47 protein-coding genes (2 of these 47 only partly in view) are annotated in these 57,671 nt (G+C 73.8%); 31 read left to right on the top strand and 16 right to left on the bottom strand.

The window, feature by feature from the left end:
• Positions 1–878: the 3' portion of a cellulase family glycosylhydrolase gene (locus Saso_RS16715; protein WP_189921099.1), read on the top strand. The gene continues 685 nt to the left of window position 1, outside the view; the window shows 878 of its 1,563 coding nt (coding positions 686–1,563); its start codon lies beyond the left edge, outside the window; its stop codon occupies positions 876–878.
• A gap of 155 nt (positions 879–1,033) precedes the next feature.
• Here the strand turns inward: Saso_RS16715 and serC are convergent, their stop codons facing one another.
• Positions 1,034–2,152 (bottom strand): phosphoserine transaminase, encoded by a 1,119-nt coding sequence (gene serC / locus Saso_RS16710; protein WP_189921097.1) that lies wholly within the window; start codon positions 2,150–2,152, stop codon positions 1,034–1,036.
• A 200-nt stretch (positions 2,153–2,352) separates the two neighbouring features.
• Between serC and Saso_RS16705 the strand changes: the two genes are divergently transcribed.
• From Saso_RS16705 to Saso_RS16655, 11 genes are all read left to right on the top strand, one after another.
• Positions 2,353–5,388: an FAD-binding and (Fe-S)-binding domain-containing protein gene (locus Saso_RS16705; RefSeq protein WP_229901221.1), complete on the top strand. Its 3,036-nt coding sequence runs from the start codon at positions 2,353–2,355 to the stop codon at positions 5,386–5,388.
• A gap of 152 nt (positions 5,389–5,540) precedes the next feature.
• Entirely contained in the window at positions 5,541–6,668 is a 1,128-nt protein-coding gene (locus Saso_RS16700; protein WP_189921095.1) for a lipid II:glycine glycyltransferase FemX, read from the top strand.
• A gap of 213 nt (positions 6,669–6,881) precedes the next feature.
• Complete coding sequence (locus tag Saso_RS16695; RefSeq protein WP_189921093.1) at positions 6,882–7,832, top strand: EamA family transporter; 951 nt, start codon at positions 6,882–6,884, stop codon at positions 7,830–7,832.
• Between the two features lie 622 nt (positions 7,833–8,454).
• Positions 8,455–9,249 carry a TIGR03084 family metal-binding protein gene (locus Saso_RS16690; RefSeq protein WP_189921092.1) on the top strand — a complete coding sequence of 265 codons (795 nt, stop codon included), beginning with the start codon at positions 8,455–8,457 and terminating at the stop codon, positions 9,247–9,249.
• Positions 9,246–10,934, top strand: coding sequence for an acyclic terpene utilization AtuA family protein (locus tag Saso_RS16685; protein ID WP_189921090.1), 1,689 nt, complete (start codon positions 9,246–9,248; stop codon positions 10,932–10,934). Before Saso_RS16690 ends, Saso_RS16685 begins: the two co-directional genes overlap by 4 nt.
• Complete coding sequence (locus Saso_RS16680; protein ID WP_189921088.1) at positions 10,931–12,529, top strand: acyl-CoA carboxylase subunit beta; 1,599 nt, start codon at positions 10,931–10,933, stop codon at positions 12,527–12,529. Before Saso_RS16685 ends, Saso_RS16680 begins: the two co-directional genes overlap by 4 nt.
• 5 nt (positions 12,530–12,534) lie before the next feature.
• The gene (locus Saso_RS16675) at positions 12,535–14,397 is read left to right on the top strand and encodes an acetyl/propionyl/methylcrotonyl-CoA carboxylase subunit alpha (RefSeq protein WP_189921087.1); all 1,863 of its coding nucleotides are present in this window, start codon (positions 12,535–12,537) and stop codon (positions 14,395–14,397) included.
• Between the two features lie 58 nt (positions 14,398–14,455).
• On the top strand, positions 14,456–15,589 hold the full coding sequence (locus Saso_RS16670; RefSeq protein ID WP_189921085.1) for an acyl-CoA dehydrogenase family protein: 1,134 nt from the start codon (positions 14,456–14,458) through the stop codon (positions 15,587–15,589).
• A gap of 72 nt (positions 15,590–15,661) precedes the next feature.
• Positions 15,662–17,230: a 4-coumarate--CoA ligase family protein gene (locus tag Saso_RS16665; RefSeq protein WP_189921083.1), complete on the top strand. Its 1,569-nt coding sequence runs from the start codon at positions 15,662–15,664 to the stop codon at positions 17,228–17,230.
• Complete coding sequence (locus Saso_RS16660; protein WP_189921081.1) at positions 17,227–17,973, top strand: enoyl-CoA hydratase family protein; 747 nt, start codon at positions 17,227–17,229, stop codon at positions 17,971–17,973. Before Saso_RS16665 ends, Saso_RS16660 begins: the two co-directional genes overlap by 4 nt.
• Positions 17,961–18,608 carry a TetR/AcrR family transcriptional regulator gene (locus Saso_RS16655; protein ID WP_189921079.1) on the top strand — a complete coding sequence of 216 codons (648 nt, stop codon included), beginning with the start codon at positions 17,961–17,963 and terminating at the stop codon, positions 18,606–18,608. Before Saso_RS16660 ends, Saso_RS16655 begins: the two co-directional genes overlap by 13 nt.
• Positions 18,609–18,627: 19 nt before the next feature.
• Here the strand turns inward: Saso_RS16655 and pdxH are convergent, their stop codons facing one another.
• Positions 18,628–19,308, bottom strand: a complete 681-nt coding sequence (gene pdxH, locus Saso_RS16650; protein ID WP_189921077.1) for a pyridoxamine 5'-phosphate oxidase — start codon at positions 19,306–19,308, stop codon at positions 18,628–18,630.
• Between the two features lie 354 nt (positions 19,309–19,662).
• Between pdxH and Saso_RS16645 the strand changes: the two genes are divergently transcribed.
• Positions 19,663–20,763 carry a citrate synthase 2 gene (locus Saso_RS16645; RefSeq protein WP_189921075.1) on the top strand — a complete coding sequence of 367 codons (1,101 nt, stop codon included), beginning with the start codon at positions 19,663–19,665 and terminating at the stop codon, positions 20,761–20,763.
• A 37-nt stretch (positions 20,764–20,800) separates the two neighbouring features.
• On the opposite strand, the gene Saso_RS16640 is transcribed toward Saso_RS16645, so the two are convergent.
• Positions 20,801–21,817 carry an isopenicillin N synthase family dioxygenase gene (locus Saso_RS16640; RefSeq protein WP_189921073.1) on the bottom strand — a complete coding sequence of 339 codons (1,017 nt, stop codon included), beginning with the start codon at positions 21,815–21,817 and terminating at the stop codon, positions 20,801–20,803.
• A gap of 661 nt (positions 21,818–22,478) precedes the next feature.
• Here Saso_RS16640 and Saso_RS16635 point away from each other — a divergent pair.
• Positions 22,479–23,963, top strand: a complete 1,485-nt coding sequence (locus Saso_RS16635; protein ID WP_189921071.1) for a PAS domain-containing protein — start codon at positions 22,479–22,481, stop codon at positions 23,961–23,963.
• A 19-nt stretch (positions 23,964–23,982) separates the two neighbouring features.
• Here the strand turns inward: Saso_RS16635 and Saso_RS16630 are convergent, their stop codons facing one another.
• Positions 23,983–24,738, bottom strand: a complete 756-nt coding sequence (locus Saso_RS16630) for an SIS domain-containing protein (protein WP_189921069.1) — start codon at positions 24,736–24,738, stop codon at positions 23,983–23,985.
• 262 nt (positions 24,739–25,000) lie between these two features.
• Here Saso_RS16630 and Saso_RS16625 point away from each other — a divergent pair, with 262 nt between their 5' ends.
• Together Saso_RS16625 and Saso_RS16620 are read left to right on the top strand one after the other, a co-directional pair.
• Positions 25,001–25,693 carry a metal-dependent transcriptional regulator gene (locus tag Saso_RS16625; protein WP_189921067.1) on the top strand — a complete coding sequence of 231 codons (693 nt, stop codon included), beginning with the start codon at positions 25,001–25,003 and terminating at the stop codon, positions 25,691–25,693.
• Between the two features lie 492 nt (positions 25,694–26,185).
• A complete protein-coding gene (locus Saso_RS16620) occupies positions 26,186–27,133 on the top strand; it encodes an alpha/beta fold hydrolase (RefSeq protein WP_189921065.1) in 948 nt (315 codons plus the stop codon).
• Positions 27,134–27,158: 25 nt separating this feature from the next.
• Here the strand turns inward: Saso_RS16620 and Saso_RS16615 are convergent, their stop codons facing one another.
• The 3 genes from Saso_RS16615 to Saso_RS16605 are packed head-to-tail and all read right to left on the bottom strand — an operon-like array spanning position 27,159 to position 30,237.
• Positions 27,159–28,766 carry a transporter gene (locus tag Saso_RS16615; RefSeq protein ID WP_189921063.1) on the bottom strand — a complete coding sequence of 536 codons (1,608 nt, stop codon included), beginning with the start codon at positions 28,764–28,766 and terminating at the stop codon, positions 27,159–27,161.
• Positions 28,763–29,533, bottom strand: a complete 771-nt coding sequence (locus Saso_RS16610) for an ABC transporter ATP-binding protein (RefSeq protein WP_189921061.1) — start codon at positions 29,531–29,533, stop codon at positions 28,763–28,765. The genes Saso_RS16615 and Saso_RS16610 overlap by 4 nt, the downstream gene beginning before the upstream one ends.
• A 41-nt stretch (positions 29,534–29,574) precedes the next feature.
• Positions 29,575–30,237 (bottom strand): bifunctional DNA primase/polymerase, encoded by a 663-nt coding sequence (locus tag Saso_RS16605; RefSeq protein ID WP_189921059.1) that lies wholly within the window; start codon positions 30,235–30,237, stop codon positions 29,575–29,577.
• Between the two features lie 333 nt (positions 30,238–30,570).
• Between Saso_RS16605 and Saso_RS16600 the strand changes: the two genes are divergently transcribed.
• Positions 30,571–31,956, top strand: a complete 1,386-nt coding sequence (locus Saso_RS16600; protein ID WP_189921058.1) for a transcriptional regulator — start codon at positions 30,571–30,573, stop codon at positions 31,954–31,956.
• 212 nt (positions 31,957–32,168) lie between these two features.
• Positions 32,169–34,031 carry a hypothetical protein gene (locus tag Saso_RS16595; protein ID WP_189921056.1) on the top strand — a complete coding sequence of 621 codons (1,863 nt, stop codon included), beginning with the start codon at positions 32,169–32,171 and terminating at the stop codon, positions 34,029–34,031.
• 25 nt (positions 34,032–34,056) lie between these two features.
• Here Saso_RS16595 and Saso_RS16590 read toward each other — a convergent pair whose 3' ends face one another.
• Positions 34,057–35,385, bottom strand: coding sequence for an ABC transporter substrate-binding protein (locus Saso_RS16590; RefSeq protein ID WP_189921054.1), 1,329 nt, complete (start codon positions 35,383–35,385; stop codon positions 34,057–34,059).
• A 172-nt stretch (positions 35,386–35,557) separates the two neighbouring features.
• Here Saso_RS16590 and Saso_RS16585 point away from each other — a divergent pair, with 172 nt between their 5' ends.
• Entirely contained in the window at positions 35,558–36,004 is a 447-nt protein-coding gene (locus Saso_RS16585) for an SCO4402 family protein (protein WP_189921052.1), read from the top strand.
• A gap of 100 nt (positions 36,005–36,104) precedes the next feature.
• Positions 36,105–36,989, top strand: coding sequence for a formyltetrahydrofolate deformylase (gene purU / locus Saso_RS16580; RefSeq protein WP_189921050.1), 885 nt, complete (start codon positions 36,105–36,107; stop codon positions 36,987–36,989).
• 3 nt (positions 36,990–36,992) lie between these two features.
• Here the strand turns inward: purU and Saso_RS16575 are convergent, their stop codons facing one another.
• Positions 36,993–38,420: a zf-HC2 domain-containing protein gene (locus Saso_RS16575; protein ID WP_189921049.1), complete on the bottom strand. Its 1,428-nt coding sequence runs from the start codon at positions 38,418–38,420 to the stop codon at positions 36,993–36,995.
• Positions 38,417–39,007 (bottom strand): RNA polymerase sigma factor, encoded by a 591-nt coding sequence (locus tag Saso_RS16570; RefSeq protein ID WP_203833531.1) that lies wholly within the window; start codon positions 39,005–39,007, stop codon positions 38,417–38,419. Before Saso_RS16570 ends, Saso_RS16575 begins: the two co-directional genes overlap by 4 nt.
• Positions 39,008–39,317: 310 nt before the next feature.
• On the opposite strand from Saso_RS16570, the gene Saso_RS16565 reads away from it, so the two are divergent.
• Together Saso_RS16565 and Saso_RS16560 are read left to right on the top strand one after the other, a co-directional pair.
• Entirely contained in the window at positions 39,318–39,698 is a 381-nt protein-coding gene (locus tag Saso_RS16565; protein WP_189921048.1) for an STAS domain-containing protein, read from the top strand.
• A gap of 218 nt (positions 39,699–39,916) precedes the next feature.
• Entirely contained in the window at positions 39,917–40,429 is a 513-nt protein-coding gene (locus tag Saso_RS16560) for an EF-hand domain-containing protein (RefSeq protein ID WP_189921045.1), read from the top strand.
• A gap of 58 nt (positions 40,430–40,487) precedes the next feature.
• On the opposite strand, the gene Saso_RS16555 is transcribed toward Saso_RS16560, so the two are convergent.
• On the bottom strand, positions 40,488–41,996 hold the full coding sequence (locus Saso_RS16555) for a class I adenylate-forming enzyme family protein (RefSeq protein ID WP_189921043.1): 1,509 nt from the start codon (positions 41,994–41,996) through the stop codon (positions 40,488–40,490).
• A 235-nt stretch (positions 41,997–42,231) separates the two neighbouring features.
• Between Saso_RS16555 and Saso_RS16550 the strand changes: the two genes are divergently transcribed.
• The 4 genes from Saso_RS16550 (at position 42,232) to Saso_RS16535 (ending at position 46,659) form a co-directional block, all read left to right on the top strand.
• The gene (locus Saso_RS16550) at positions 42,232–43,428 is read left to right on the top strand and encodes an amidohydrolase family protein (protein WP_189921041.1); all 1,197 of its coding nucleotides are present in this window, start codon (positions 42,232–42,234) and stop codon (positions 43,426–43,428) included.
• Positions 43,429–43,476: 48 nt separating this feature from the next.
• A complete protein-coding gene (locus Saso_RS16545) occupies positions 43,477–44,610 on the top strand; it encodes an acyl-CoA dehydrogenase family protein (RefSeq protein WP_189921039.1) in 1,134 nt (377 codons plus the stop codon).
• A 9-nt stretch (positions 44,611–44,619) separates the two neighbouring features.
• Positions 44,620–45,504: an acyl-CoA dehydrogenase family protein gene (locus tag Saso_RS16540; protein WP_189921037.1), complete on the top strand. Its 885-nt coding sequence runs from the start codon at positions 44,620–44,622 to the stop codon at positions 45,502–45,504.
• 552 nt (positions 45,505–46,056) lie between these two features.
• On the top strand, positions 46,057–46,659 hold the full coding sequence (locus Saso_RS16535) for an ATP-binding protein (RefSeq protein WP_229901241.1): 603 nt from the start codon (positions 46,057–46,059) through the stop codon (positions 46,657–46,659).
• Positions 46,660–47,284: 625 nt separating this feature from the next.
• On the opposite strand, the gene Saso_RS16530 is transcribed toward Saso_RS16535, so the two are convergent.
• Complete coding sequence (locus Saso_RS16530) at positions 47,285–48,211, bottom strand: cyclase family protein (RefSeq protein ID WP_189921033.1); 927 nt, start codon at positions 48,209–48,211, stop codon at positions 47,285–47,287.
• A 103-nt stretch (positions 48,212–48,314) separates the two neighbouring features.
• Here Saso_RS16530 and Saso_RS16525 point away from each other — a divergent pair, with 103 nt between their 5' ends.
• From Saso_RS16525 to Saso_RS16515, 3 genes are all read left to right on the top strand, one after another.
• On the top strand, positions 48,315–49,232 hold the full coding sequence (locus tag Saso_RS16525; protein ID WP_189921031.1) for an SDR family NAD(P)-dependent oxidoreductase: 918 nt from the start codon (positions 48,315–48,317) through the stop codon (positions 49,230–49,232).
• 104 nt (positions 49,233–49,336) lie between these two features.
• Positions 49,337–50,485, top strand: a complete 1,149-nt coding sequence (locus Saso_RS16520) for an acyl-CoA dehydrogenase family protein (RefSeq protein WP_189921028.1) — start codon at positions 49,337–49,339, stop codon at positions 50,483–50,485.
• A gap of 22 nt (positions 50,486–50,507) precedes the next feature.
• The gene (locus Saso_RS16515; RefSeq protein ID WP_189921026.1) at positions 50,508–51,557 is read left to right on the top strand and encodes a Zn-dependent alcohol dehydrogenase; all 1,050 of its coding nucleotides are present in this window, start codon (positions 50,508–50,510) and stop codon (positions 51,555–51,557) included.
• On the opposite strand, the gene Saso_RS16510 is transcribed toward Saso_RS16515, so the two are convergent.
• Entirely contained in the window at positions 51,547–52,632 is a 1,086-nt protein-coding gene (locus Saso_RS16510; RefSeq protein ID WP_189921024.1) for a GlxA family transcriptional regulator, read from the bottom strand. The genes Saso_RS16515 and Saso_RS16510 overlap by 11 nt on opposite strands.
• A gap of 71 nt (positions 52,633–52,703) precedes the next feature.
• Between Saso_RS16510 and Saso_RS16505 the strand changes: the two genes are divergently transcribed.
• Together Saso_RS16505 and Saso_RS16500 are read left to right on the top strand one after the other, a co-directional pair.
• Positions 52,704–54,041: an MFS transporter gene (locus Saso_RS16505; RefSeq protein WP_189921022.1), complete on the top strand. Its 1,338-nt coding sequence runs from the start codon at positions 52,704–52,706 to the stop codon at positions 54,039–54,041.
• 145 nt (positions 54,042–54,186) lie between these two features.
• The gene (locus tag Saso_RS16500; RefSeq protein ID WP_189921020.1) at positions 54,187–55,716 is read left to right on the top strand and encodes a multicopper oxidase family protein; all 1,530 of its coding nucleotides are present in this window, start codon (positions 54,187–54,189) and stop codon (positions 55,714–55,716) included.
• Positions 55,717–55,737: 21 nt separating this feature from the next.
• Here Saso_RS16500 and Saso_RS16495 read toward each other — a convergent pair whose 3' ends face one another.
• The 3 genes in view from Saso_RS16495 to Saso_RS16485 are tightly spaced (at most 53 nt apart) and all read right to left on the bottom strand, a layout consistent with a single transcriptional unit that may run on beyond the window.
• A complete protein-coding gene (locus Saso_RS16495; RefSeq protein ID WP_189921441.1) occupies positions 55,738–56,328 on the bottom strand; it encodes a flavin reductase family protein in 591 nt (196 codons plus the stop codon).
• A 53-nt stretch (positions 56,329–56,381) separates the two neighbouring features.
• Entirely contained in the window at positions 56,382–57,158 is a 777-nt protein-coding gene (locus Saso_RS16490; protein ID WP_229901240.1) for an enoyl-CoA hydratase/isomerase family protein, read from the bottom strand.
• A 38-nt stretch (positions 57,159–57,196) separates the two neighbouring features.
• Positions 57,197–57,671: the end of an acetate--CoA ligase family protein gene (locus Saso_RS16485; RefSeq protein WP_189921016.1), read on the bottom strand. It continues 1,751 nt past the right edge of the window; the window shows 475 of its 2,226 coding nt (coding positions 1,752–2,226); the start codon falls outside the window, past its right edge; it ends in the stop codon at positions 57,197–57,199.

Raw genomic sequence — 57,671 nt, 5'->3', positions numbered from 1 at the left:
GGCTGGCCGCGCAGCGGGCCGGCAACGCGGTGCTGTCCGTCAACCCCGACCTCCTGATCTTCGTCGAGGGCGTGCAGTCCTTCAACGGCGTCTCCGGATGGTGGGGCGGCAACCTGATGGGCGTCGGCCAGTACCCGGTGCAGCTGAGCGTGGCGAACCGGGTCGTGTACTCGGCCCACGACTACGCCACCAGCGTCGCCCAGCAGAGCTGGTTCAGCGATCCGGCCTTCCCGGCGAACATGCCGGGGATCTGGGACAAGTACTGGGGCTACATCTTCAAGCAGAACATCGCGCCCGTGTGGGTGGGCGAGTTCGGCACCACGCTCCAGTCGACCGTGGACCAGAAGTGGCTTGCGGCGCTGGTGAGTTACCTCCGGCCGACGTCGACGTACGGCGCCGACTCGTTCCACTGGACCTTCTGGTCGTGGAACCCCAACTCCGGTGACACCGGCGGCATCCTGAAGGACGACTGGCAGACCGTCGACACCGTCAAGGACGGGTACCTGGCGAGCGTCAAGGCCCCCGGTTTCCCGGGGGGAACAGGCGGCGGTGGCGGGGGCGGCGGTGGCGGCGGTACGGCCGCCTGCACCGCCGTGTACAGCGTCAGCAGCGACTGGGGCGGCGGCTTCAACGCCGAGGTCAAGGTCACCAACACCGGCGGCACGGCGATCGGTTCCTGGAAGGTGACCTGGACCTGGAGCGGCGCGCAGCGGATCAGCAGCATGTGGAACGCCTCGTACACCCAGAGCGGGGCCACCGTGACCGCGGTGAACGCCTCGCACAACGGGACGGTCCCGGCGGGCGGTTCGGCGAGCTTCGGCTTCGGGGGGACGCCCGGCGGCGGCTCCGTGCCGAGCGTGAGCTGCACGGCGGCGTGACACCCGGGGCGGCCTGAGCACGGTCCGCGCGGCGGTGCGAGGGACGGCGTCCGGCGGTGCGAGGGACGGCGTCCGGCCGTACGGGGAAGGGCGCCCGGTGGGTACCGGGCGCCCTTCCTCCGCGTACCGTCGTCGTCCCCGCGGCGGGGGAGCAGCTACAGCTTGTCGATCACGTAGTCGATGCTCTTCGTGAGCGCCTCGACGTCGGCCGGGTCGACCGCCGGGAACATCGCGACGCGCAGCTGGTTGCGGCCGAGCTTGCGGTAGGGCTCGGTGTCGACGATGCCGTTGGCGCGCAGCACCTTGGCGATCGCGGCGGCGTCGATCTCGTCCGCGAAGTCGATCGTGCCGATGACCTGCGAGCGCTTGGCCGGGTCGGTGACGAACGGGGTGGCGTGCTTCGACTCCTCCGCCCAGCCGTAGAGGCGGCTCGACGAGTCCTTGGTGCGGGCCGTGGACCACGCGAGACCGCCCTGGCCGTTGATCCACTCCAGCTGCTGGTTCAGCAGGAAGAGGGTGGTCAGGGCCGGGGTGTTGTACGTCTGGTTCTTGCGGGAGTTGTCGATCGCCGTCGGCAGGCTGAAGAACTCCGGGATGTGGCGTCCGGACGCGTGGATCCGCTCGGCGCGCTCGATCGCGGCCGGGGAGAACACGCCGATCCACAGTCCGCCGTCGGAGGCGAAGGACTTCTGCGGGGCGAAGTAGTAGACGTCCGTCTGGGCGATGTCGACCGGGAGGCCGCCCGCGCCGGAGGTGGCGTCCACCAGGACGAGGGACCCCTCGTCGGCGCCCTGGACCCGCGCGATCGGGGCGGCGACACCGGTGGAGGTCTCGTTGTGCGTGAAGGCGTACACGTCGGCGCCCGCCTCGGCGGACGGCTCCGGGTGCGTGCCGGGGTCGGAGGAGATCACGGTGGGCTCGGCCAGCCAGGGGGCGAGCTTGGCCGCCTTGGCGAACTTGGAGCTGAACTCACCGAACGTGAGGTGCTGCGACCTGTTCTCGATCAGGCCGTGGGTCGCGATGTCCCAGAACGCGGTGGAGCCGCCGTTGCCGAGGACGACCTCGTAGCCGTCGGGAAGCCCGAACAGCTCGGCGATGCCCTCGCGCACCTGGCCGACCAGGTTCTTGACCGGGGCCTGACGGTGGGAGGTGCCGAGGAGGGACGTGCCGGTGGCGGCCAGGGCGTCCAGCGCCTCCACCCGCACCTTGGAGGGGCCCGCGCCGAATCGACCGTCGGCGGGCTTGATGTCAGCAGGAATCTGGATCTCAGCCACGAAGGCGAGGTTAGCCGCTGGGGAAACCCGGGTGAAACGTGGTCCGTCGGGTGAGACGGCGTTTCGGGCCCGCGTTGCGCCGGGCGGACCCCGGCCCGCGCCCTGCTCGGAGGACCGGTTCCGGACGGCCCGCGCGCGATCCGGCCGCGCTCGAGGCCTCGGCCGCGCGGACCCGCCCGCCGGGCTGATTTGCTGGACGCATGCCGGATCTCGAAGGTGAGCTGCGCAGGGCGGTCCGCGGTGACGTCGGCTTCGACGTCACCTCCCGGGCCCTGGTGACCATGGACGCGTCCAACTACCGGCGGGTCCCGCTCGGGGTCGTCGCGCCCCGGGACGCCGAGGACGTCGCCGCGGTGCTGGAGGTGTGCCGGGCGCGCGGGGTGCCGGTCGTCGCGCGCGGCGGGGGCACGTCGATCGCGGGGCAGGCCACCGGCACCGGGGTGGTGCTGGACTTCACCCGCCACATGAACCGGCTGGTCGCCTTGGACCCGGGGTCGCGGACCGCCGTCGTACAGCCCGGTCTCGTCCTCGACCGGCTCCAGGAGGCCGCCGCCCCGCACGGGCTGCGCTTCGGCCCCGACCCCTCCACCCACAGCCGCTGCACGCTCGGCGGGATGATCGGCAACAACTCGTGCGGCTCCCACTCGGTGGCGTGGGGGACCACGGCGGACAGCGTGCGCGAGCTGGAGGTCGTCACGGCGCGCGGCCGGGCGCTGCGGCTCGGACGGGGCTGGGCGGGCGCGCCGGACGGGCTGCGCGCACTGGTGGACGGGGAGCTCGCCCGGCTGCGGACCGGTTTCCCCGACCTGCCCCGCCGGATCTCGGGGTACGCGCTGGACGCGCTGCTGCCCGAGAACGGGGCCGACGTCGCGCGGTCCTTCTGCGGCAGCGAGGGCACCCTCGGGGTGCTCACGGAGGCCGTCGTCGGGCTCGTCGAGGCTCCACGCGCGCGTGCGCTCGCGGTGCTCGGCTACGCCGACGAGGGCGCGGCCGCCGAGGCCGCGCCCGGACTGCTGCCGTACGGGCCGCTGACGGTGGAGGGGATGGCTGCCGACCTGGTGCCGTCGGGCGCGGTGGCCGGGCTGCCGCGCGGCAGCGCCTGGCTGTTCGTGGAGACGGGCGGCGACTCGCCGGCCGAGGCACACGCGCGTGCGGAGACGATCGTGCGCGCGGCGGACGTCGTGGACGCGTGGATCGTGCGGGACCCGGCCGGGCAGCGGGCGCTGTGGCGCATCCGTGAGGACGCCAGCGGTACGGCGACCCGCACGCCGGACAACAAGGAGGCCTGGCCCGGCTGGGAGGACTGCGCGGTGCCGCCGGCCCGGCTCGGCGCGTACCTGCGGGACTTCCGCGGGCTGCTCGCCGAGCACGGGCTGCGCGGGACGCCGTACGGGCACTTCGGGGACGGCTGCATCCATGTGCGCATCGACTTCGACCTGCTGACGGCGGCGGGGGTCGCCCGCTTCCGCCGGTTCTCCGGCGAGCTGGCCGAGCTGGTCGTGGCCCACGGCGGCTCCCTCTCCGGCGAGCACGGTGACGGACAGGCCCGGGCCGAGCTGCTGCCGGTGATGTACGGGCGGGAGATCGTCGCGCTGTTCGAGCGGGCCAAGGCGGTCTGGGACCCGGACGACCTCCTGAACCCGGGGATGCTGGTGCGGCCCGCGCCCCTCGACGGCAACCTGCGCTTCGCCGTGCTCCCGCGCGAGCCGGTCGACGTGGCCTTCGGCTACCCCTCCGACGGCGGTGACTTCTCCGCGGCGGTGCGACGGTGCGTGGGCGTCGCGAAGTGCCGTACGGCGCCCGTCCCCGGGGCACCGGCGGGGCCGGGGGTGATGTGCCCGTCGTTCCGCGTCACGGGCCGGGAGGAGCACTCCACGCGCGGGCGTGCCCGCCTCCTGCACGAGATGCTGGCCGGTGAGCTGGTGACCGACGGCTGGCGCTCCCCGCAGGTGCGGGACGCGCTGGACCTGTGCCTGTCGTGCAAGGGCTGCCGTTCCGACTGCCCGGTGGACGTCGACATGGCCACCTACAAGGCGGAGTTCCTGCACCACCACTACGCGGGGCGCCGTCGCCCGGCCGCGCACTACAGCATGGGCCGGCTGCCGGTGTGGCTGCGCTGGGCGAGCCGGCTGCGGGCGGCGGCCCTGATCGGCGTGCTGGCCTCGGCCGGCCCGTCGGCGCGTCTGCTCAAGCGGCTGGGCGGCATCGCGGCGGAGCGGGACATCCCGCGGCCGGCGCGGCGCACGTTCAGCCGTTGGTGGCGCGGCAGGGGGGCCTCCCAGGGAGCGGCCGCCCGTTCCGGGCCGGCCGGTGACCTGGTGGTGCTGTGGCCCGACACGTTCACCGAGCACTTCTCGCCGTCCGTGGGCCGGGCCGCCGTGCGGGTCCTGGAGGCGGCCGGGCTGCGGGTGGCGCTGCCGCCGACCCTGAGGATGCGGGGACGGCCGGTGGGCGACGGCCGGTCGAGGAGCGCCGCCGCGCTGCTGACCGCCCGCCGGGGCCGGGTCTGCTGCGGGCTGACGTACGTCTCCACCGGCCAGCTCGACCACGCGCGCGTGGTGCTGCGCCGCACGCTCGACCTGATGGAACCGGTACTGGAGACGGCCGCGCCGGTCGTCGTCCTGGAGCCGAGCTGCGCGGCCGCCCTGCGCACCGACCTGCCCGAGCTGCTGCACGACGACCCGCGCGCGGCGCGCCTCGCCGCCCGCGTCCTCACCTTCGCGGAGGCCCTGGAGCAACACGCGCCGGACTGGTCCCCGCCCCGCCTCGACCGTCCCGCGGTCGGCCAGACCCACTGCCACCAGCACGCGGTCCTCGGCGACGGAGCCGAGCGGCGGCTGCGCGAGGCAGCGGGCCTCACCGGCGAGCTGAGCGGGGGGTGCTGCGGACTCGCGGGCAACTTCGGCTTCGAGAAGGGGCACTTCGAGGTGTCGCGGGCCTGCGCGCACGAACAGCTCCTGCCGGCCGTGCGGGACGCCCCCGCGGACGCCGTGGTCCTGGCGGACGGCTTCTCCTGCCGGACCCAGCTGGAGCAACTGGCGGGGACCGGCGCAAGGCACCTGGCGGAGGTCCTGGCGGAAGCACTGGCAGAGGGACCGGCGGGCGATCCGGCGGAGGGGTCGGCGGGTGGTTCGGCGGGTGGTCCGGCGGCCGGGCCCCCGGAGAGGCCACGGGAGGGGAGACGGGAAGGGGTAACGGGAGGGGGAGGCGAAGGCGAAGGGGGCGGAGAACGGTAGGCAGCCGGTCGATCGGGCGTGCTGGTGGCGGGCATGCGGGTGGTGGGCGTGGCTGATCACCGGATCGCGGTGGTCGGCCTCCTACGCTGGCCGCGGCGGTCGTCGGCGATCCGGACGGGCGGCCGGACCGGTCTCTCGAAGGAGCCCCGCGCATGAGCCTGCGTGTCCAGTCCCTCACCCGTGACGAGCACCTGGCGTTCGTCACGGCCCGCTCCTCCGCCAGCCATATGCAGGTCCCGTCCTGGGGCGACGTGAAGCCGGACTGGCGGGCGGAGAGCCTGGGCTGGTTCGACGACCGCACGGGCGCGCTCGTGGGCGCGGGGCTGGTGCTGCTGCGGCCGCTGCCGAAGCTGAGGAAGTACCTGGCGTACCTGCCCGAGGGGCCGCTGATCGACTGGTACGCGCCGGACCTGGCCGATCGCTGGCTGGCGCCGATGCTCGCCGCGCTGAAGGCACGGGGGGCGTTCTCGGTGAAGATGGGCCCGCCCGTCGCCGTACGGCGGTGGAGTGCCGACGCCGTCAAGGCGGCCGTCGCCGACCCGGACGCCCACCGGCTGCGGGACACCGAGCCGACCTCGTACGAGCCGCGCGCCTTCGAGGTCGCCGACCGGCTGCGCCTGGCCGGCTGGCGGCGGACCGAGGCGGGCGGAGCGGACGGCTTCGCCGCCGGCCAGCCCCGCTACGTCTTCCAGGTCCCGTTCGCCGGACGCACGCTGGAGGAGATCCACGCCGGCCTCAACCAGCAGTGGCGGCGCAACATCAGGAAGGCGGAGCAGGCGGGCGTCAAGGTGGTCCTCGGCGGTGCGGAGGACCTGCCGGCGTTCCACGCGCTGTACACCGAGACCGCCGAGCGCGACCGCTTCGTCCCGCGTCCGCTCTCCTACTTCCGGCGTATGTGGAGCGCGCTGAACGCCGAACACCCCGACCGGATGCGGCTCTACCTCGCCCACCACGACGGCGAGGTGCTCGCCGCGGCCACCATGCTGAGCGTCGGCGAGCACGTCTGGTACTCCTACGGGGCCTCCACCGGCCGCAGGCGCGAGGTCCGGGCGAGCAACGCCGTGCAGTGGCGCATGATGACCGACGCCCACGAACGGGGTGCCGCCGTCTACGACCTGCGGGGGATCACCGACACGCTGGACGAGTCCGACCAGCTGCTGGGTCTGCTCCGCTTCAAGGTGGGCACGGGCGGGCAGGCCGTCGAGTATCTGGGCGAGTGGGACTTCCCGCTCAACAAGCTGCTGCACAGGGCCCTGGCCCTCTACATGGCGCACAGATAGCCGCCGGTGCCGACTCCGGTACGCGTACGGAGTCGCCCCCGAGGTCCCGGGGTTCGGGGCGGCGCCGGGCATCCGGCGCCGGGCATCCCGCATCCGACGTCTCACAGCCCGAGACAGCGGCATAACAGGTTCACACACCTGACGAAGTCCATTACCCTGGACTGGACAGTGCAGCGTGATGTACACCTCCCGCGTCGAGCCCCAGGACCGCCCGTGACTGCCCCCGACACCACCACCCCGTCCCAGCTCGCCCCCGGCACCGCCCCCGCCGAGGCCCCCGGCCGGCTGGGCGCCCTCGGACCGGTGGGGCTCGTGTTCGCCGGAGGGATCTCGGTGCAGTTCGGCGGCGCGCTGGCCGTGACCCTGATGCCACGGGCGGGCGCGCTGGGTGTGGTGGCGCTGCGGCTGCTGGTCGCCGCGGTCGTCCTGCTGGTGTTCTGCCGACCGCGGGTGCGCGGGCACTCCCGTACGGACTGGGGGACGGTCGTCGTCTTCGGCGTCACGCTGGCCGCGATGAACGGCCTGTTCTACCAGGCGCTGGACCGCATCCCGCTGGGTGCGGCGGTGACGCTGGAGGTCCTCGGCCCCCTCACGCTGTCGGTCGTCGTCTCGCGCCGCGCGCTGAACCTGGTCTGGGCGGGGCTGGCCCTCGTGGGCGTCTTCCTGCTCGGCGGGGGCGGCTCCGGCGGCGGTGGATTCGGCGCCGACCTCGACCTGGCGGGCGTCGCGTTCGCGCTGGGTGCGGGGGTGATGTGGGCGGCGTACATCGTCTTCAGCGCCCGCACCGGCCGGCGCTTCCCGAAGGCGGACGGTCTGGCGCTGGCGATGGCGGTGGGCGCGCTGCTCTTCCTGCCCCTGGGGATCGTCGAGTCGGGCACGAAGCTGATCGATCCGGTGACGCTGGGTCTGGGCGCGGCGGTGGCGATGCTCTCCTCGGTCCTGCCCTACACGCTCGAACTCCTCGCCCTGCGCCGCATGCCCGCCTCCACCTTCGCGGTGCTGATGAGCCTGGAGCCGGCCATCGCCGCCACGGCGGGCTTCTTCATCCTCGACCAGGCCCTGAGCGCGACGCAGGCGGCCGCGATCGCCCTGGTCGTCGCGGCGAGCATGGGCGCGGTCCGCACCCAGGTGGGCCGCACGAAAAGGGCCGTCCCGGAGGTCTGACCCCTCGGTCCTTCGGCCCCGCCGGGTCGCCGAACCGGCTCCTCCCGGCCGGACGCGGGCCCGCCCCGGCCATCGCCGCGCACTCCCGACCCCCACGGCCACCCGTCCCACCCCCGGGCCGGGCCACCGGCCCCCACTCTCCGGCTGACCGGCCCACCACCCGGCTGCCTGGCCGCCGCCTCGCGGTCGACGGCTCCGGCCTGTCGCTTTCCCGGCCGCCGCCTTCCGGGCGGCGGCCTTTCCGCAGTCCGCCTGCGGGGCCGCTGCCCGTCCGCCGCTCACCTGCCGTGCTGCTGCTCAGCCGTTGCGCGCCGCCGCATGGTGGCCGACGGTCTCCGCCGCTCGCCGTCGCGCCTGGTCCGACCGTCCCGCGGCACCTGCCGCGGCCCGGCCGCTCGGCGCCCCGCTTCTCCGCCCGCCGCCCTGCGGCACCCTCCCGGACCGGCCGTTCGGCTCGCGTCAACTGCCCGGCGCCCTGCGCTACCCGCCAGGACCGGCCGTCCGGCGTCCTCCCCGCCGCCTCGCGGCACCCGCCGCACCCCGCCGCGGCCCCCGCCCGGATTCCCGGGAATTCATGCAAGCATGCTTGATTGTTTCTTGGGGCGCTGCCATGCTCCACCCCATGGCCGACCCGACCCCCGTGCTCGACGACCTCCGTGCCGAGAGCGATGAACTCGACCTGTTGGTAGCGCAGTTGAGTCCTGAGCGGTGGGCGCTCGTGACGCCCGCGCCCGGCTGGACCGTCGCCCATCAGATCGCGCACCTGGCATGGACCGACCACTCCTCCGTGCTGGCCGTGACCGACCAGGACGCGTTCGCCCGTGAGGTCGAGAAGGCGCTCGCCGCGCCCGGCGACTTCGTGGACGAGGGTGCGGAGCTCGGGGCGCGGAAGCCCCCCGAGCGGTTGCTCGCGGATTGGCGGGCCGGCCGCGAGGCCCTCTCGGACGCCCTGCGCAAGGCGCCCGCCGGGGCCCGTTTCCCCTGGTACGGGCCGCCCATGTCGGCGGCCTCGATGGCCACCGCCCGGCTGATGGAGACCTGGGCCCACGGCCGGGACGTGGCGGACGCGCTCGGCGAGGCGCCCGCCCCGACCGACCGGCTCCGGCACATCGTCCGGCTGGGCGTGCGCACCCGGGACTTCGCCTTCGGGGTGCACGGACTGCCCGCGCCGTGGGAGGAGTTCCGGGTGGAACTCGACGCCCCGTCCGGCGCGCTGTGGACCTACGGTCCCGAGGACGCCGCGGACCGCGTCACCGGCCCCGCCCTCGACTTCTGTCTCCTGGTCACCCAGCGGGCGAACCGGGCCGACCTCGCCCTGCGCGCCGAGGGCCCGGGCGCCGACCGCTGGCTGGACATCGCCCAGGCCTTCGCCGGCCCGCCGGGCAGCGGCCGTCCGCCGAAGGGAGCCGCCCGGTGACCGTCCTGCGGGTGGGCAACGCCTCCGGGTTCTACGGCGACCGCTTCGACGCCCTGCGCGAGATGCTCACCGGCGGCGAACTCGACGTCCTCACCGGGGACTACCTCGCCGAGCTGACCATGCTGATCCTCGGCCGCGACCGGCTGAAGGACCCCGCCGCCGGGTACGCCCGTACCTTCCTGCGGCAGTTGGAGGAGTGCCTCGGCCTCGCCCACGACCGCGGCGTGCGCATCGTCACCAACGCCGGCGGTCTCAACCCCGCCGGACTCGCCGCCGCCGTGAGGGACATGGCGGACCGGCTCGGCATCCCGGTGCGGGTCGCGCACGTCGAGGGCGACGACCTCGGCGCCGCCCACCCCGACAGCCTCACCGCGCACGCCTACCTCGGCGGCTTCGGCATCGCCGCGTGTCTGCGCGAGGGCGCCGACATCGTCGTCACCGGACGGGTCACCGACGCGGCGCTGGTCACCGGTCCCGCCGCCGCCCACTTCGGCTGGGGGCCCACGCAGTACGACCGGCTCGCGGGCGCCGTCGTCGCGGGACACGTCCTGGAGTGCGGCACCCAGGCCACCGGCGGCAACTACGCCTTCTTCACCGAGGGCGGCCACGACCTGCGGCACCCCGGCTTCCCGCTCGCCGAGATCCACGAGGACGGCAGCTGCGTGATCACCAAGCACCCCGGCACCGGCGGCTTCGTCGACGTCGGCACGGTGACCGCCCAGCTGCTGTACGAGACGGCGGGCGCCCGGTACGCGGGACCCGACGTGACGGCCCGCCTGGACACCGTGACGCTCACCCAGGACGGCTCCGACCGGGTACGGATCCACGGCGTGCGCGGGGAGGCCCCGCCGCCCACCCTCAAGGTCGGCCGCACCCGCCTCGGCGGCTTCCGCAACGAGGTCGTCTTCGTCCTCACCGGCCTCGACATCGAGGCCAAGGCGGCGCTCGTGAAGAACCAGATGGCGCAGACGTTCGCCAAGTCCTCCCCACGGGAGGTCCGTTGGGAGCTGGTGCGCACCGACCGCGCCGACGCCGACACCGAGGAGACGGCGAGCGCCCTGCTCCGGCTCGTCGTGCGCGACCCCCGTCAGGACGCCGTGGGGCGCTCGTTCAGCGGGGCCGCGATCGAGCTGGCGCTGGCCGGCTACCCCGGCTTCCACGTGCTCGCGCCGCCCGGGAAGGGCTCCCCGTACGGGGTGTTCGAGGCCGCGTACGTGCCGCAGGAGGACGTCGAGCACGTCGCCGTCCTCGACGACGGCCGTCGGCTGCCCGTCGCCGCGCCGCGGGCGGCCGACACCCGCGTGCCCGCGGCGGTCGCGGAACCGGACCTGCCGGAGCCGCCGCCCCCGGGCCCCGTCCGGCGCGCGCCCCTCGGGCTCGTCGCCGGCGCGCGCAGCGGCGACAAGGGCGGCGACGCCAACGTGGGCGTGTGGGCCAGGACCGACGAGGCCTGGCGCTGGCTCGCGCACGAGCTGACGGCCGACCGGTTCCGGCAGCTCGTCCCGGAGAGCCGCGAGCTGACCGTCACCCGGCACCTGCTGCCCCGGCTGCGCGCCCTGAACTTCGTCGTCGAGGGCATCCTCGGTGACGGCGTCGCCGCCCAGCACCGCTTCGACCCGCAGGCCAAGGCGCTCGGCGAGTGGCTGCGGTCCCGACACCTGGACATCCCGGAGGCCCTCCTGTGACGGTGCTCATGTCCGCCCTGGACACCCACGGCCCCGACTACCGCGCGCACCGCGAGGCCATGCTCGCCAAGCTCGCCGATCTCGGGACCGAGCACGCCAAGGCGCTCGCCGGGGGAGGGGAGAAGTACGTCGCCCGGCACCGCGCGCGCGGCAAGCTCCTCGCCCGTGAGCGCATCGAGCTGCTGCTCGACCCCGACACGCCGTTCCTGGAGCTGTCGCCGCTGGCCGCCTGGGGAAGCGACTACACCGTGGGCGCCTCCCTCGTCACCGGCATCGGGGTCGTCGAGGGCGTGGAGTGCCTGATCACCGCCAACGACCCGACCGTGCGCGGCGGCGCCAGCAACCCCTGGTCGCTGAAGAAGGCCCTGCGCGCCAACGACATCGCCCTGGCCAACCGGCTGCCCTGCATCAGCCTGGTGGAGTCGGGGGGCGCCGACCTGCCCTCGCAGAAGGAGATCTTCATCCCGGGCGGGGCCGTCTTCCGCGACCTGACCCGGCTCTCCGCCGCCGGGATCCCGACCGTCGCCGTCGTCTTCGGCAACTCGACGGCCGGCGGCGCGTACGTCCCCGGCATGTCCGACCACGTGATCATGGTCAAGGAGCGGGCGAAGGTGTTCCTCGGCGGGCCGCCGCTGGTGAAGATGGCCACCGGCGAGGAGAGCGACGACGAGTCGCTGGGCGGCGCGGAGATGCACGCACGCGTGTCGGGCCTCGCCGACCACTTCGCCGTCGACGAGCGGGACGCGCTGCGCCAGGCACGCCGCGTGGTGGCCCGCCTCAACCACCGCAAGGCGTACCCGGATCCGGGCCCGGCCGTCCCTCCCGAGTACGACGAGGACGAGCTCCTGGGCATCGTCCCCGGGGACCTGCGCACCCCCTTCGACCCGCGCGAGGTGATCGCCCGGCTCGTCGACGCCTCCGACTTCGACGAGTTCAAGCCCCTCTACGGGACGAGCCTCGTCACCGGGTGGGCGACCCTGCACGGCTACCCGGTCGGGATCCTGGCCAACGCCCAGGGCGTGCTGTTCAGCGCGGAGTCCCAGAAGGCCGCCCAGTTCATCCAGCTCGCCAACCAGCGCGACATCCCGCTGCTCTTCCTGCACAACACCACCGGCTACATGGTCGGCAAGGAGTACGAGCAGGGCGGCATCATCAAGCACGGCGCGATGATGATCAACGCGGTCTCCAACTCGAGGGTGCCGCACCTGTCCGTCCTCATGGGCGCCTCGTACGGCGCCGGCCACTACGGCATGTGCGGACGCGCCTACGACCCCCGCTTCCTCTTCGCCTGGCCGAGCGCCAAGTCGGCCGTGATGGGCCCGCAGCAGCTCGCCGGGGTCCTGTCCATCGTCGCCCGGCAGTCGGCGACCGCGAAGGGGCAGCCCTACGACGACGACGCGGACGCGGCCCTGCGCGCCATGGTGGAGCAGCAGATCGAGTCCGAGTCGCTGCCCGTGTTCCTGTCCGGGCGGTTGTACGACGACGGTGTCATCGACCCGCGCGACACCCGCACCGTTCTCGGCCTGTGCCTGTCGGCCGTCCACACCGCGCCCTACCAGGGAGCGCGGGGCGGTTTCGGCGTCTTCCGGATGTGAGGCTCATGATTACCAGCGTTCTGGTGGCCAACCGCGGCGAGATCGCCTGCCGCGTCTTCCGCACCTGCGGCGAGGCGGGCATCCGCACCGTCGCCGTCCATTCGGACGCCGACGCCGACGCCCTGCACGCGCGCGTGGCCGACACGGCCGTCCGGCTGCCGGGCAGCGCGCCCGCGGACACCTACCTGCGCGCCGACCTCGTGGTGAAGGCGGCCGTCAGCGCCGGCGCGGACGCCGTGCACCCCGGCTACGGGTTCCTCTCCGAGAACGCCGACTTCGCGCGCGCCGTCCTGGACGCGGGTCTCGTCTGGATCGGGCCGCCGCCCGGGGCGATCGAGGCGATGGCGTCCAAGACACGCGCCAAACGGCTCATGGGACTCGCTCCGCTGCCCCCGCAGGAGGTGCGGGAGTCCGACCTGCCGGTGCTGGTCAAGGCGGCGGCGGGCGGCGGCGGACGCGGGATGCGGGTCGTGCGCCGCCTGGCGGACCTGGCCGCCGCCCTGGAGGGCGCCCGGGCCGAGGCCGCCAGTGCGTTCGGCGACGGCGAGGTGTTCGTCGAGCCGTACGTCGAGAACGGCCGCCACGTCGAGGTGCAGATCCTCGCCGACACCCACGGCACGGTGTGGGCGCTCGGCACCCGCGACTGCTCCCTCCAGCGGCGGCACCAGAAGGTCGTCGAGGAGGCGCCCGCCCCCGGCCTGGCGCCGGAACTCGACGCCGAACTGCGCGAACTCGCCGTCCGCGCCGCCCGGGCCGTCGACTACGTCGGCGCGGGCACCGTCGAGTTCCTGGTCGCCGGCGGACGCGCCCACTTCCTGGAGATGAACACCCGCCTCCAGGTCGAGCACCCTGTCACCGAGGCCGTCTTCGGCCTGGACCTGGTCGCCGAGCAGATCCGGATCGCCGAGGGCGCCGCCCTGGACCCCGAGCCCCCACGCGCGCGTGGCCATGCCGTCGAGGCCCGCCTGTACGCCGAGGACCCGGCGGACGACTGGACCCCGCAGACCGGCGTCCTGCACCGGCTGGCCGTCCCGGCGGGCGTCCGGCTGGACACCGGCTTCGGCGACGGCGACCCGATCGGCGTCCACTACGACCCCATGCTCGCCAAGGTCGTCGCCCACGCGCCCACGCGCGCGGAGGCGATCCGCCGGCTGGCGGGGGCACTGGAGCGGGCCACGATCCACGGCCCCACCACCAACCGCGACCTCCTCGTCCGTTCCCTGCGCCACGAGGAGTTCACCTCGGCGCGCATGGACACCGGCTTCTACGACCGCCACCTCGCCACGCTGACCGAACCGGCCCACGACCCGTACGCCCCGCTGGCGGCGGCCCTCGCCGAGGCGTCCGGCCCCGCCCGCTCCCGCTTCGGCGGCTGGCGCAACCTGCCCTCGCAGCCGCAGGTCAGGCGTTACGCGCTGGGCGGCGAGGAACACGAGGTGCACTACCACCACACGCGCACCGGCCTGAGCGCGCAAGGCGTCCAGGTGGTGCACGCCGGCCCGGACCTGGTCGTCCTGGAGATCGACGGCGTCCGGCGGCGCTTCGAGGTCGCCCGGCACGGCGACCGCGTCCACGTCGACGGCGCCGCCCTCACCGCGCTGCCGCGCTTCCCCGCCCCGCAGGTCCGGCACGCCCCCGGCTCCCTGCTCGCCCCGATGCCCGGCACGGTCGTCAAGCTCGCGGACGGACTGATCACCGGATCGGGTGTCCGGGCCGGTGAACCGCTGCTGTGGCTCGAAGCGATGAAGATGCAACACGTCATTTCCGCCCCGGTGGACGGCACGGTGACCGCCCTGCCGGTGACGACGGGCCAACAGGTGCAGGTCGGCACCCTGTTGGCGGTGGTGCAGGAGAGCCAGGAGCCGTAGGACAGGACACCCCCTGGAACAGGCCGTCACGACGAATCCCGCAGACGAAGGAGCCACATTGAGCACGCTGATCGAATCCGACGAGCACAAGGCGCTCCGCGCGGCGGTGTCCTCCTTCGCCAGGAGCCACGCCGACGAGGACAGCGGCCTGTGGCAGAAGGCCGCCAAGCTCGGCTACATCGGTGTCAACCTGCCGGAGGAGTACGGCGGTGGAGGCGGCGGCATCACCGAACTCTCCCTGGTGCTGGAGGAGCTCGGTGCCTCCGGGGCCCCGCTGCTGATGATGATCGTCTCCCCGGCGATCTGCGGCACGGTGATCGCCCGCTTCGGCACCGAGGCACAGAAGCGGGAGTGGCTGCCCGCCCTGGCCGACGGATCCCGCCTCATGGCGTTCGGCATCACCGAACCCGACGCGGGTTCCAACAGCCACCGCATCACCACCACCGCGCGCCGCGACCCCGCGAGCGGCGACTGGCTGCTGACCGGCCGCAAGGTGTTCGTCTCCGGCGTGGACATCGCCGACGCCACCCTGATCGTGGGCCGCACCGAGGACGCCCGCACCGGCAGCCTCAAGCCCTGTCTGTTCATCGTCCCGCGCGACGCGCCCGGCTTCACCCGCCGCGCCATCGACATGGAACTGAGCAGTGCGGAGAAGCAGTTCGAACTCGTCCTGGACGAGGTGCGGCTCCCGGCGCAGGCCCTCGTCGGCGACGAGGACGCGGGTCTGCTCCAGCTCTTCGCCGGCCTCAACCCCGAACGCATCATGACGGCCGCCTTCGCGATCGGCATGGGCCGCCACGCGCTCTCCCGCGCGATCGAGTACGCGCGCGAACGCACCGTCTGGAAGACCCCGATCGGCGCCCACCAGGCCATCGCGCATCCCCTCGCCCAGGCCCACATCGACCTCGAACTGGCCCGTCTGATGATGCAGAAGGCGGCCCACCTGTACGACGCGGGGGACGACGTCGGCGCGGGCGAGGCCGCCAACATGGCCAAGTACGCGGCGGGGGAGGCCTGTGTGAAGGCGGTCGACCAGTCCGTCCACACCCTCGGAGGCAACGGCCTCACCCGCGAGTTCGGCATCGCCCGGCTGATAACCGCCTCGCGGGTGGCTCGCATCGCCCCGGTGAGCCGGGAGATGATTCTCAACTACGTCTCCCACCAGACCCTGGGCCTGCCCAAGTCGTACTGACGGTCTGACGGTCTGAACGGCCCGAAGCGCCTCAACCGGCACACCGTCGTGCCCGGCGCGCGAGGAGGAACCATGTTCCGCAGCGAGTTCGCAGACGTCCCGCCCCTCGACCTCCCCATCCACGACGCCGTGCTGGGCCGGGCCGCCGAGTTCGGCGAGCTGCCGGCGCTCGTCGACGGCACGGACGGCACCACCCTCACCTACGACCAGGTGGACCGGTTCCACCGGCGGGTCGCCGCGGCGCTCGCCGAGGCCGGGGTCCGCAAGGGGGACGTGCTGGCCCTGCACAGCCCCAACACCGTCGCCTTCCCGCTCGCCTTCTACGCGGCCACCCGCGCGGGGGCCACGGTCACCACGGTGCACCCGCTCGCCACCGCCGAGGAGTTCGCCAAACAGCTCGGCGACTGCGGCGCCCGCTGGATCGTCACCGTCTCCCCGCTGCTCCAGGCGGCCCGCCGGGCGGCCGAGATCGCCGGCGGAGTCGAGGAGATCTTCGTCTGCGACACCGCCGCAGGGCACCGCTCGCTGATCGACATGCTCGCCTCGGCGGCCCCCGAGCCGCAGGTGCCCATCGACCCGGTGCAGGACGTGGCGGCCCTGCCCTACTCCTCCGGCACCACCGGTGTCCCCAAGGGCGTGATGCTGACCCACCGGCAGATCGCCACCAACCTCGTCCAGCTCAGGTCGGCGATGTCCGCGGGCCCCGGCGAACGCATCCTCGCCGTGCTGCCCTTCTTCCACATCTACGGCCTGACCGCCTTGATGAACGCGCCCCTGCGCCAGGGCGCCACCGTCGTGGTGCTGCCCCGCTTCGACCTGGAGACGTTCCTCGCGGCGATCCAGGAGCACCGCATCACCGGCCTGTACGTGGCGCCACCGATCGTCCTCGCGCTGGCCAAGCATCCGGCGGTCGCCCGGTACGACCTGTCGTCCCTGCGGTACGTCGTCAGCGCGGCCGCGCCGCTGGACGCCGACCTGGCCGCGGCCTGCGCCGAGCGCCTGGACCTGCCGCCGGTCGGCCAGGCCTACGGTATGACGGAACTGTCGCCGGGCACGCACATCGTGCCCCTCGACGCCATGCGCGACGCCCCCGCGGGCACCGTCGGCAAGCTCGTCGCGGGCACGCAGATGCGGATCGTCTCCCTCGACGACCCGGGCAAGGACCTCGGGGTCGACGAGACGGGCGAGATCCTCATCCGGGGGCCCCAGGTCATGAAGGGCTACCTGGGCCGCCCCGACGCCACCGCCGACATGATCGACCCCGACGGCTGGCTGCACACGGGCGACGTCGGGCGGGTCGACGCGGACGGCTGGCTGTTCGTCGTCGACCGGGTCAAGGAACTGATCAAGTACAAGGGCTTCCAGGTGGCCCCCGCCGAACTGGAGGCGCTGCTGCTCACCCACCCCGGCATAGCGGACGCGGCCGTCATCGGCGTCTACAACGACGAGGGCAACGAGGTGCCGCACGCGTACGTGGTCCGCCAGCCCACGGCGCCCGGCCTCTCCGAGGGAGAGATCGCGATGTACGTCGCCGAGCGGGTCGCCCCCTACAAGCGCGTGCGTCACGTCACGTTCATCGACGCCGTACCGCGCGCCGCCTCCGGCAAGATCCTGCGTCGCCAACTGAGGGAGCGCGCGTGACGACCCCCCTGATCGGAAGAGCCCGGGACCGGGGCGTCGAGACCCTGAGCCTCGACTCGCCCGCCAACCGCAACGCCCTCTCGCACGCCCTCGTGAGGGACCTGACCGAGGCGCTCGCCCAGTGCGGGAAGGACGACGACGTGCGGGCCGTCGTCCTCACCCACAGCGGCAACACCTTCAGCGCGGGCGCCGACCTGAAGGACCCGCCGCCGCCCGAGGCGGTGCCGGCGCTGCTCCGGCGGATCCTCGAGCTGCGCAAGCCCGTGGTGGCCCGGGTCACCGGACACGTGCGGGCGGGCGGCCTCGGCCTGCTCGGCGCCTGCGACATCGCGTTCGCCTCCGGCACCGCGACCTTCGCGTTCACGGAGGTGCGCATCGGGGTCGCGCCCGCCGTGATCTCGCTTCCGCTGCTGCCCCGCGTCGCACCGCGCGCCCTGTCCCGCTACTGCCTCACCGGCGAGACGTTCGGCGCGGCCGAGGCGGCCCGGATCGGCCTCGTCACCCACTGCGCCGGCGACACCGACCCGGACGAGGCCCTCGCCCCCGTCCTCGACGGACTGCGGCGGGCCGCCCCCGGGGCCCTGGCGAGGACCAAGGAGCTGCTCACGGCTAAGGTGCTGGAGGCCTTCGTCGAGGACGCGGGCGAGATGACCAGGCTCTCGGCCTCGTTGTTCGCCGGCCCCGAAGCCCGCGAGGGGATGACGGCCTTCCTCGAACGACGGGATCCTCCATGGGTGGTGTGACCACGGACGACCGCGCCTGCAAGGACCGCGGGCCGGGTGACCGTGTGCCGAAGCAGGACCGCAGCCGGGCCACCCGGCAGCGGCTGCTGGCCGCCGCCGTGGCCTGCCTCGCCGAACGCGGCTGGGCGGGCTCCACGGTGTCCGTCGTCGCCGAGCGCGCGGGCGTCTCCCGGGGCGCCGCCCAGCACCACTTCCCCACCCGCGAGGACCTGTTCACCGCGGCCGTCGAATATGTCGCCGAGGAGCGCTCGGACGCCCTGCGCGCGCTGTTCCCGCAGGGTGCGCAGGGCGACCGGCGTGCCGTCGTCACCGCCCTCGTGGGTCTCTACACCGGCCCCCTGTTCCGGGCCGCCCTGCACCTGTGGGTGGCCGCCTCGAACGAGGAGCAGCTGCGCCCCCGCGTGACGGAGCTGGAGGCGCGCGTGGGCCGGGAGAGCCACCGCATAGCGGTCGAGCTGCTGGGCGCCGACGAGTCCGCGCCCGGGGTCCGCGAGACGGTCCAGGGGCTGCTGGACATGGCCCGCGGTCTCGGGCTCGCCAACCTCCTCACCGACGACGCGGGGCGCCGCGAGCGCGTGGTGGCCCAGTGGGCGGGACTGCTGGACGAGACGCTCGGGCGACCCGCGGCCGACTGACCCCGCACCCGACGGCCGGTCAGGGGCTGAGGCGCTCGACCCGCCAGCTGCCGTCCGGCTCGGCCACGTAGCACAGCCGGTCGTGCAGCCGGTTCAGACGGCCCTGCCAGAACTCCACCGACCGCGGAGCCACCCTGAAGCCGCCCCAGTGCGGCGGCACCGGCACCTGCTCGCCCTCCGGGTAGCGGGCCGCCAGTTCGGCGTAGGTGGTGTCGAGCCCGGCCCGTGAGGTGATCACCGAGGACTGGGCGCTGGCCCAGGCGCCCAGCTGGGAGCCGTGCGGCCGGGTCCGGAAGTACGCGGCGGTCTCGTCGCGCCCGGTGCGCCGCGCGACGCCCCGCACGATGACCTGCCGGGCCATCGGATGCCAGGGGAAGAGCAGCGAGACGTGCGGGTTCTCGGCGAGGTCGCGGGCCTTGCGGGAGTCGTAGTTGGTGTAGAAGACGAAGCCCTGGGCGTCGAAGTGCTTCAGCAGCACCGTGCGCGAGCCGGGCCGGCCCTCGGCGTCCGCCGTGGAGACGACCATGGCGTTCGGCTCGAAGAGATGGGCCTCGACGGCGGCGTCCTTGAACCAGCGCGCGAACTGCTCCACGGGTGTCGCGGCCAGCTCGGTCTCGGAGAGCCCCTCGGCCCGGTACTGCTTGCGCATGGCCGCGGGATCGGGGGCGGGGCCGGGAGAGACGGCGTCTTCGTCGGGCATGTGGTCATCTTGCCGTATGGCCCCGCACCGAAGACCGACCCCACGAAGGTGGCACTCAGTGCCGCAACTACTCCCCAAAGGTGGCACTCGGGGATATGGTGCAGATGCACCCGCCGTCGCCGCCCCGTCCCGGCGAGGTGCCGGTCAGGTTGGGTGACCGACGGCCGCACGGGGCATCACCGGGGTGACCGCCCCGGACCGCGAGTCCCCGCACACACGTGCACCGGACCGCGGATCCGCCGGCGCCATCCGCCGCCCACCCGCGCCCGACCGGGCCCGTCTTCCGGCCCTCGCCGGATCCACCGTCCGCCCCCGCCGACACTTCCCGTCGCACACATCCCGAGGAGCCGCCTGATGTCCGACTTCGTACCCGGACTCGAAGGAGTCGTCGCGTTCGAGACGGAGATCGCCGAACCCGACAAGGAGGGCGGCGCCCTGCGGTACCGGGGCGTCGACATCGAGGACCTCGTCGGTCACGTCTCCTTCGGCAACGTCTGGGGCCTCCTCGTCGACGGCGCCTTCAACCCCGGCCTGCCGCCCGCCGAACCGTTCCCGATCCCCGTCCACTCCGGCGACATCCGCGTCGACGTGCAGTCCGCGCTCGCCATGCTCGCCCCCGTCTGGGGCCTCAAGCCGCTCCTGGACATCGACGCCGAGCAGGCCCGCGCGGACCTGGCCCGGGCCGCCGTCATGGCCCTGTCCTACGTCGCCCAGTCGGCGCGCGGGCAAGGGCGCCCGATGGTGCCGCAGCGGGAGATCGACAAGGCCGGGTCCGTCGTCGAACGGTTCATGATCCGCTGGCGCGGCGAGCCCGACCCCAAGCACGTGGCCGCGGTCGACGCCTACTGGACGTCGGCGGCCGAGCACGGCATGAACGCCTCCACGTTCACGGCCCGGGTCATCGCCTCGACGGGCGCCGACGTCGCCGCCGCCCTGTCCGGCGCCGTGGGAGCCATGTCGGGTCCGCTGCACGGCGGCGCGCCCTCCCGCGTCCTCGGCATGATCGAGGAGATCGAGCGGACGGGGGACGCGGACGCCTACGTCAGGCAGGCCCTCGACAAGGGCGAGCGGCTCATGGGCTTCGGCCACCGCGTGTACCGCGCCGAGGACCCACGCGCGCGCGTGCTGCGCCGTACGGCCCGCGAGCTGGGCGCGCCGCGGTTCGAGATCGCCGAGGCGCTGGAGAAGGCGGCCCTGGCGGAACTCCACGCCCGCCGCCCGGACCGGGTCCTGGCGACGAACGTCGAGTTCTGGGCGGCGATCATCCTGGACTTCGCCGAGGTGCCGGCCCACATGTTCACCTCGATGTTCACCTGCGCCCGGACGGCGGGCTGGTCGGCGCACATCCTGGAGCAGAAGCGCACCGGCCGCCTGGTCCGCCCCTCGGCCCGCTACATCGGGCCGGGCTCGCGCAACCCGCGGGAGATCGAGGGCTACGAGGACATCGCCGACTGAGCGCGGGCCGGCCGGGCGGGCCGGCCGGGCGTCCGTGTCACGCGGGGCTGAGCAGCTCCGCGTGATGCCGTTCGGCCACGAGCGGGTGCGCCCGCAGCTTGCCCTTGAGCTCGTTGAAGCCGTACTCGGCGAACAGCGGGTTGGCGGGGTCGTCGGTCACCCCGGGCGCCGCCGAGGCGTGCGTGAAGGGCAGCGGCTCGACCCGGGCGTCGAGGCGGGGGTTGTAGAAGAACGGCACGGAGAACCGTTCCACGGCGTCGGCCGGCGACACGACCCGGTGGTTGGTGGCCAGGAGGTAGCCGTCGGTCGCCACCTCCAGCAGTTCGCCCAGGTTGACGACGAAGGCGCCGGGCAGCGGCGGCACGTCATGGAACAGACCGTCCGCGCGCTGTACCTGGAGGCCGCCGACCTGGTCCTGGAGCAGCAGGGTCAGGAAGCCGTAGTCCTTGTGCGCGCCGACCCCCTGCCCTGCGCCGTCGCCCGCGCTGCCGGGGTAGCGCACGAGCTTGAGGTGCGGGTGCGCCCGCTCCCCGAAGGCGTGGTCGTAGAAGTCGACGGGTGCCCCGATCGAGGCGAGCAGCTCGTGCAGCAGCTTCTGCGCGACGGCGCTCAGCCGCTCGATCCAGGCGAGCGCGGCGGTCCGCAGCGCGGGCAGTCCGGCGGGCCACTGGTTGGGCCCTTCCAGCCACCAGTAGGCGGGCTCGCCCGGGCCGGGTGTCCGGGCGGGACGCTCGGCGCCTATGTCGAGCTGGTCCCGCCAGTCCTGCCGGCCGCCTGTCCGCTCGTCGCCGGTGCGGGTGTAGCCGCGGAAGTGAGGCGAGTGCACGTTGTCGATCGCGAGCCGCTCGGCCTCCGGCAGGGCGAAGAAGGCCCGCATGGCGGCCAGCAGCTCGCCGGTCTCCCGCTCCGTCACGCCGTGCCCGACGAGCTGGAAGAACCCGACGTCGTGCGCGGCGCTGTGCAGCTGCGCGTGCAGCAGCGCCCGCGCCTGGGGACCGCGGTCGGCGGCGGAGAGATCGATGATCGGCAGTTGCTGGTACGACGGGTTCGTCATGGTACGTCCGCAGGTGTACGGGGGCCCGGCCGCCGCCGGGGATGGGGCGGCGCACGGGTGCCAAGTGGGCGGGAGGAGGTGAGACGCGGGCGGCTGGGAACCGCGGAAGGGGCCGGAAGGCTCAGAAGGAGCGTCGACAGCCCATGCTCGTGACGCGGACGTAGTCCACGTGGCGGCGTCGAACGAGCGAAAGCATGCGCCCAGGGTACTGCCTGGCGACAGATCCGTACGTGGCGCGGGTCACGAACCGCGGATCCTGCGGCGGGAGCCCGCAGACAGCAGGCGACCCGCGAGTCTGGTCCTCGCGTGGGAGGGCCGGCCGGACGTACCGGCGACTCGCGGGTCGGGTGACTGCGTTGAATTGGCCGGTCGCGCGCTGCTCACTCGCGCTGGTCCGGCACCGCACTCAGTGGGCGACGGGCCACTAGCCCGCAGCCACCTCCGACGTCCGGTGTGCATACATGCTTCGGACCACCTCCTTTCCTTCGGTACGCCCCACCCTAGGAACCCGCCTCGGGTCGCTCAAGTGTTTTTTCGCGAGGGGGCGTGACCGGCATCGCAGCGGTACGACGATTCCTCTGCAATCTTGCGGGAATCATATGTGGGCTGCGTCACGTTCGAGTTGAATGAGGGCAAGTGAGCGAACCTGCAGGGGGTCCAGGTGAGTGCTTCCCGGCGTAGTGGGACCACCGACGAGCTGGGTCCGGACGAGCCCGAGCGGCCCGGCCGGCCGGGCGACGACGGCCCCGTGCCCCCGGACGGCGCCGCCGCGCCCGGTCCGGACGGCCCGGACGGCACCGACCTGCTCGCCGCGCTCCTCGACGGCATGGACGCGGCCCTGTGCGCCTTCGACGGCGACGGCCTGGTCACCCACTGGAACCGCGAGGCCGAACGCATCCTGGGCTGGAGCGCCGCCGAGGCGGTCGGGCGGCACGGCTTCGCCGGCTGGGCGGTGCGCGAGGCCGACGCCGAGGAGATCCAGGGGCGGCTGATGGCCGCCATGCACGCGCCGGGGCGCCAGGTCCACGAGTTCGCGCTGCTCACCAAGGACGGCGGCCGGGTGCTCGTGCGCACCCAGTCGGCCGCCGTGCGCGGTCCGGACGGCAAGCCGGCGGGCCTGTACTGCGCCTTCAGCGAGGTGCACGCCCAGATCGACCTGGAGCGTTCCATCGCGCTCAGCGAGGCCCTCTTCGACGACGCTTCCTGGGGTGTCGTCCTGGTCGACGCCGACCTGCGCCCCGCGGTCGTCAACGCGCACGCGGCCCGCGCGCTCGGCACCGGCCGCACGGCCGTCCTGGGCCGTCCGCTGGGCGACCTGCTCACCCGGGGCGTCGAGGAGCTGGAGAACGCGCTGACGCACGTGCTCGCCGAGGGCGCCCCGCCGGCCCCGGCCGAGCTGTGGGTCGGTGTGCGCGGCCCGGACGGCGAACGGCGGCGCTGCTGGCGCAGCGGCTTCCTGCGCCTCGCCTCGCCGCTCGCCGAGGAACCGGTGCCCCTCGGGGTGGGCTGGCTCTTCCAGGACGTCACCGAGGCCAAGCAGGGGGAGCAGGAGGCCGCGCTGCTGCGCTTCAGGGCCAATCAGCTGCACCGGGCCGCCCGGGCCGCCGCCGAGTGCGAGGACCCCGTCGAGGCGGCCACCGTCCACCTCGACTTCGCGCTCGCCGGGTTCGCCGACCACGCCCTGGTCGACCGGGTGACGGGCGGCGCCGGGGCCGACGCGCAGGAGGCCGCGCCGGTGCGGCTGGTGCGGGTCGCGGCGACGCCGTCGGGCGGGCCGGGGCCCAGCGCGCCGACCGGGCTGGCCGGGCTGCCGGTCCGCTACGGCGAGGGGCACCCGGCGCTCCAGTGCGTGGCGCGGGCCGGTTCCGTGCGGGCCGGCGCGGGCTCCGTACCGGCCGACGAGGCGCGGGAGTGGGCGCGGGCGCGCCGGTGGCCCGAGGACACGGTCCACGCGCTGTGCGCGGTGCTGCGCAGCAGGGGCCGCACGCTCGGTGTCGTCACGTTCCTGCGCGGCGGGAGCCGTACCCCCTTCGAGCGGACCGACGCCGTCTACGCCGAGGACGTCGCCGTCCGGATGGCGGCGGCCCTGGACCTGGCCGACCTGACGGGCGCGGCGGGCGCGCCGGGCCGGGGCGAGGGAGGCTGAGCCGCGCCCGGACCGCGGTTCAGTGGCGGTAGAAGATCCGGTCCCGGTACTCCTCCATGATCCGGCCGTTCCACTCGTGGCCGCCGTCGACGTTGCCGGACCGCAGCAGCGGCGGTTCGATACCGCGCTCGGCGAGGAGGCCGGCCGTGGTGGCCATGACGGCCTGGAGGAGGGCCGAGGTGACGACCGTGGAGGCGGGGGCGAAGGGCGCGGGGACGGTGTCCAGGGTGAGCTCCGCGTCGCCGACGGCGATCTTGGAGTCGAGGACGACGTCGCAGTGGTCCTTGAGGAACGTGCCGGAGGCGTGCCGGGACGTCGTGCCGGAGGCGTAGGCCACCGACGTCAGGCCGACGACCCGCACGCCGCGGGCGCGGGCTTCGCGGGCCATCTCCACGGGCAGGGCGTTGCGGCCGGACAGCGAGACGACGACGAGGGCGTCGCCCGCGCGCAGGGGCGAGGTGTCCAGGACGGCGCTCGCGAGACCGTCGACCCGTTCGAGGGCCGAACCGAGGGTCGCGGGGGTGACGTCCACGCCGACCACGCCGGGGACCGCGAGCAGGTTCATCAGGGCGAGGCCGCCCGCGCGGTAGACGACGTCCTGCGCGGCGAGGGAGGAGTGCCCGGCGCCGAAGGCGAACAGGCGCCCGCCGGCGGTCACGGTGTCGGCGAGGAGCGTGCCGGCGGCCTCGACGGTGTCGGCCTCCTCGTCGCGGGCCCGCTGGAGCAGGGCGATCGCGGCGTCGAAGAACTGGGCGGCGAGCTTGCGGTCGCTCATCCGTGCGGCCCCTTTGCCGTAGCGGGTGTCCGTGTCGCGGATCACCGTGCGGTCTGGACCAGTGCGCTGTCAATACGCCCGGTGACGGTGGGGCGTCGGGGGCGCCGCCCCCTCCCGCGCGCCGGACGCGGAGCCCCGATGTGACCACCGCGTTCGGACGGCGCGGCACGCTTGTCAGTGGTATCCGGCAGAATTGGGTCCAGGGCCAGCGCACGCGCCGGAGAGCCGTCGAGCCTTCCGCAGAGCTAATCGAGGGGCACACATGTCCGGACTGATCGACACCACGGAGATGTATCTCCGCACCATCCTCGAGCTGGAAGAGGAAGGTGTGGTGCCCATGCGTGCCCGCATCGCCGAACGCCTCGACCAGAGCGGGCCGACGGTCAGCCAGACGGTGGCGCGCATGGAGCGCGACGGCCTGGTCTCCGTGGCCAGCGACCGGCACCTGGAGCTCACCGACGAGGGCCGCCGGCTGGCCACGCGCGTGATGCGCAAGCACCGCCTCGCCGAGTGTCTCCTGGTCGACGTGATCGGCCTGGAGTGGGAGCAGGTGCACGCCGAGGCCTGCCGCTGGGAGCACGTGATGAGCGAGGCGGTCGAGCGCCGGGTGCTGGAGCTGCTGCGTCACCCCACCGAGTCGCCGTACGGCAACCCGATCCCGGGCCTGGAGGAGCTGGGCGAGAAGGACGGCGCCGACCCCTTCCTGGACGAGGGCATGGTCTCGCTGGCGGACCTCGACCCGGGTTCGGACGGCAAGACGGTCGTCGTGCGCCGGATCGGCGAGCCGATCCAGACGGACGCGCAGCTGATGTACACGCTGCGCCGCGCGGGTGTGCAGCCCGGTTCGGTGGTGAGCGTGACGGAGTCGGCGGGCGGTGTGCTGGTGGGCAGCGGCGGCGAGGCGGCCGAGCTCCAGTCGGAGGTCGCGTCGCACGTGTTCGTGGCGAAGCGCTGACCCCGGGGCCCGCGGCCCCGCCGCCGGTGAAACGCTGAGGGTTGTTCAACTCCTGGGGAGCGTGGGGCAGTTGGGGTGTGCCGTCGATCTCGTCGAATCGCAGATTCCCTGTGTCGAATCGCAGCGCCGGAGGGCTTCCCGTGCCAGGCTGTCGCGTGAGGCATATGACCGGAGGGGGCGGGATGCCGTGTCGCGGAGCAGTGGAGAGCCCCGGTGCCGTACGGCACCGGGGCCTGTCCTCCCCTGTACTGACCCGGAGCCCCGAGCTCTCAGGGTCATTCCCTCGGACCGGTTTCCCCGAGCGGTCCGCCCCCCGATGAAGGTCTCCCCTCGGCAGCGGGGATCATTCCTTGAGTGTGGTCACTCGAACGAGGGGTGTTGTGCGCGGAGAGTGCATTTCTCGAAAGGCCTTTCGATAGCCTGCGGGTGATTGAAGGCAGTACGAAGGCATCGGCAGCGCGGCGGCATAACGGCTAGGGGGTGCCAGTACCTATGGCGCGACGCATCGACGTGACCGGGGCGGGGGGCGTACGCCTGGCGGCCTGGGAGTTCGGTGACCCGCCCAAGGGTGACCCGGCGAAGGCCGTGACGGAACCCGTCATTCCGTCCCAGACGGCGGGAGACTGTGACCGGGAGCGGCCCGGCGGGCACGAGGACGTGAACAGGCCGGGCGTCCTGTTACTGCACGGTCTGATGGGCCGGGCCTCGCACTGGGCGTCCACCGCCCGCTGGCTCTCCGAGCGGCACCGCGCCGTCGCCCTCGACCAGCGCGGCCACGGCCAGAGCGAGAAACCGCCCGAGGCCGCCTTCACCCGCGAGGCCTACGTCGAGGACGCGGAGGCCGCCCTCGAACAGCTCGGGCTCGCCCCGGCCCTCCTGATCGGCCACGCCATGGGCGCGCTGACCGCGTGGCAGCTCGCCGCGAAACGCCCCGACCTGGTGAGCGGCCTGATCGTCTGCGACATGCGGGCCTCCGCGCTGGGAGCGGCCTCGCAGCGCGAGTGGGGCGACTGGTTCAAGTCCTGGCCGGTCCCCTTCGCCACGCTCGCCGACGTCCGCAAGTGGTTCGGCGAGGACGATCCCTGGGTGGAGCGCCCGAACCCCTCCCGGGGCGAGTTCTACGCCGAGGTGATGCAGGAGTCGCCGGACGGCTGGCGTCCCGTCTTCGAGCCCGAGCAGATGCTCAAGTCCCGCGAGACCTGGGTCTACGACGCCCACTGGGAGGAACTGGCCCAGGTGCGCTGCCCGGTGCTGGTCGTGCGCGGCCTGGACGGCGAACTCGGGCGGGCCGAGGCCCAGGAGATGGTGCGCGTCCTGCCCCGCGGCGAGTACGCGGAGGTCTCCGACGCCGGACACCTCGTGCACTACGACCAGCCCGAGGGCTGGCGCACCGCGATCGAACCGTTCCTGGACGCCGTCCTGACCCCCGGAGCGCCCTGACCCCGACCGGGCTCCGGGGGGCCGGTCAGCCCCTGCTCACGGCCGTCAGGATCTCCGGGAGGCGGGCCGCCGTCCGCGGAGCGGCCAGCCGCAGCCCCAGGAGCGTGATCGCCGCGCCGTAGGCCGCGCCGCCCGGCAGCAGCAGCCAGGTCCAGTCCTCCCCGCCCTCGGTGACGTGCAGCCAGATCGTCACCGCGATCACGGGGGCGCACAGCAGGGCGGCCGCGACCATCCCGCCGAAGATCGCGATCCAGGCGAGACCGGCCTGCCCCGGGGCCACGTTCTTGTAGCCCTCCTGCGGAATCGAGTAGGGGAAGCGGGCCGAGGTCCAGGCGCCCGTCGCGAGCATCGCCCCCAGCAGCGCGAGGGACAGCCCCAGCGCCTCGGGCAGCTTCGACCAGTCGCCGAGCATCGCCGTCGTCAGCACCGTCACCAGCGTCGCGTACGGCAGGGTGATCAGCAGCAGGGCCAGGGCCCGCGCCCGCAGCTCGGCGTACGCGTCCCGGGGCGTGGAGATCGTCATCGCGACCATCCAGAACGCGGACGTGTCCTGCCCGAACTGGTTGTACATCTGGATGCCGAGCATCCCGGCGGCGAAACAGGCGAAGTAGATCGAGCCGGTGCCCTGCACCGCGTTCAGGACGGGCACGATCAGCCCGATGGCCAGCGAGGTCACCCAGGCCGCCTTCGTCTTCGGATCGCGCCAGACATAGCGCAGGCTGCGCTCCATGACGGGGCCGGTGCGCCCGCCCGGCAGCAGCCGCCCGAGCCCCGCCGCGCCCCGCCGCTCCCGCGCGGCCGGCTCGGCGGCCTGGAGGGTGGAGCCGTCGGGCGAGGTCATCAGCCGCGTCAGGCTCCGCGTCCACGCCGTGACCAGCAGCGCCAGCGCGCCCGCGCTGACGGCGAGCTGCGCGGCGGCGACCCCGTGCGCGCCCTCGCTCACCGAGTCCACCGCGCCGATCGCCGACGCCGGCGGCAGCCACCGCAGGACGTCCGCCACCGGATCCAGCTGCCCGAGACCGGAGGAGCCGAGCCGCTGCGCCCCGAAGTTGACGGCCTGCGCGCCGATCGCGACGACCAGCCCGCTCAGCACCGCCAGATCGCGTCCCTTGCGGCTGGTCAGCAGCCGGATGTTGGCGGCGGCCACGGCGCGGGCGAGCGCCACGCACACCAGCAGCCCGAGGACGACGGCGAGCACGCCCACCGCCCACGCCGCCGCCCCGTGGGCCACGGACACCACCGAACCCACCAGCATCAGCAGGGTGAACAGCGGCCCGATACCCACCAGTGAGGCCGCCAGCAGCGCCCGCACCAGCGGCCGGGGCCGCAACGGCAGCATCACCAGCCGGGTCGGGTCCAGCGTCTCGTCACCGCTCGGGAAGAACAGCGGCATCACCGCCCAGCCCAGCCCCAGCACCGCCATCAGGAGCACCACCAGCGACACCGCGTGGTCGTGTCCGCGCAGCGCGATCAGACCGAGCAGCTGGAGCGCGGCGAACAGCAGCGTGACGACCGCCGAGGCGACGTACGCGGCCCGCCGCCCGCCCGACTGCCGCAGCCCGTTGCGCAGCAGCGACAGCTTCAGCCGTACGACGGTGGGGACGAGCGCCGGCGACGAGGTCCGCCCGCTCACCGGGCCGCCCCGCCGCCCAGCCAGTCGAGGTCGGAACCGGCGTCCCGCCCCTGCGCGCCGACGAGTTCCAGGAACGCCTGTTGCAGCGAGGGGGCCGGGCCCCGTACCTCCGCCAGCGTCCCGTGCGCCCGGATCCGGCCCGCCGCCAGCACCGCCACCCAGTCGCACAGCGACTCGACGAGCTCCATGACATGGGAGGAGAAGACGACGGTCGCCCCCGACGCCGTGTACCGCTCCAGGACGCCGCGGATGATCTGCGCGGACACCGGGTCGACCCCTTCGAACGGCTCGTCGAGGAAGAGCACTTCGGGGTTGTGCAGCAGCGCGGCCGCGAGGCCGATCTTCTTGCGCATGCCCGTCGAGTAGTCGACGACCAGCTTGTGCTGGGCTCCGGCCAGATCGAGGACGTCGAGCAGCTGTGCGGCCCGCTTGTCGACCTCGGCGCCGGGCAGGCCCCGCAACCGGCCGCTGTAGGCGAGCAGTTCACGGCCCGACAGGCGCTCGAAGAGCCGCAGCCCCTCCGGCAGCACCCCGATCCGCGCCTTCACCTCGACGGGGTCCCGCCACACGTCGTGCCCGACGACCTCCACCGAGCCCTGGTCGGGCCGCAGCAGCCCGGTCACCATGGACAGGGTCGTGGTCTTCCCGGCGCCGTTCGGACCGACGAGCCCGATGAACTTCCCCGAGGGCAGATCGAGATCGATCCCGGCAACGGCGACCTGCTGCCCGAACCGCTTCCAGAGGTTGCGCACGCGTACCGACGTCATGCCGGAAACCCTACGGTGACGCGGCTCCTGACGGGGCGTCGCTAGCGATCCCGTCCGCAGGCGTAGGCGAGCGGCGGGATCAGCTCCTCCGCGTCCGGCAGCCACCGGTTCGCGGCGGTCGGCCGGCACGCCCACTGCACGGCGCCCCGCGAACCGAACCGGGTGGGCGGCGCGGCCACGTACGTGCCCTCGCCGAGCGTCACCAGGTCGAGCGCCGACAGCGACCAGCCCAACTTGCGTACCAGGTCCGGCACTTTCGCCGACGCGCCCGGCAGCACGAAGAACTGCATCCGGCGGTCCGGCGTCAGCATGACCGGACCGAGCGTCGACTCCATCCGCTCCATCCGCGCCAGGGCCAGGAACCCGGCCGTCTCCGGGACGGAGATCGCGTCGAACGAGCGGCCGGTCGGCAGCAGGATCGAGGCGGTCGGCTGCTTCTGCCACATCCGGCGCGCGACCGTCGCACTGCCGGTGGCCTGGGTCGCCCAGTCGGGGCGCGCGGGGTGCGCGCCCGGCGCCGCGCACGCGCCGTCTCCGCAGGAGCAGTGCTGCACTCCGCCGACGGGTTCCAGCCAGGTGCCGGGAAAGACGTCCCAGTGTCGTTCCTCGGCGTAGCGAACAGCTGTCTCGAGCAGCGATTCCCCGCGCTGCTTCGGGATATGAGTGGCTTCGGCGCCCGCGATGGTCTCTTCCACGATGAACACAACTCTAGCCGTCACCAGGGGTTACGCCCGCCACTTTGCGCGGGGGAGGAGCACCGGTTCCGCGTCCGGGGCGCATGGGTGCATGTTCGGGGGCGCGCGGCAGGAAGGGGCGCGGGAGCGGGTATCCAGGAAGAGGGGGCGGGCTTCCGCCGGTAACCCGGCAATCTCTGTGTTCCTCGGTAATTCTCGGCAATCCTCACATGCCTCGCATTTTCGATGAGGGCGTGGGGCATTGATCTTCTCGGCCGGAACTTTTCGGTGGAAGACACGTCAACTCGGTGTGTGGGCGGGTACCCGCCGCCCCGGTCACCGCAGCCACAGGGGGTAGTGCCCATGGCCGCAAGGCCGCTAGTCGCGCGGCAGCCGAACGAGAGGCTGCAGGCGCTCATCCAGGAGGCGGGGTGCTCGAACGCCGGGCTCGCCCGCCGCGTCAACATGTGTGGCGCCGAGCACGGCCTCGACCTGCGCTACGACAAGACGTCCGTGGCCCGTTGGCTGCGCGGGCAGCAGCCGCGGGGACGCGCTCCGGCGATCATCGCGGAGGCGCTGGGCCGCAAACTCGGCCGTACGGTCACGATCGACGAGATCGGCATGGCCAACGGCAAGAACCTCGCCTCGGGCGTGGGGCTCCAGTTCTCGCCGACCGTCCTGGGGGCCATCGAGCAGGTCTGCGAGCTGTGGCGCAGCGACGTGGGCCGGCGCGACTTCCTCTCGGGTTCCTCCGTGGCCGCCTCGGCGCTGGTCGAGCCGAGCCGCGACTGGCTGATCTCCTCGCCGGACGCGCAGGTGGCACGGTCGGCCGGTCCCCGGGTGGGCCTGTCCGACGTCGCGGCCGTCAAGGCGATGACCCAGGCCCTGGTCGACCTGGACCACCAGTACGGCAGCGGCCATGTGCGCCCGGTCGTGGTGCACTACCTCAACAGCGTGGTGTCGGGCCTGCTGGCCGGCTCCTACCGGGAGGCGGTGGGCCGCGAACTGTTCGCGGCCGTGGCCCGGTTGACGGAACTCGCCGGATACATGGCCGTCGACACCGGTCAGCCCGGTCTCGCCCAGCGCTACTACATCCAGGCCCTGCGGCTGGCCCAGGCGGCCGGTGACCGCGGGTACGGCGGATACGTCCTCGCCGCCTCCATGAGCCACCTCGCCGCGCAGCTCGGGAACCCGCGGGAGATCGCGCAGTTGGCGCGCGCGGCGCAGGAGGGGGCGCGGGGGCGGGTGACCCCGCGCGCGCAGGCGATGTTCCTCGCGGCGGAGGCCCGCGGCCACGCCCTGATGGGCGACGCGCGCGGGGCGCAGACGGCGTCCGGGCGGGCGGTCGCGGCACTGGAGGCCGCGGAGCCGTCCGCCGGGGACGATCCCGCGTGGATCGCGCACTTCGACGAGGCCTATCTGGCCGACGAGTTGGCGCACTGCCACCGTGACCTCGGCCAGGCCGAGGCGGCGGCCCGCTGCGCCGAACAGTCCCTGGCCGGGCACCCGGAGAGCCGTGCGCGCCGGCGCGCGATCGGCTATGTCCTGCTGGCCACCGCGCAGGTGCAGCAGCGCGACATCGAGCAGGCCTGCAACACGGGCCTGAAGGCTGTCGAGTTGCTGGAGACGCTGCGTTCCAACCGGGGCGCGGAGTACCTCGAGGACCTCCAGCAGCGGCTGGAGCCGTTCCGGGACGAGTCGGTGGTGCGGGAGTTCGGGGCGCGGCTGGAGTTGCAGACCGCGGCGTGAACGGACGGGGCGCCGCTGCCTGAACGCGCGGGAAACGACGGGATCCCGCACGGGGAGAGGCGGATACAGCGCACGGCGCTCCGGATCTGTTACCGATGCCCCGGCCGGCCCGGCCGGAAGGGAGATCACGACTGAGCTGCGTGGCACGGGGTTCCGGGGACCCGGTAGCGTGAACCGACGATTCCGAAGGTCCCCCATCAGTAGGAGTCCCGGTGACGCAGAGTGGACAGGGCGAGGAGCCCTCGGCGCAGCCCGCGCGCGAAGGCATCGTGCTGCCCTCCGACGGCGGGGAGCCCCTGCTGCCGGGAATGACGGCGAGCGTGCCGCGGCCGGCGCCCCGCCAGGGGCCGCCGACGCCACCGCCGTCCGACCGCTACTCCGGCGGGTACGGCGCTCAGCAGCCCGGACAGCAGCAGCCCGGACAGCAGCAGCCCGGGCAACAGCCGTACGGCGAGGACCGCTACGGGCAGCAGCAGTACGGGCAGGACCAGTACGGCCGGGATCAGTACGGCCAGGACCGGTACGGGCAGCAGCCGCCCGCCGGCGGACAGACCTGGGGCGACCCCTGGGGCCCCGGCGGACAGGCCCCCGCCGGGCAGCAGGCGCAGAGCTGGCCGCTCCCCGCGGACCAGCAGCAGCACCAGCAGCCCTCGCAGGACGGGTGGAACACCGGGCGCTCCGACCAGTGGCACGGGGGCGACCCCGCGGGTGCGGGCCCCCTCCCGCCGGAGAGTGCCCCGGCGCCGGGCGCACCCCTGCCCCCGGCCGCCCCCCTGTCCTCCGACGACGGCGCGACGCAGTACATACCGCCGGTCCCGGCCGACGGCGGCCGGGGCCCCTACCCGTCGTCCTTCGCCGCTCCCGCCCCGGCGGACGAGGGCGTCACCCAGTACCTTCCCCCCGTTCCGCCCGCGGCTCCGGCCGACGAGGGCGCCACCCAGTACCTGCCGCCCGTTCCCGCCGCGCCCGCCGACGAGGGGGCCACCCAGTACCTGCCGCCCGTCGCCCCGGGCGCGCTGCCGCCCGAGGTCCCGGCCGAGTCGGGCCCCTACCCGGGTCCCGGCCGCCAGAACCCGGGCACGGGGGCCTTCCCGGCGGGCGCGCAGGCCTCCGCGCCGGGAGCGCGGCCCGGCGCCTACTCCGACTCGGAGCCCACGCAGTACATACCGCCCGTCGCCGCACAGGCCGACGGGGAGCGGCAGCCGCCCGCGGAGTTCGAGAACCTCTTCCGCAGCGGACCGGGCGGCGACGGGCCGGCCGGGTCCACGCAGCAGCTCCCGCGCTACTCCGAGCCGGACGCCCCCGGGTACGGCGGTCCCGGCGGTGCGCCGGGCTACGGTGCCGGACCCGCCGCCCGGACCCCGCAGACCGGCCACACCCCGCCGGGCGGTCCCGCGGCGGGCGGGAGACGCGCGGTGCGCGACGACGGCGCCGGCCGGGGCGGTCGTACCGGCTCTCGGGTGCCGCTGTTCGCGGCGATCGGCGTGGCCCTCGCGGTCGTCGGCATCGGCGCGGGCGCCATGATGGGGGGCGGCGGCGGTGACGAGGGCGACGACGGCAAGACCGTCGCGGCTTCGGCCCCCGCGAGCGGCGCGTCCTCGGCGTCCACCGGCGCGGCCGCCCAGCAGGCCGCCGAGCTCGACAAGCTGCTGGCGGACAGCGGCAGCAGCCGGGCCAGTGTGATCAGCGCCGTGGCCGACGTGAAGAGCTGCGGCAACCTCGGGCAGGCCGCGACAGACCTGCGCGACGCGGCGAAGCAGCGCACCGAGCTGGTGACCCGGCTCTCCGCGCTGAAGGTCGACCAGCTGCCCGACCACGCCGCGCTGACCACCGCCCTCACCAAGGCGTGGCAGGCGTCCGCCGCCGCCGACGAGCACTACGCGGCCTGGGCCGACCAGGTCGCCGCCAACAAGAAGAAGAGCTGCAAGAAGGGCGGGGCCCGCACCACCTCCGAGACCCTGGAGGGCAACCGCGCGAGCGGCACCGCCAGCGCCCAGAAGAAGCGGGCCGCCGAGCTGTGGAACGGGATCGCGAAGACCTACGACCTGACCGAGCGCCAGCCCACGCAGCTGTAGGCGAGGGCCGGCGCCGCCGGACGGGTCAGTTCACGTCGGCTTTCTCCAGGGTCTTCGTGACGTCGACGAAGCCCTTCCTGGCGGACACGAGCCGGCCCTTGCGCACGGCCTGGAGGGTGACGTCGGCGTTGACCAGGCGCGGGAAGCCGATGGAGGCGAGCTCGTCGGTGAACTCCCAGCGCAGGGTCGGGGTGAGGCCGCCCGTGGTGACCTCCAGCCCGTCGTCCAGGGCGCCCCGTACGGCGCCGGCGGTCACCTCACCGCCGTCCAGCGACTCCACGGCCTGCCGGAACACGGTGTAGGCGATCCAGGTCGTCTGGACCCCGGTGTCCGTCGGATCGATCCGGGTGTCGGAGAACGCCTGCTCGCTGATCACCTTCTTCATCGGCGCCCAGGCGGGGTCGCTCGCCACCGGGTACCAGCCGGTGACGTAGGCGCCCTCGAAGGGACCGGAGGCCGCGCCCGCGGCGTTGATCACGGTCTGGTCGACGCTGCCGAGGACGGTGCCGGTGCGGACCTCGGGATAGCCCTGGCGGGTGCGGCGGAAGGAGTCCATGAAGGTGCTGGTGCGGTCCCCGAGCGCGGTCACGACGCACCCCTTGCCGCCGCCGCCCGCGTCGCCGGTCGCCTTCTTCAGCGCCGCCTCGGCCTGGGTGGCGTACTCGGTGGCGTCCTCCGGGGCCAGCTGGTCCACGGCCTCGGCGTGCCCGCCCGCCGTCAGTCCGGCGTCCAGCATCACGGGCAGGGCGTCACCGGCGATCGTGTCGGGCCGCACGAGGGAGACGGGCCCGCAGGTCGCGCCGAGTTCCTTGCCCAGACCGGCCAGCAGCGAGGGCTGGCCGCCGTTGACGGGGTAGGACAGCGGGCTGGTGAACTCGGCGTTCGTGACGCCGTAACCGCCTATGTAGGGGATGCCGGCGCCCTCGAGGTGCGGGAGGAAGGCGTCGGAGTGCTGGCTGTAGGAGCCGACGACGGCGACCGCCTTCTCCTTGACGGCGCGCCGGGCGCACGCCGCGGCGGACACCGTGTCGTTGTGGTCGTTGCAGGTCAGGACCTTGAGCTTGCGGCCGTTCAGACCGCCGTTCGCGTTGATCCAGCGGGCGTACGCGCTCGCGAAGGCCGGCATGCCCGGCTTGTTGGTGGCGGAGGTCCCCTCGGGCGCCCAGGTCATCACGACGATCGGGTCGTCCCCGGAACCCCCCGGCACACCGGGGACGACCCCACAGCCGACGGCGAGCGACGTACAGGCGGTCAGGACGCCCGCCGCGAGGGCGGCCGATCTGACGCGCCTGGGGAGGCGGAAGGACCTGGGGAGGAAGGTGCTTCGCGTGGGCGTGCGCCGCTTGCCGGTCATGCACACGCACGATTCCGTCACCTCACCAACCCGGGAGTGACTCACGGTCAACGGACGGTGACGCCAAGGTGAATTGCCGGGGTACGTGCGGCGGGCGGAACGGGGAAACGTACGATCGACCACCGTGCAAGGTTCGGAGAACTCTTCCCGTCGCGGCCGTCGCTCCTCCACCATGGGCGGCATGCCACTCAACGACATGCCGTGGTGGCGCTGGCGCAGCAATGTGCGCTCCGCGCTGCACATGCTCTCCGACCCCGCGTTCCAGCAGAACGTCTGGCTGGCCGGCGTCGAGGGGTACGGGGACGTCACCGACGCCGTGTACCGCCTCGTCGAGGACACCTGGCTCGACAACTGGTCCGCCGAGAAGTACGTCGGCACGATCTTCCGCGACTCGCAGGAGGCGGCGCTCGTCGACACCGCCGTGCTGCGCGTGCTGCGGATCATGCACCAGGTCGGTCCCGACGCCCCGGTCTCCGCCTACGTCGACCACCAGGGGTGGCCGGACGCCGTGCGGGCGGCACGGGACGCGCACGTGCGGATGGCCGCGAGCGACGGCGACGACGCGGACGCCCCGCCGCGCACCCTCGAGGTGCTGCGCATCATGACGCGGGCCGCGTAGCGGCCCTGTCCCCCGGCCGCGCCGGGAGCGCCGGGGGCGCGGTGTTCCGCCCTGCGGGACGGTTGTCCACGGCCGTGGCCGGTGTGGGACCCTGTCGGGCATGAACGCGCAGCCCACCCGAGCCGCGGCGGCCGCCGCCGACCAGTACGTCCTCACCCTTTCCTGCCCCGACAAGCAGGGCATCGTGCACGCCGTGTCGAGCTACCTCTTCATGACCGGCTGCAACATCGAGGACAGTCAGCAGTTCGGCGACCACGACACGGGCCTGTTCTTCCTGCGTGTGCACTTCTCGGCCGAGTCCCCGGTGACCGTGGACAAGCTCCGGGCGAGCTTCGCGGCGATCGGCGACTCCTTCCACATGGACTGGCAGATCAACCGCGCCGACGAGAAGATGCGCATCGTCCTCATGGTCAGCAAGTTCGGGCACTGCCTGAACGACCTGCTGTTCCGCGCCAGCATCGGCGCGCTGCCGGTGGAGATCGCGGCCGTGGTGTCCAACCACACCGACTTCGCCGAGCTCGTGGGCTCGTACAACATTCCCTTCCACCACATTCCGGTGACGCGGGAGAACAAGGCGCAGGCCGAGGCGCAGCTGCTCCAGCTGGTCCGGGAGCAGGACGTCGAGCTCGTCGTCCTGGCCCGCTACATGCAGGTCCTCTCCGACGACCTGTGCAAGCAGCTCAGCGGGCGGATCATCAACATCCACCACTCCTTCCTGCCGAGCTTCAAGGGCGCCAAGCCGTACCACCAGGCGCATGCCCGGGGTGTGAAGCTGATCGGGGCGACCGCGCACTACGTGACGGCCGATCTCGACGAGGGGCCGATCATCGAGCAGGAGGTCGAGCGCGTCGGGCACGGGGTCACGCCCGACCAGCTCGTCGCCGTCGGCCGGGACGTGGAGTGCCAGGCGCTGGCGCGGGCCGTGAAGTGGCACGCGGAGCGGCGGATCCTGCTCAACGGCCGCCGCACGGTCGTCTTCCCGTAGCCGCTACATGCGGCTCAGGGAAGCCGCCGCGAACAGCACGTCCCTGATCGCCTCGCGGTCGCCCAGCTGACCCGCGGCGGCCTCCTCCGGGGAGACGTGGCCGGCGGCCAGACGGCAGAACTCGACGTCGTCCAGGGCGACATGGGCCACCTCGTGGTCGGCGGAGCCCACCGCGCCCGGTGAGTCCAGCGGGATCAGCCACTCGCCGCCGCCCGAGCCCTCGATCTCCAGGCGCAGGCTGCGGCCGGGCCGGCCGGCGGTCACCAGGTGCCGGGCGCGCGAGGGCGAGGCGAGACCGGCCCGGCGGCGGGCCGCGAGCGTCCCGGGCAGCATCCTGGCGGCCAGGTCGATCATGCCGTGCAGATGGCGCGGGGCGGGCGGCGCGTAGGGGTAGTCGACCGCTTCCGCGATGTCCTCGGCGTGCACCCAGCACTCGAAGGCGCGGTCCAGCATCGCGTCGCGCAGGGGCAGTTCGAAGCCGCCGTACGACACCGGCATGGCGCCGGGGCCGGTTCCGGTGAAGGAGACCGTCCGCACCAGGGCGTGGGTCTGCTCGCGCCAGGGGCCGCGGACCGAGCGGGTGGGCGGGAAGCGCGAGCCCGCCCAGAACGCCTCGGTGCGCCGCGCCGGCGTCTCCACCGGCCCGCCCGGGCCTGCCTGACCCGTGGTCCCCCCGGTCCCACCCGCTCCGTCGACCCCACCGGCGGCGGGAGTCCCGGCGGTTCCGGCGGATCCGTGCGGCCCGTGGACCCCGAACGCCTCATGGGCCCCGGCGGCACCTTGCGGCCCGGTGGTCCCACCCGTCCCGGCCGGCCGGTCGCCCGTGGCGAGCGGGTCGTCCAGGCCCAGGGCGACGGCCACCAGGCCGTCCACGGCGAGCAGGTGGGCGATCACCCCGGCGACGGTGGTCCTGCGGCTCGTGGCCCCCTCGCCCCGGAACCAGCGCAGCCGCACGGGCGCGTGCCACTCGGCGTCCCCGAAGTCCTGGAGCAGGGCGTCGAGCCGCGCGGTCTCGGCGTCGTAGGACGCGGCCCACAGGGGCACCGGGATACGGGGCGGACGGCGGTCCAGGCAGCTTTCGAGGACACGGGTGCGCAGTCCCGGGTCGAGGTCGAGGCTCTCCGGGCGCTGGAGCAGGCCGACCGCCTCGCGCAGCCGCCGTGCCTCGTCCGCGCACGTCCCGCAGTCGCCGAGGTGCTCCTCCACGGCCGCGGTCTCCTCGGCCGAGCAGGCCGCCAGCGCCCAGGCGCCGAGCAGGGCCTTGAGCACCGGGTGTTCGAGCCCGAGCGGCCCGGGGCCGGCCGGCGGCGCCGGGGGCAGCGGCAGCCCGCCGTCCTCCACGGAGGCGCGGGGCAGCGGGATGCGCGGCGGCCGGTCGGGCTCGCGGGGCAGGTGGGCGCCGTTCCCGGCGCCGTCGTCACCGAAGCTCACGCCGCACCTCCGTAGCCGGGCGGTGCTCCGGGAGCGGCGGAGTCGTACGCCGTGGACAGCAGCTGGAGGCCGAGCCGCAGCCGCCGGCGGGCCTCGTCCTCGGTGACTCCCAGGTCGACCGCGGTCTGCCGGTAGTCGCGGCGCTGGAAGTAGGCCAGCTCCAGGGCGGCGCGCAGCGGGGCGGGCATCGCCTGCACTATGTAGTCGGCGCGGGCGGCGACGGAGGCGTGCCGCACCCGGCGCTCCAGCTCCTCGCTCGCCTCGGCGCAGCCGTGGTCCGCCTCGGTCAGCGCGGCGGTCTCGGTGGCCCGCAGCCGCTGCACGGCGAGGTGGTGGGTCAGTCCGGCGACCCAGGTGCGCAGCGGGCCCTGCTTCGGGTCGTAGGCGTCCGGGTGCTCCCAGACGTGGGCGAAGACCTCGCGGGTGATGCCGTCGGCCGCCCGTTCGTCCCCGAGCACGCGGTGGGCGAGTCCGTGCACGAGTGAAGCGAACCGGTCGTAGAGCTCGCCGAGGGCGGCCGCCTCACCGCGTGCGAGTCGCTGCTGCATCCTGCGGTCCCAGCGGGGCGGTGCGTCCTTCTTCGTCATGCGGCCCCCTCACCCGTGCCCGTCCTGTGGCCGTGCCTGTGGCGTCCACCGTCACCTCGAATGTAGTCGGCGCGTCCGACAACGCACGCCCCTTTGTTTCAATGTGCGCCCCCTGCCCGGGAAGAGGTGGTATGGGCCGCACCTACCCGACAGGAAAGGATCGAACCGGACCGGATGTGACTGGAACAAGCCCCTTTACCACTGTTTCTGTTTTCCTTGCGGCGTTTCGGGGCACGGCCGCTGGGCAGCCGCGCTGCAAGGAAGCGAAGGGACAGCTTCCGATTACCGCGAGCAACAGCGAGCGAAGGGCGTGGTGGTGGCCTTCAAAGTGACCGGCGGGGAGCAGGGCGGATGGGCCGTGCTCCATGTGTCGGGCGAACTGGACCTGGTGACGTCGCCCGTGCTGCGGCAGAAGGTGCACGACGAGGTGGCCGAGGGCCGGCACAGTCTCGTCCTGGACCTCTCCGACGTGTACTTCTGCGACTCCAGCGGTGTCGGCGTGCTCATCGCCTCGCGCCGCCTCATCCGCTCGTGCCGGGGACGGCTGCGGCTGATCCTGCCCGCCCGCGGCGCGGCCGAGGGCTCCCACGTCAACCGGGTGCTGGGCGCGCTGGGCGTCCGCCGCCTCTTCGACGTGTACGCCGATCTGGCGGCCGCCGTGGACGAGGGGACCGAACCGCTCTCGGCCTAGGGGGTGTCCACCCCGTGTTCCGCCCCGGGGCCGTGACGTCCCGTTTCGTCCCGGGACCGGTGAGGTCCCGCTCCGCCACACCCTTGTCCCGAAATTCACCCGGTCCTGGCACAGAGGTCGCTTTCCCGCCGCCCGGGCCTGGCCGGCGACGTACGCTCCCTGCCGGAAGCACTCCCGGCAGCATCTCCACGCGAAGACGTAAGGCGGTCCGAGAAGACATGGTCAGCAGCGAGTACGAACGCAGGATCGCCGCCCGGTTCGCCACCTTCGACCAGGACGGCAACGGCTACATCGACCGGACGGACTTCGGCGCGGCGGCCAAGGCGCTGCTCGCCGAGTTCGGCACCGCGGCCCGGTCCGACAAGGGGCAGGCGCTCTACGCGGGCGCCGAGGCCTTCTGGCAGGGCATGGCCGGCATCGCCGACCGGGACGGCGACCAGCGCATCACCCGGGACGAGTTCGTGAACGGCGCGGTCAAGCGGCTGCGGGACAACCCGGACCGGTTCGCCGAGATCGCCCGGCCCTTCCTGCACGCGGCCCTGGACATCGCCGACGGCGACGGCGACGGGCGGGCCACGGTCGAGGACACCGTGCGGGTGCTCCGGGCCCTCGGAGCGCCCGACGAGGTCGCCCGGGGGGCCGCCGCGGTCCTCGACGCCGACGCGGACGGCAAGGTCGGCGAGGCGGAGATCGTCCCCGCCTTCGCCCGCTACTTCACGATCGCCGAGTAGGGCGCACGGGCGGGCGGTACCCGTCCGGTGGCCGCCGCGACGCCCGCCCGCGCCCGCCTCACCGCGAGAACCGCTCGCGCAGCCGGTACTTGAGCACCTTCCGCAGGGTCTCGTTGCGCGGCAGGGCGTCCACCACCTCCAGCCGCTCCGGCAGCTTGTGGACCGACAGGCCGCCCTCGCGCAGGTACGAGGTCACCGTCTCCAGCGTCAAGGGCTCCCGGGCCTGCGGCCGCCGTTCCACCACCGCGCACACCAGTTCGCCGCGGTCCGGGTCCGGCAGGCCGATCACCGCGACGTCCCCGACCGCCGGGTGCGCGGCGAGCAGGTCCTCGATCTCCTTGGCCGACACGTTCTCGCCCTTGCGGATGATCACGTCCTTCAGCCGCCCGGTGAGGACCAGGTGTCCGCTCCCGGTCAGGTGCCCGAGATCGCCGGTGCGCAGGAATCCCTCGTCGTCGAAGGCCTCGGCCGTCTGCGCGGGATCCAGGTACCCCTGGCACACGGCCTCCCCGCGCAGCCGCACCTCCCCGTCCACCACGCGGATCCGCATGCCGCGCGGCGGCCGGCCCTCGGTCGTCGCGAGGTTCTCCGCGGTGTCGTCCGGCGCGCCCATGGTGATCATCGGCACCTCGGTCATCCCGTACCCGTGCGTGAGCTGCACGCCCATCTCGCGCACGACCGCGTGGTACACCTCGGGCGGCTTGGGTGCCCCGCCGCCCGCGAGCAGCCGCAGCGAGGGGATCAGCGGGGTGTCCGGCTGCTTGCGCTGCTCGGCAAGGAACATCGAGTAGAACGCCGTCGACCCGCCCGCGACCGTGACCCCGTGCCGCCGGTAGCCCTCCAGCGCGTCCGGCAGCGCGAAGTGCTCGAACATCACCGCGGGGAAGCCGTAGAGCAGCAGCATGACGGTGTAGTCGGGGCCCGCGATATGGGCGTACGGGAAGGCCATCGAGCCGACGTCGTCCGCGGTGAGGTGCAGCGCGTGGGCGAGGCAGGAGCCGCCCGCGATCAGGGAACGGTCGGTGTGCAGCACGCCCTTGGGGTCCGAGGTGGTTCCCGAGGTCCAGTAGATCCAGCGCACCGAGGTGCCCTCGGCCGGCGGTGGCGGGAGCACGGCCGGGTCGCCGTCCGGCAGGTCGTCGTACGCCTCGAAGACGCCCTTCGCGCCCAGCCGCCGCGCCATCGCGGTGTGGTCGAAGCCCCGCCACGGGCCCGGCACCGCGAAGAACTCCGCCTTCGACTCGCGCAGCGCGAAGCCCACCTCGCGATCGCGGTAGAAGGGGATCACGGGTGACTGCACGGCCCCCAGGCGGGCCAGCGCGAAGGACAGGACGGCCGTCTCCGGCCGGGTGGGCAGCTGCCAGGCGACGACCGTGCCGGGGCGTACGCCCATGTCGTGGAGGCCGGCCGCGGTCCGCTCGGCGCGGTCGCGCAGTTCGCCGAAGGTCAGCGCCCGGTCGTCCTGGAGGAGGACCCGGCGCCCCGGAGTGAGGTCGGCGCGGCGCACGAGCAGGTCCCAGAGTGTGCGGGACGCGCTCAGCTCGTGGGCGGTGGCGGTGTCGTTCACGTCGGCCCCCTGACGTAACTGACGGGCTGTCAGATTTGGGCAGAGCGTAGGGCCGGTCGCCTTGTCGGTCCAGGGGGCGGGGGCTAGCCTGCTGGGGAGAGCTGATCTGACGACCCATCAGATGACGGCCGGTGGGACGACCGGTCGTCCGGAGGCCCGGCCAGGAGGTCCGCCGGGCCGGCGCACCGGACACATCCATCGGACGACTGGCGTTCCGCCAGGTGGAGGGGAAGCCATGAGCACCGAACTGCCGCGCATCGTCAGCGTCGACGACCATGTGATCGAACCCGCGCACCTCTTCGCCACCTGGCTGCCGAAGAAGTACCGGGACCGGGGGCCGCAGCCGCTCACCGCCGGGATCGGCGAGCTCGCCTACGTCGCCGGGAAGTACCAGATCACGATGGACCCCGACGGCCAGCCCACCGACTGGTGGATCTACGAGGACCTGAAGTTCCCGTACAAGCGCAACATCGCGGCCGTCGGCTTCGACCGCGACGAGATGACCCTGGAGGGCATCACGCGCGAGGAGATGCGGCGCGGCTGCTGGGACCCCAAGGCGCGCCTGGCGGACATGGACCTCAACCATGTGGAGGCCTCCCTCTGCTTCCCGTCCTTCCCGCGCTTTTGCGGGCAGACCTTCGCCGAGGCGCACGACAAGGAGGTCGCGCTGGCCTGTGTGCGCGCCTACAACGACTGGATGGTCGAGGAGTGGTGCGGCGACAGCGGCGGCCGGCTGATCCCGCTCTGCCTGATCCCGCTGTGGGACGTCGGCCTCGCCGTTGCGGAGATCCGGCGCAACGCGGCCCGCGGGGTGCGCGCGGTGACCTTCTCCGAGATCCCCAGCCATCTGGGACTGCCGTCGATCCACTCGGGCTACTGGGACCCGTTCTTCGCCGTGTGCGAGGAGACGGGCACGGTCGTCAACATGCACATCGGGTCGTCCTCGCAGATGCCGGCCGCCTCCCCCGACGCGCCCCCGGCCGTCCAGGCGTCCCTGTCCTTCAACAACGCGATGGCCTCGATGATGGACTTCCTCTTCAGCGGGGTGCTGGTGAAGTTCCCGCGCCTGAAACTCGCCTACTCCGAGGGCCAGATGGGCTGGATCCCGTACGCCCTGGAGCGTGCCGACGACGTCTGGGAGGAGCACCGCGCGTGGGGCGGTGTCCGTGACGTCGTCCCCGAGCCGCCGTCCACCTACTACTACCGGCAGATCTTCTGCTGCTTCTTCCGCGACCGGCACGGGGTCGCGTCCCTGGACGTGGTGGGGCGCGACAACGCCACCTTCGAGACCGACTACCCGCACGTCGACTCGACCTTCCCGCACACCAAGGAGGTCGCCCTCGACCACGTCAAGGGCCTCGACGACGAGACCGTCTACAAGCTGATGCGGGGCAACGCGATCCGCATGCTCGGCCTGGACCTCGACCGGTAGACCGGCGCCGGGACCAGGACACCGGGACCAGGACAGGGGAGCGGGACCATGGATCTCTCGGACAGCCCCGAGGACGCGGAGTTCCGGGCCCGGTTGCGCGAGTGGCTCGGCAAGGTGCTGCCGACGCTCCCGCCGAAACCGTCCCCGGACGACTGGCCCGGCCGCCGCGCCCACGATCTCGGCTGGCAGCGCACCCTGTACGACGCCGGGTACGCCGACGTGCACTGGCAGGCCTCACCGGCCGTACGGCTGATCTTCCTGGAGGAGACGGAGCGGGCGGGCGCGCCCTACGTGGGGGCCAACTTCGTCGGACTGCTGCACGCCGGGCCGACGATCGCCGCCGAGGGGACACCCGCCCAGCGCGCCCGCTGGCTGCCGCCGGTCCTGCGCGGCGAGGAGGTCTGGTGCCAGGGCTTCAGCGAGCCGGACGCCGGGTCCGACCTCGCGGCGCTGCGCACGCGCGCGTGGCGCGACGGCGACGACTACGTGGTGAGCGGATCCAAGATCTGGACCTCGCACGCGGAGGTCGCCGACTGGTGCGAACTGCTGGTCCGCACCGATCCGGGGGCCCCCAAGCACCGGGGCATCACCTGGCTGGCCATGCCCATGGACGCCCCCGGGATCACCGTGCGGCCGCTGCGCACCCTCGCCGGGTCCGCCGAGTTCGCCGAGGTCTTCCTCGACGAGGTGCGGGTGCCGGTCGCCCACCGCGTGGGCGAGGAGAACGACGGCTGGCGGGTGACGATGGTGACGCTGTCGTTCGAGCGCGGCACCGCCTTCGTGGGCGAGGTCGTCGCCTGCCGCCGCGTGCTCGGTGAACTCGCCCTGGAGGCCCGGCGCAACGGGCGCTGGGACGACCCCGCCCTGCGCCGGCGGCTGGGCGCCCTCGACGCCGGGTTCCGGGCGCTGTGGCGGCTGACGCAGTGGAACGTGAGCGAGGCGGAGGCCGCGGGGGGCCCGCCGGGCATCGGGGGCTCCGTCTTCAAACTGAGGTACTCGCAGGCGCGCCAGGAGCTGTACGACGTGGCCGCCGACGTCCTGGGCGACGACGCCCTCGACCTCGACCGCCCCTGGGTCGCCGACCGGCTCTCCTCCCTGTCGTACACCATCGCGGCCGGCACCTCGCAGATCCAGCGCAACATCGTGGCCGAGCGGATCCTCGGCCTGCCGAAGGGACGGTGACCCCACGCCATGCGCTTCCGTCTGACGGACGACCAGCGGGCCCTGCGGGACGGGGTACGGGGACTGCTCGCCCGCCGCTTCGACCGTACGGCGCTGCGGTCCGCCGTGGACCGGCCCGGACGGCTGGACCGGACGCTGTGGCGGGAGCTGGGGGCGGCCGGGTTCTTCGCGCTGCGCCTTCCGGAGGCGGACGGTGGGGTCGGACTCGGTCTGCCCGAGGCGGTGTTGATGTTCGAGGAGGCGGGCCGGGCGCTGCTGCCGGGCCCGCTGGTGGCCACCCACCTCGCCGCCGGGCGCGTACCCGGCGCGGCCGACGGGGAGACGGTCGTCGCCGCCGTCGACGGTGGCGGCCTGGTGGAATGGCTGGCCGAGGCGGACGTGGTGTGCGGTGACGCCGAGGGGGCGCGACCGCTGCGGTCGGTGGACCCGCTCACCCCCCTGCACCGGGTGCCGGATGCCGCGGCGGCCGTCGACCCGGTCGCCGTGCTGCTCACCGCCGCGGAGCAACTGGGCACAGCCACGCGCGCGTGCGAGCTGGCCGTGCAACACGCCCGGGCACGTGAGCAGTTCGGCCGGCCCATCGGCGCCTTCCAGGCGGTCAAGCACCTGTGCGCGGAGCTGCTGGTCCGGGCCGAGGTGGCCCGCGCGGCGGTCTACGCGGCCGCCGTCACCGCCGCGCCCGCCGACATCGCGGCGGCCCGGCTGCTCGCCGACGAGGCCGCCGTGCGCGGCGCCCGCGACTGTCTCCAGGTGCACGGCGGCATGGGCTTCACCTGGGAGGCGGACGTGCATCTGCTGCTCAAACGGGCCTGGGTGCGCGGCCGGCGCGCGGGCGGCGGGGCGGCCGGCGAGGAGCTGCTCGCGGCCGAACTGCTGTCCGGGGCGGCCCGCTGACGCCCGCGGCCGTGGCGGACGCGCCGGTCCGGGTGCGGGCCCGCCGCGCGCGTGTCGCGGATCGTGGCATACCGGAATCACGGAGCGTTGATATCGGGTTGTGTCCGATGCGTGACCCGTCACGGCCCGGAGTCGGCGGGCCTCTCCGGTACCTTCTGTGGGATGCGAGTGGTTCCGAGCATGAGCCATGCCGGCGGTGCCCCCGGGGCGGTGCCGCATCCGGCGGTGCGCGCCGCCGCTCGCAGGGCGGACGGGCCTGTGGGGCCCGCCTGTTCGACTTCCCGCAACGAGCGTCGCACAGTATGCCGCACGGGTACTCCTTCACGCTGGAATATGCCCGAAGCGCTTGTTGGGGTGACTGTATGTCAACCAAGCTGTCCCGTAAGGGATTCACGTTCCGTCACCCTGCCTCTGGCTGTTGTTCTGGCCATGCAGAAAATGGCTACGATCGTGGCCCCCGTCGTCATGGTGCACACGCGGCTCGCGTGGCTCGCGTGGCGCACGGCCATGTGTCCGCCGGTTCGGATGGTGTGAGCGGTGCAGGTGCTTCAAGTGCAGCTGGAGATCCGGCCCGACCCCGCTGAGGTGGGGCGCGCCCGCAGGTGGGCCCGTTCGCGGCTCGCCGGGTCCGGGATAGGGGACGAGGAGGCGCTCGCCGAGACGCTGATCCTGCTCGTCTCCGAACTGGTCACCAACGCCGTGGTGCACACCGGCTGCCCGGCCGTGCTGCGGCTCTCCCTGCCGGGCGGGACGGCCGAGCCGTCCACGGTGCGCCTGGAGGTGGCCGACAGCAGCGGACGGGCGCCCGTGCCCCGGTGCGCGGGGGACGAGGCGACCGGCGGGCGGGGCCTGGCGCTCGTCGACGGTCTGGCGGACCGCTGGGGCTGGAGCGTCGAGGGGGCGGGCAAGCGCATCTGGTGCGAACTGGACCGCTGCGCGCTGCCGGCCGAGGCCGAGACGGACCGCGGCGGCACGAAGGAGCGCCTGGGCGCGCACGACCGCCCCGGCGTGATGCCGGCGCCCGTCCCGCTCCCGGTCGCGACGCCCATCCCGGTCTCCGCCCCGGCTCCCGGCCCGGCGGCCCCGCTCCCGGTCCCGGTGGAGACCCGGTCCGCCGAGCCGGCTTTCGGAGGGTTCGCGTACGAGGCCGTGTGAGGCCGTGCGGGGCCGCGCGAAGCTCCTGAGGGCGCGTCAGGCCGTCCGTGGCGCCGTCGGCGTCGGGTGAGGCCGCCGAGCGCTCCGCGGGCCGCGTACGGGCGTGCGGGGCCCGCGGGACGGCGTCGGCGGCCCGCCCGGGGCCGGCCGGGCGGTGGGGCGGCCCCGGGGGCGGGTCCCTGGGGCGGCGGCTGAGGGCGCACGGGTGCGGAACGCCCCGCGGACCGCGGTGCACGGGCGCAGAAAGCGCTGCCGCCCTCACCCCGGACCGGTACCGGTGCGCCCGCCCGTGCTCCCGTGCGCGCCCACCGCGAAAGGGACGTAAGTAACAAATCTCCCTCGGGGTGTTGACGCGACGTGTCCGTTTGATCACGCTTGTGGTCAGCGATTCGCCGCGAGGGGACGACGAGGGCTTCGGTGACGGAGGCCCTCGCCGAGTGCGGGTCGCGTTTCGGCGCCGGTTCCCTCAGGGCCGAGGGGAGTCGGTGGGGGTCCTCCCGCTCGAGCGGAACGCGGGAGGGGGGAGGTGCGCCGGAGTCGGATGGCGGTGCGCGGTGCCGTGCTCGGGGCGGGCAGCCGCGCGCCGCCGGCCGGCGTGCCGCGGCGTCCGACCGCCGGACGGCCCCTACAGCACCGCCACGGGCGCCACCGGGGTCCCCGTCGCGCCGACGAACGGCTCGGGCATCGCCGACAGCAGGAACGCGTAGCGCCCTTCTTGTCCACAGGCTGTGGACAACTCTTCGAGATTCCAGTTCTGACCCTGGAGCATCCCCATCTCCACGAGGTGGAGCGCGTGCACGGGCAGCCACAGGTCGTCCGTCTCGGGTGGGAAGATCTCGAACGTGAGGGTGTCGTTGGCGACGGCCGCCACATCGCGCGCGTGGAACCACTCCGGCGTGCGCAGGGACAGCCCCGGCGACGGGTAGCCGTACCCCTGCCTGTCGCCCGCCAGGTACACCTGCATCTGACCGGTCCGCACGAGCACGATGTCGCCCGCGCGCACCCGGACGCCCGCCAGTTCCTCCGCCGCCTCCAGGTCCTGCGGGGTGACCGCGTGCCCGCCGGCCAGCCGGTCGACGCCACGCGCGCGTGCCACGTCGAGCAGCACCCCGCGCGAGACGACGTGACGGGCCTTGTCGATACCGCTGAACTCGGCGCCGCCGTGCGGGGTGACGGTACCGGCGGGCCGGCCGTTGTAGAGCTTCCCGGAGTGCGAGACGTGGGTCAGCGCGTCCCAGTGGGTGCCGGCCTGGAGTCCCATCGTCACGAGGTCGTCGCTGCACGCCACCGTGCCGGGGCCGAAGATCTCCTGGTTGATCTGCACCATGGAGTGCAGCGGGTTGACCCGCCCCGGGATCAGCCCGGTCTGCACGCCGTCCTCGCGCAGCGGCAGGGCGAGCGGGACGCGGCGTCCGGTGCGGACCTCGGCGGCGGCCGCGCGGACGACGTCGTCGGTGACGAGGTTCAGCGTGCCGATCTCGTCGTCGGCCCCCCACCGCCCCCAGTTGTTGACGCGCTCGGCGATGTCGTGGAACTCGACCGGAAGTGTCATTTCCGTGCCTCCCCGGGGCTTGTCCCCGACCGACGGACGGGTCAATGTAGACCTCGAATTCCAAATCTAACGGTCCGTCAGATACTGCGGGAGGGGGCCGGACGTGGGGAACTTCCTGACCGGCAAGGTCGTCGCCGTCACGGGCGCGGGACGAGGCATCGGACGGGCGGTGGCGCTCGCGGCGGCGGCCGAGGGCGCGCGGGTCGTCGTCAACGACCACGGCGTCTCGGTGGACGGCGCCTCACCCACCAGCGAGGTCGCCGCGGCCGTCGTCAAGGAGATCGAGGCCGCGGGCGGCGAGGCGGTCGCCGTCGCCGACGACATCTCCACGATGGCGGGCGGGCAGCGGGTCGTCGACACCGCGCTCGCCTCGTACGGGCGGCTCGACGGGGTCGTGTGCGTGGCCGGGATCCTGCGCGAGCGGATGCTCTTCAACATGTCCGAGGCGGAGTGGGACCCGGTCGTCGCCACGCACCTCAAGGGCACGTTCACGGTGTTCCGGGCGGCATCGGCGGTGATGCGCGGGCAGCGCTCCGGCACGCTGATCGGGTTCACCAGCGGCAACCACCAGGGCTCCGTCTCGCAGGCCAACTACAGCGCCGCCAAGGGCGGGATCATCTCGCTCGTGCGCAGCGCGGCGCTGGGCCTGCACAAGTACGGCGTGACCGCGAACGCGGTGGCCCCCGTCGCGCGGACGCGGATGTCCGCGGGCGTGCCGACGCAGCTGACGGAGATCGGCGAGCCGGAGGACGTGGCCGCCTTCGTGGTGTACCTGCTCTCGGACGCGGCGCGCGACGCCGGGGTCACCGGGCAGGTGTACACCGTCGCCGGGCCGAAGATCGCGGTGTGGGCGCAGCCCGCGGAACTGCGGTCGGCCTACGCGGAAGCGGGTTCCTGGACTCCCGAGCGGATCGCACAGGTGCTGCCGGGGACGGTGGGGGTGGACCCGATGCCCATGCTGGCGCGCCTGGCGGAGATGGCCCGGGCCGCCCGGGAGGGGGACCGGCCCAACGCCGGATAGTCCGCTCGCGGGCCCGGGCGGGCGGGCGCGGGCCCGTCGTGGCCGGCCGCGCCGTTCCCCGCGCCCCCCGACCGGGGCGGTCGCCCCTTCTGGAGGAGGTCAGCGTGGATTTCGGTGTCACCTCGGCGGACGACTCGTTCCGTGCGGAAGTACGCGGCTGGCTCGACGCGCACGCCGCGCGGGCCACCGACCGGCGATCCTGGGAACGCACCCTCGGGGCGGCCGGCTGGATCGGGCTCGGGTGGCCGCAGGACGGTTACGGCAACCGGCGCGGGAGCCTCGCCCAGCAGGTCGCCTGGGCCGAGGAGTACGCGCGGTCGGGGGCGCCGCCCCGGTCCGGGCACATCGGCGAGAACCTCCTCGCGCCGACCCTCCTCGCGCACGGCACGGCCGAGCAGAAGGCGCGGTTCCTGCCGCCGATCGCCGCCGGGACCGAACTGTGGTGCCAGGGCTACAGCGAACCCGGGGCGGGGTCCGACCTGGCCGGCGTCCGTACGCGGGCCGAGGCCGCCGACGACGGACGGTCGTACCGGATCACCGGCCAGAAGATCTGGACCTCGCTCGCCCACGAGGCCGACTGGTGCTTCGTGCTGGCCCGCACCGACCCGCAGTCCACGCGGCACCACGGGCTGACCTTCCTGCTCGTCCCCATGGACCAGCCGGGCCGGATCGAGGTCCGGCCGATCCGGCAGCTGACCGGCACGAGCGAGTTCAACGAGGTCTTCTTCGACGGGGCGCACGCGCGCGTGGAGCACGTCGTCGGCGCGGTGGGTGACGGCTGGCGGGTCGCCATGAGCCTCCTCGGCTTCGAGCGCGGGGTGTCGACCCTCGCCCAGCAGATCGGCTTCGCCCAGGAGCTGCGCCGGGTCGTCGACACCGCGGTGCGCACGGGGGCGGCCGACGACCCCGTCGTGCGCGAGCGGCTGGTGCGGCTGTGGGCCGAGCTGCGCGTCATGCGCTGGAACGCGCTGCGCACGCTCGGAGGCTCGGGCGGGCCCGGCGCGCCCAGTGTGGCCAAGCTCCTGTGGGCGGGCTGGCACCAGCGGCTGGGGGAGATGGCGGTCCGGGTCGGCGGGGCGGCGGCGAGCGTCGGACCGGTCGACTGGTCGCCCACCGCGCCGTACGAACTCGACGAAGCGCAGCACCTGTTCCTGTTCTCCCGGGCCGACACGATCTACGGCGGCTCGGACCAGATCCAGCGCACGATCATCGCCGAGCGGGTGCTCGGCCTGCCCAGACAGCCCAAGGGATAGCGGACCGGACGGAGGGGACGCGATGCGAGGCGTGGTGTTCGACGGGAAGCGGGCCGAGGTCGTGGACGATCTGGCCGTCCGCGATCCGGGGCCCGGCGAGGTGCTGGTCGCGGTCTCGGCGGCGGGGCTGTGCCACAGCGACCTCTCGGTCGTCGACGGGACGATCCCCTTCCCGGCGCCCGTCGTGCTCGGCCACGAGGGTGCCGGAACCGTCGCGGCGGTCGGCCCGGGGGTCGGCCATGTCGTGCCGGGGGACCATGTGGCGCTGTCCACGCTCGCCAGCTGCGGCACCTGCGCGGAGTGCGACCGGGGCCGGCCGACGATGTGCCGCCAGGCCATCGGGCGCCCCCGCAGGCCGTTCACGCGCGCGGGGAGCCCGGTCCACCAGTTCGCGGCCAACTCGGCCTTCGCCGAGCGCACGGTGGTGAAGGCCGTGCAGGCGGTCCGCATCCCGAAGGACATCCCGCTCACCTCGGCGGCGCTGATCGGCTGCGGGGTGCTGACCGGGGTGGGCGCCGTGCTCAACCGCGCGCGCGTGGGGCACGGGGAGAGCGTCGTCGTCATCGGGACGGGCGGGATCGGGCTGAACGTCCTCCAGGGCGCGCGGATCGCGGGCGCGCTGCGGATCGTCGCGGTCGACGCCAACCCGGCCAAGGAGGAGGCGGCCCGGCGGTTCGGCGCGACCCACTTCCTCACCTCGGCCGACGGGGTGCGGGAGGTGCTCCCGACGGGCGCGGACCACGTCTTCGAGTGCGTGGGGAGGGTCGAGCTGATCCGGACGGCCGTCGACCTGCTCGACCGCCACGGGCAGGCGGTGCTGCTCGGGGTGCCGCCCGCGACCGCCGAGGCGTCCTTCCTCGTCTCCTCCCTCTTCCTGGACAAGTCGATCCTGGGCTGCCGTTACGGCGCCTCGCGCCCCCAGCGGGACATCGCCCTGTACGCCGACCTGTACCGGGAGGGCCGGCTGCTGCTCGACGAACTCGTCACGCGGACCTACCCGGTGGAGGACTTCGAGAAGGCGGCCGCGGACGCGGAGGCGGGACGGGTGGCCCGGGCGGTGCTCACGTTCTGACCCCTGCCGCCACGTCGCGCGCCCGCCCGCCGCCGGTGCGCCCGGCGCCGTCCCCGGTGCTCACGCCGTCCCCAGTGCTCACGCCGTCTCCGGTGCGGAAGGTGCGCCGGTACGCGCTCGGTGTGACCCCGAGGGCCGTCTGAAGGTGCTGGCGCATCGACTGCGCGGTGCCGAAGCCCGCGTCCCGGGCGATCCGGTCGACGGAGCGGTCACTGGACTCCAGCAGGTGCCGGGCCCGCTCGACGCGCTGCTGGGTGAGCCACTGGCCCGGACTGATCCCGACCTCCTCGCGGAAGCGGCGGGTGAAGGTCCGTACCGACATGGCTTCCTGCGCGGCCATGTCGCGCAGCTGGATCGACTCGTGCAGGCGGCCCAGCGCCCACGCGCGCGCGGCGGTCGTCGTCGCCTGCTGGGGGTCCGGCACGGGGCGTTCGATGTACTGCGCCTGGCCGCCGTCCCGGTGCGGCGGCACGACCGTGCGGCGGGCGACCTCGTTGGCGACGGCGGTGCCGTGGTCGCGGCGCACGATGTGCAGGCACAGGTCGATCCCGGCGGCGACGCCCGCGGAGGTGAGCACGTCGCCGTCGTCGATGAACAGGACGTCCGGATCGACGTCGATGTGCGGGAAGAGGCGCTGGAGGCGGTCGGCGTCCGCCCAGTGCGTGGTCGCGGGCCGGCCGTCCAGGAAACCCGCCGCGGCCAGGACGTACACCCCCGTGCAGATCGAGGCGAGCCGGGTGCCGGGCCGGATGCGGGCGAGCGCGGCGGCGAGCTCGTCGGTCAGCACTCCCTCCTCGAAGACCGGGCCGAGCTCGTAGGAGGCCGGGACGATCACGGTGTCGGCGGTGGCCAGGGCCTGCGGGCCGTGGGCGACGATGATGGCGAAGTCGGCGTCGGTCTCGACCGGACCCGGCGGCCGGACCGAGCAGGTGACGACCTCGTACAGGGGCCGGCCCGCGGCGTCCCTGGGGCGGCCGAAGATGCGGTGCGGGATGCCGAGCTCGAACGGGAGCAGACCGTCGAGGGCGAGGACGACGACACGGTGGGGACGGGGATCCGCCGACTGCACGCTCATGGCCCGATCCTAGCGAATGCTGTCCTTCGGGCCACTCGTTGCGCGGGTCGTGATGCCCGAGGCTCGATGACGTGACCCAGACAACCGAAACGCCGGCGACCGCCGGGGACCGGCAGCCCGCTTCCGACCGTGGCCGTGACCGCCGGCGCGTCCGTGTCCACCGCGCCTGGTTCGTCGCCGCCGTCACCTTCGTCACGATCATCGGCGCCGCGGCCTTCCGTTCGCTCCCCGGCCTGCTCATCGACCCGCTGCACCAGGAGTTCGGCTGGTCGCGCGGCACGATCGGCGCGGCGGTCTCGGTCAACCTCGCGCTGTACGGCCTCACCGCCCCGTTCGCGGCGGCGCTGATGGACCGCTTCGGCATCCGCCGGGTGGTCGCGGTGGCCCTGACCGTGATCTCGGCCGGCTCGCTGCTGACGGTGTGGATGACGGCGGCCTGGCAACTGATGCTGTACTGGGGCCTGCTGGTGGGCCTCGGCTCGGGATCGATGGCCCTGGCCTTCGCGGCGACCGTCACCAACCGCTGGTTCACCGAGCGCCGCGGCCTGGTCAGCGGCATCCTGACCGCGGCCTCCGCCTCCGGGCAGCTGATCTTCCTGCCCCTGCTGTCGTGGACGGTCACGCGCTACGACTGGCGCCCGGCGGCCGTGACGGTCGCGCTGGCCGCGCTCGCCGTCGTGCCCTTCGTCTGGCTGCTGCTGCGCGACCACCCCGCCGACGTGGGCCACAAGCCCTACGGCTCGGCGGAGTTCGTCCCCAAGCCGCCCCCGGTGCCGGGCGCCGCGCGCCGCACCCTGCGGGTCCTCCTCTCGGCGGTCCGCACGGGCCCGTTCTGGCTGCTGGCCGGCACCTTCGCGATCTGCGGCGCCTCGACGAACGGCCTGGTGCAGACCCACTTCGTGCCGGCCGCCCACGACCACGGCATGCCCGTCACGGCGGCGGCCTCGCTGCTCGCGGTCATCGGGGTGTTCGACGTCGTCGGCACGATCGCCTCCGGCTGGTTCACCGACCGCTTCGAGCCCCGTCGGCTGCTGGCGGTGTACTACGCGCTGCGGGGGGTGTCGCTGCTCTTCCTGCCGATGCTGCTGGCGCCCTCCGTGCACCCTCCGATGATCTTCTTCATCGTCTTCTACGGGCTCGACTGGGTCGCCACCGTTCCGCCCACCCTGGCCTTGTGCCGTGAGCAGTACGGCGAGGACAGCGCCATCGTCTTCGGGTGGGTGCTGGCCTCCCACCAGGTCGGCGCGGCGGTGGTGGCCTTCGCGGGCGGCCTCGCGCGCGACGCCTTCGGCTCGTACGACCTGGTCTGGTACGCCTCGGGGGCGCTGTGCGCCGCGGCGGCGCTGATGGCGCTGGTCATCCGGCGCACCCCGGCGACCCCGGCGACCCTGGCACCGGCGACGGCGTGACGGCGGTGAGGTGACGGCGGTGAGGTGACGGCGGCCGCGGGCGGCGCAACCCGCCGGTGACTACTCCACGTATCGGGTGACTACCTTACGTAATGTGAGGTCCTCTGTTCGTTGCCCTGCCGTCTGCTGCCTGTGGAGGCGCCTCATGACCGCTCTGTCCCGTCGTGGCGTACTGAAAAGCCTGCCCCTCGCCGCCGGAGCGGTCCTCTCCGCGGGCGCGGCCGGCCCGCCCGCGGTGGCCCGGCAGGCGGCCGACCCGGCCTTCCCGGAGCCGCAGACGCGCAGCTCGTCGCCGGCCACGGGGCGGCTGGAGACCGAGCTGACCGTGCGGTTCACCGAGCTGGACGTCCCCGGGATCGGCACCGTGAAGGCCCGCACCTACGAAGGGACGGTCCCGGGGCCGACGCTGCGGGTGCACCCGGGGGACTCCCTCGACATCACGCAGATCAACGCGCTGCCGCCGGACGGCGGCGCCGAGCACCACGACATGAACGTCCCGCACCTGTTCAACACGTTCAACCTGCACACCCACGGCCTGCACGTGGACCCCACGGGCGAGGCGGACAACGTCTTCCGCGCCTTCGAGCCCGCCGCCACGGCCGGGGCCACGACCACCTACCGCAGCAGGGTGGACGTACCGGCCGGTCATCCCGCCGGCACGTTCTGGTACCACCCGCACCACCACGGGTCCACCGCGACCCAGCTGCTGAGCGGCCTGGCGGGCGTCCTCGTCGTCGAGGGGGACGTCGACGAGGTGCCCGAGATCGCCGCCGCCAGGGAGGTGGTCGTCTGCATCAGCGAACTCAAGCTGTCCGGCGGCCGGGTGCCGGACCTGACCTCGCACGGCGTGTACGACGGCATCACCTCGACCTTCCTGGTCAACGGGGCGAAGAACCCCGTCCTGACCATCGCCCCCGGTGAGATCCAGCGCTGGCGGATCGTCAACGCCGGAGCCCTCACCGCCCAGTTCCTGAGCCTGGCCGGCCAGGAGATGCACCAGATCGCCTGCGACGGCATCACCTTCCCGAAGCCCGTCCCCGTCACCGGCCTGACGCTGCCCATGGGCGGACGCGTGGACCTGCTGGTGCGCGGCGGCAGACCCGGCACGTACCACCTCACCGGCGGGGGCCCCTCGCGGCAGTTGCTGACGCTCGTCGTCACCGGCGCCGCCCGGTCGATGCGGCTGCCCGCCACCCTGCCCGGCAGGCCCGTCTCCCTGCCCGCGCCCACCCGCAGGCGGACGCTGACCTTCCGCAGCTACGACAACGTCTTCCCGGGCTCCTTCCCCAACGCCTACCGCATCCTGGGCGACGGCGAGACCCCGCCCGCCGACACCCGCGCGGGCCGCGGCGACCTCGCCTGGGGCCGCCTGTCGTCGGAGTACGTCAACCAGCGCGTCCGGCTGGGCGAGGTCGAGGAGTGGACGGTCGTCAACGACTCCCACTTCCACGCTCATCACCCCTTCCACCTGCACACCAACCACTTCCTCGTCACCGCCGTCGACAACCGCCCGCTGGCCACGCCGGTCTGGCACGACACGGTCTCCGTCCCGCCCGGCGGCTCGGTCACCTTCCGGCTGCGCGCCGAGGACTTCACCGGCCGCTCGATGCTGCACTGCCACCAGCTCCAGCACGGCGACGAGGGCATGATGCAGATCGTCGAGTACGTGAAGTGAGCCACGGGCGCCGGGCGGCGGTCAGAGGAAGCGGCCCCGGTGGAACAGCAGGGGCGGTTCGTCGGCGCCGTCGCCCGTGCCCAGGGCGTTCACCCGTCCCACCACGATGAGGTGGTCGCCGCCCGTGTGGACCGCGTGGATCGCGCAGTCGATCCACGCGAGGGCGCCGGCCAGGCGGGGCGCGCCCGAGACCGGGCACGGGTCGTGGGCCACCCCGGCGAACTTGTCCGTGCCGGTGGCCGCGAAGGCGCGGCACAGGGGGCCCTGGGCCGCGCTCAGCACGTTGACGCAGAAGGCACCCGCCCGGGCGATGCGCGGCCAGCTGGTGGACGTGCGGCCGACCATGAACGCGACGAGGGGCGGGTCCAGGGAGAGGGAGGAGAAGGACTGGCAGGCGAAACCGGCCGGGCCCGCCTCACCCTCGGCGGCGGCCGCCGTGACGACCGTGACGCCCGACGCGAAGCTCCCGAGCACGCGCCGGAACTCGCCCTGGTCGACCGGCGCCCGTTCGTCCTCCCGTACGCAGCGCAGTTCGGGGCGTGGCAGCGCCTCGACCGGACGGTCCGCCCGGAGCCAGCGGACGGCCGCGGCCGCCATTCCCGCATGTCCCATCATGCGGTCCATTGAAACTGACGGCATGTCAGATAGGAAGGGCCGTGACCCGCTCACCGGCCCGTGAACTTCGGCTCGCGTCGCTCCACGAAACTCGCCACGCCCTCCCGCGCGTCCGCCGTCGTCATGTTGATCTCCTGGGCGGCGGCCTCGGCGGCGAACGCAGTGGCGCGGTCGCTGTCGAGGGAGGCGTTGACCAGCTGCTTGGTGAGGGACAGGGCGCGGGTGGGGCCCGCGGCCAGACGGGCCGCCCACGCGCGGGCCGTCCCCTCCAGCTCGCCGTCCGGGACCACCCGGTTGACCAGGCCGAGGTGCGCGGCGTCCGGCGCGGTCAGCGCGTCACCGAAGAACATCAGCTCCTTGGCGCGCTGCGGGCCGATCAGACGGGGGAGGAGATGGGCGCCGCCGCCGTCCGGGACCAGGCCCCGGCGCACGAACACCTCGATGAACCGGGCCGACTCGGCGGCCAGCACCAGATCGCAGGCGAGGGCGAGGTGCGCGCCCAGGCCGGCCGCGGTGCCGTTCACGGCGGCGATCACCGGCTTCTCACAGTCCATGACGGCCGCGACGAGCCGCTGGGCGCCCAGCCGCAGGGTGCGGGCCACGTCCCCCGCCACCCGCTCGCCGGACGCGGAGCCGCCGCGCAGGTCCGCTCCCGCGCAGAAGCCGCGGCCGGTGCCGGTGAGGACCACCGCCCGTACCTCGGGGTCGGCGGAGGCCCCGCCGAGCAGGGTGATCAGCCGCTCGCGCATCGCCGGCGTGAGGGCGTTGAGCGCTTCCGGGCGGTCCAGCACGAGATGCCCGACCTGCCCGCCGGTCCACCACCGCACCGTCGGGCCGCCCGCTGCGGGAGGCCGCGCGGGGGTGCTCACCGGCACACCGCCAGCGCGTCCAGCGCCACCGCGCCCTGCCCGCAGGGCAGCACGACCAGCGGGTTGATGTCGAGTTCGGCGATGTCCTCGCCCAGCTCCAGGGCCATCCGCTGTACCCGCAGGATCACCTCGACGAGCGCCTCCACATCGGCCGGGGGGCGGCCCCGGACGCCGTCCAGCAGTGCCCGCCCGCGCAGTTCGGCCAGCATGTCGCGGGCCTGGTCCTCCCCGAAGGGGGGCACCCGGACGGCGGCGTCGCGCAGGACCTCGACCAGGACCCCGCCGAGGCCCACCGTCACCGTCGGGCCGAACAGCTCGTCGTGGGTCACGCCGACCACCATCTCCACGCCCCGCTCCACCATCTGGCAGACCAGGACGCCGTCCAGCTCGACGCCCTCGTAGCGGGCGATGTCGGTCAGCTCGCGGTAGGCGTCGCGGACCTGGCTCGCCGAGGTCAGGCCGATCTTGACC

Origin of the sequence: Streptomyces asoensis, assembly GCF_016860545.1 — a bacterium.
GTDB classification, from domain to species: domain Bacteria; phylum Actinomycetota; class Actinomycetes; order Streptomycetales; family Streptomycetaceae; genus Streptomyces; species Streptomyces asoensis.
Note: the sequence above shows the minus strand (reverse complement) of the source record. Positions and strands in the feature narration are given on the sequence as shown.

Bases quoted from the DNA above. Each gene is read 5' to 3' on its own strand.
- Saso_RS16585 (WP_189921052.1), top strand. From the start codon at position 35,558: ATGGGCGGCATGCCACTCAACGACATGCCGTGGTGGCGCTGGCGCAGC.
- Saso_RS16620 (WP_189921065.1), top strand. From the start codon at position 26,186: ATGGCGCGACGCATCGACGTGACCGGGGCGGGGGGCGTACGCCTGGCG.
- pdxH (WP_189921077.1), bottom strand. From the start codon at position 19,308: ATGCCCGACGAAGACGCCGTCTCTCCCGGCCCCGCCCCCGATCCCGCG.
- Saso_RS16550 (WP_189921041.1), top strand. From the start codon at position 42,232: ATGAGCACCGAACTGCCGCGCATCGTCAGCGTCGACGACCATGTGATC.
- Saso_RS16705 (WP_229901221.1), top strand. From the start codon at position 2,353: ATGCCGGATCTCGAAGGTGAGCTGCGCAGGGCGGTCCGCGGTGACGTC.
- Saso_RS16560 (WP_189921045.1), top strand. From the start codon at position 39,917: ATGGTCAGCAGCGAGTACGAACGCAGGATCGCCGCCCGGTTCGCCACC.
- Saso_RS16610 (WP_189921061.1), bottom strand. From the start codon at position 29,533: ATGACGTCGGTACGCGTGCGCAACCTCTGGAAGCGGTTCGGGCAGCAG.
- Saso_RS16540 (WP_189921037.1), top strand. From the start codon at position 44,620: ATGCGCTTCCGTCTGACGGACGACCAGCGGGCCCTGCGGGACGGGGTA.
- Saso_RS16655 (WP_189921079.1), top strand. From the start codon at position 17,961: ATGGGTGGTGTGACCACGGACGACCGCGCCTGCAAGGACCGCGGGCCG.
- Saso_RS16675 (WP_189921087.1), top strand. From the start codon at position 12,535: ATGATTACCAGCGTTCTGGTGGCCAACCGCGGCGAGATCGCCTGCCGC.
- Saso_RS16570 (WP_203833531.1), bottom strand. From the start codon at position 39,007: ATGACGAAGAAGGACGCACCGCCCCGCTGGGACCGCAGGATGCAGCAG.
- Saso_RS16590 (WP_189921054.1), bottom strand. From the start codon at position 35,385: ATGACCGGCAAGCGGCGCACGCCCACGCGAAGCACCTTCCTCCCCAGG.
- Saso_RS16630 (WP_189921069.1), bottom strand. From the start codon at position 24,738: ATGAGCGACCGCAAGCTCGCCGCCCAGTTCTTCGACGCCGCGATCGCC.
- Saso_RS16700 (WP_189921095.1), top strand. From the start codon at position 5,541: ATGAGCCTGCGTGTCCAGTCCCTCACCCGTGACGAGCACCTGGCGTTC.
- Saso_RS16600 (WP_189921058.1), top strand. From the start codon at position 30,571: ATGGCCGCAAGGCCGCTAGTCGCGCGGCAGCCGAACGAGAGGCTGCAG.
- Saso_RS16530 (WP_189921033.1), bottom strand. From the start codon at position 48,211: ATGACACTTCCGGTCGAGTTCCACGACATCGCCGAGCGCGTCAACAAC.
- Saso_RS16690 (WP_189921092.1), top strand. From the start codon at position 8,455: ATGGCCGACCCGACCCCCGTGCTCGACGACCTCCGTGCCGAGAGCGAT.
- Saso_RS16665 (WP_189921083.1), top strand. From the start codon at position 15,662: ATGTTCCGCAGCGAGTTCGCAGACGTCCCGCCCCTCGACCTCCCCATC.
- Saso_RS16510 (WP_189921024.1), bottom strand. From the start codon at position 52,632: ATGAGCGTGCAGTCGGCGGATCCCCGTCCCCACCGTGTCGTCGTCCTC.
- Saso_RS16645 (WP_189921075.1), top strand. From the start codon at position 19,663: ATGTCCGACTTCGTACCCGGACTCGAAGGAGTCGTCGCGTTCGAGACG.
- Saso_RS16625 (WP_189921067.1), top strand. From the start codon at position 25,001: ATGTCCGGACTGATCGACACCACGGAGATGTATCTCCGCACCATCCTC.
- Saso_RS16495 (WP_189921441.1), bottom strand. From the start codon at position 56,328: ATGGGACATGCGGGAATGGCGGCCGCGGCCGTCCGCTGGCTCCGGGCG.
- Saso_RS16500 (WP_189921020.1), top strand. From the start codon at position 54,187: ATGACCGCTCTGTCCCGTCGTGGCGTACTGAAAAGCCTGCCCCTCGCC.
- Saso_RS16545 (WP_189921039.1), top strand. From the start codon at position 43,477: ATGGATCTCTCGGACAGCCCCGAGGACGCGGAGTTCCGGGCCCGGTTG.
- Saso_RS16640 (WP_189921073.1), bottom strand. From the start codon at position 21,817: ATGACGAACCCGTCGTACCAGCAACTGCCGATCATCGATCTCTCCGCC.
- purU (WP_189921050.1), top strand. From the start codon at position 36,105: ATGAACGCGCAGCCCACCCGAGCCGCGGCGGCCGCCGCCGACCAGTAC.
- Saso_RS16515 (WP_189921026.1), top strand. From the start codon at position 50,508: ATGCGAGGCGTGGTGTTCGACGGGAAGCGGGCCGAGGTCGTGGACGAT.